Origin of the sequence: Streptomyces sp. MUM 203J (assembly GCF_022414595.1) — a bacterium.
GTDB lineage: Bacteria > Actinomycetota > Actinomycetes > Streptomycetales > Streptomycetaceae > Streptomyces.
Map to the genome: position 1 here is coordinate 1 of NZ_JADWYO010000033.1, position 56,043 is coordinate 56,043.

The window sequence follows — 56,043 nt, forward strand, 5'->3', positions numbered from 1 at the left end:
GCCGATGGTACTGCAGGGGGGACCCTGTGGGAGAGTAGGACGCCGCCGAACTAATTTTGAGCCTCAGGCTCGGAAGGATTCCTTCCGGGCCTGAGGCATTTCTGCGTTGTGTGCCAGGGTGTTCCCATGAGTTATGACCTGGTCATCTTCGACAACGATGGCGTGCTCGTCGACAGCGAGCCCCTCTCGAACGCCATCCTGGCCCAGTACCTGACCGAACTCGGGCACCCCACGTCGTACGAGGACTCCGTCCGGGACTACATGGGCGGGGCCGTGCACCGGATTCACGACACCATCCGTGAGCGGACCGGGCAGCGGTTGCCGGAGGATTTCGATGTCACCTTCCACGCGCGCGTGTTCCACGCCTTCGAGCGGGAGCTGACGCCGGTCGCCGGTGTGTTCGAGGTGCTGGAGAAGCTGGAGGCTGAACGTGTGCCGTACTGCGTCGCCTCGTCCGGCAGCCATGAGCGGATACGCATCGGGCACCGGACGACCGGGCTGGACCGGTGGTTCGGCGTGGAGAAGGGGAACGTGTTCAGCGCACAGGACGTCGGGCGTGGCAAGCCTGCTCCGGACCTGTTCCTGCATGCCGCCGAACGGATGGGGGCCGCGCCGGAGCGGTGTGTGGTCGTGGAGGACAGCCCCCTCGGCGTACAGGCGGCACGGGCTGCCGGGATGGATGTGTACGCGTTCACGGCCATGACGGAACCCGGACGACTGCCGGGCGCTCAGGGGTACTTCGGCGCGATGGAACGCCTGCCCGGCCTTCTCGTGTGACAGGGCTGTCCCCTTCCCGTACCCGCCCGTAGCCTTTCCGGCCATGACGGATCCGCGGCTGCGGTACGGGCGGGGCGCGCTGGCGTTCGCCTTCTTCGTGCAGGGTGTGGCGTTCGCGTTGCTCGTCACGCGGATTCCCGCGATCCAGGACCGCTACGGGGTGTCCGACGCCCTGCTGCCGGCGTTCCTCGCCGGTGTGCCCGTGCTGGCCGGGGTCGGCAGCGTCGCCACCGGGGCGCTCGTGCGGCGGGTCCCCGCCGGGACGGTGCTGCGGTGGTCGCAGCCTGTCGTACTGCTGGCCCTCGTGACGGTGGGGGTCGGAGGCGGGACCTGGCAACTGGGTTTGGCGCTCGGGGTGTTCGGGCTGGCGGCGGGAGCCCTGGACGCGTCCATGAACATGCTGGGCGTCAGCCTTCAGCGGGCGTACGGGCGGAGCATCATGCTGGGCTTCCACGCGGTGTACAGCCTCGGTGGGATCGTCGGGGCCTCGCTCGCGTGGGCCGGAGCTCACGGGGGTCTGCCGCTGGGGGCGCTGTACGGGCCGGTCGTGTCGGTGCTGCTGCCCGCGGCGCTCTGGGGCAGCCGGTGGTACGTGGAAGGGGAACGGGCCCGGGAGGGCGGGAGCGCGGGCGGCGGGCGGGGCGGGTTTCCGGGCCTGTGGGCACTGTGCCTGGTGATGGCGTGCGCGTACATCGGGGACTCGACCGTGTCCAACTGGAGCGCCAAGTACCTGCAGGACGTGCTGGGCGGTTCCGAGGCACTGGCGACCGTGCCCTACAACGCGTACATGGTGACCACACTGCTCGGGCGGGCCGTGGGAGACCTGGCGGTGCGGCGGCTGGGGGCGGTGCTGGTCGTACGGGGCGGGGCGGTGCTGGCGGCGGGCGGGTTCGCGGTGGTGGCCGGGGCGCCGGGAGCGTGGGCCGGGCTGGCCGGGTTCACCGTGCTGGGGCTCGGGCTGAGCGTGCTCGTGCCGCAGACCTTCGCTGCGGCGGGGCGGCACGCCGTCGCACATCACGGGCCGGGGGCCAGCGACGCCGCCGTGGCGCGGCTGAACGTCTTCAACTATGTCGGGTTTCTTGTGGGGTCGCCGCTCGTGGGCGTGCTGGGAGAGGTGTGGAGTCCGCGCGGGGCGATGCTGGTGCCGCTGGTCCTGGTGCTGATGACCTTGCACCACGCCCGGTCATTCGGCGGGCCGGGTGCCCGATACGGTGGCCGGTATGAGCGGTCGCGCACTGTTGATGTGGGATGACGCAGTCACCGGCTACGACTTCGGGCCGAGCCACCCGATGAACCCGGTACGGCTGGCGCTGACCAGGGGACTGGTCCGGGCCCTGGAGGTGGACCGGGCCGTCGATGTCGTGTCGGCGAACCCCGCCGGGGACTCCACGCTGAGGCTCGTGCACCGGCAGGACTACCTGGACGCGGTGCGGGCCGCGTCCGCGCATCCCATGGCGGCGGACCCGGCGTACGGGCTGGGGACGCCCGACGATCCGGCGTTCCCCGGAATGCACGAGGTGTCGGCGCTGATCGCCGGGTTGTCCGTGGCCGGGGCCGAGGCGGTGTGGCGGGGCGAGGCGCCACGGGCGGTGAACTTCGCGGGCGGGCTGCATCACGCCATGCCGGGAGCCGCCGCCGGGTTCTGCGTCTACAACGACGCCTCCCTCGCGATCGCCCGGCTTCTGGAACTGGGCGCCGAGCGGGTCGCGTACCTGGATGTGGACGTGCACCACGGGGACGGTGTGCAGGCGGCGTTCTGGGACGACCCCCGGGTGCTGACCGTCTCGCTGCACGAGCATCCGCGCACCCTGTTCCCGGGCACCGGGTGGCCCGAGGAGACCGGGGGTCCGGGTGCGTCGGCGGGCAGTGCGGTGAACGTGGCGCTTCCGGCCGGTACCGGGGACGCGGGCTGGCTGCGCGCCTTCCACGCCGTCGTACCGGAGCTGCTGGCGGACTTCCGGCCGCAGGTGCTGGTGACCCAGCACGGGGCGGACACGCACTTCGAGGATCCGCTGGCACATCTGGCGGTGTCGCTGGACGCCCAGCGGGCGGTCCAGATGGCGTGCCGGGGACTGGCGGACGAGCACGTCGAGGGCGGCCGGTGGGTGGCGCTGGGCGGGGGCGGATACGCGATCGTGGACGTCGTTCCGCGGTCGTGGACGCATCTGGTGGCGATCGTGGGCGGTGCGGACGTGGCGCCTGAGACGGTTGTGCCGACGGAGTGGCGGGACGAGGTGTACGCGCGGACGCGGATGCCGGCACCTCGGCGGATGACGGACGGACGCTGGCCGGTGACCTGGCGGTCGTGGGAGGCCGGATACGACCCGGGAGACCGGCTGGACCAGGCGGTGCTGGCGACCCGGCGGGCGGTTTTTCCGCTGCGGGGCCTGCTGGCGTAGGGCGGTGTGACCGACCCGTCCTTCCCGGGGCTGCGGATCCACGCCTCCGCCGTGTGGGCAGCTCCGCCCCCGGCCCCTCGCTACGCCGACTGTGCGAATCCGGCGCCCTCGTGGCGTGTCGGGCTCGGGCCGTGCGGCAGCATCGCGGCATGCGGAGTTCGGGAGGGACAGGGGCGCTCACCGCGCAGGCGTTACGGGCCCATCTGCTGGCCGCGCGGCTGGCCGGGCCGGTGGCGACGTCCCGCGAGAGGAATCTGACCAGTTATCGGCTCTTCGCGGCCGGTGACCCGCGCGTGACGCTGGGCGTCGAGCCGGACCGGCGATGGGGCGAGTGGGAGCTGCTGCAGCTGATGGCCGAGCGCTGCGGGGTGATCGAGGACCCGGGGTACCGCTCGGGGGGCGATGTGATCGACCCGGAGCGGACCGTGCGGGCGCTCGACGCGTTCGCCGCGCGGCTCGGGGCAGCGGCGGCACGTGGGGCTCCCGTGCTGTTCGGGACCGGTCATCCGCACCGCCTGCTGGGCTTCTACGCCACATTGGCCGATGCCATGTCGGCGGCGGGATGTGCCGTCCTCACCCCGGCGCAGGGGAGATGTGTCGACATAACGACCCGGTTTGGTCTACGCACGTACAACCTCACGTACGTACGAGGTGTCGCGCTCATGCGGAAACCGCAGGTCGAAGGCGCCGGTTGTGAGCCGGGCGCGCACACCCATTCACCACTCCCCGTCAGGGTCGCCCTGGGGGCGGCGGCGGAGGGTGGCGGGCCCGTCCCTGAACTGGTGGTGGGAGACCACGGCTGGGTCTGCGGGGCAGGTCAGCTGGGCATTGAGGCCATCGGGCCGGCCGACACGGACGACCCGGCGCTGTTCGTCGGAGAGGCCGAGGGGCGGGTGTCGGTGGCCGTGCCGCTCGATGACGGCGTGCGGTCCGATTACTACCGGCCGCTTACTCGCTATGTACTCAATCGGGCGTGTCTGTCACAGTAGGCGGCGGATCGCAGCACCTCTTCCCCACCCGTATCAACCGCCCCTAACCTGGGCAGTGAGCGCACAGCGACGAAGAGTCACCGGAGGGGAAGCCGGTGGCGTCATGTGCGGAAGGTACAGGTGGGTCATGGTTGCTGCTGGCGAGACACCTCTCAACGAGGTCAAGTTCCTGACCGTGGCGGAAGTCGCCTCGGTGATGCGCGTATCGAAGATGACCGTGTACCGGCTGGTGCACAGCGGTCATCTGCCGGCGATCCGGGTGGGGAGGTCCTTCCGGGTGCCGGAGAAGGCGGTTCACGCGTACCTCCGCGAGTCCTTCGTGGGGGTGGAGACCGCCTAGTCAGGGAGCCCTCGGCACCTCGATTACAGGCGCAGCGCTCAGGCGGGTAGGCTAGGCCGACGTAGGTCGTGTGGGCCCAGACGCCCCGCACCGAGAGATGAGAAGTGAGCGAGGGTAGTCGTGGGCTCTGTTATCAAGAAGCGGCGCAAGCGGATGGCCAAGAAGAAGCACCGCAAGCTTCTGAAGCGCACCCGCGTTCAGCGTCGCAACAAGAAGTAAGCGGCGGCTGTACGTACGCCGACCGCGGCCCTTCCATCAGATTTCTGGTGGGAGGGCCGCGGTGTTTTCCGGCCGCTTCCCGGCGGTCCGAGCGCTCCCGCGCGCGAGGCACGTCACCGGACCGCAACACCGAGCCGCTACCGTGGCACCCGGGTTTGTCCGGCTGGGGGTCCGGGGGTCAGCCTCCGGGAAAACGCAGTCGTCTGAGGGAAGGCGCTGATCTTGGGGAAGGTCGTGCTCGTCACCGGGGTGGCCCGGCCGCTCGTCGGACGTTTCGTCCGGCGGGCCGTGCGAGACCCGGAGGTGGACCGGGTCGTCGCCGTGGACGCGGTGGAACCAGGGCATTCGCTCGGCGGCGCGGTGTTCGTACGCGCCGACATCCGGCAGCCGGCCGTCGGACGCGTGCTCGCGGAGTACGGCGTCGACACGGTCGTCCACATGGACGTGACCGCGCGCTCGCTGAGCGGCGGCCGGGCGGCGGTCAAGGAGACCAACGTCATCGGCACCATGCAGCTCCTCGGCGCCTGCCAGAAGTGCCCCACGGTCAGCAGAGTCGTCGTCAAGTCCAGCACCAGCGTGTACGGCTCCGCGCCGCGTGACCCGGCCGTGTTCACCGAGACGACCCCGCCCAAGTCGCTGTCCGGTGGCGGCTTCGCGAAGGACGTCAGCGAGGTGGAGGGCTATGTCCGGGCCTTCGCCAGGCGCCGCCCCGACGTGGCGGTGTGCGTGCTGAGGTTCGCCAACATCCTGGGCCCCGGAGCCGATTCACCGCTCGCCGAGTACTTCTCGCTGCCGGTGCTGCCGACGGTCCTCGGGCATGATCCGAGGCTGCAGTTCATCCACGAGGACGACGTCCTGGACGTGCTGCGGATCGCCTCGTCGGAACCGCGGCGGTCCACCCTCAACAGCGGCACGTTCAATGTGGCGGGCGACGGGGTGCTGACACTGTCGCAGTGCGCGCGGCGGCTGGGCAGGCCGACACTGCCGGTACTGATGCCGGCGGTGACCTGGGTCGGCGCGGCGCTCCGCACGGCCGGGCTGAGCGACTTCTCGCCGGAGCAGATCCGGCTCCTCACCCACGGCCGGGTCGTCGGCACGGAACAGATGACCGAGACGCTCGGTTTCCTGCCCCGCCACACGACGGCGGGGGCGCTCGCGGACTTCGCCCGGCACCGGGGGCCGGGCCTGCTGCCGCCGCGCGCCCTGGCGGCGACGGTGGACGGGCTCGCGGCGCGGCTGGGCGAAGGGGTGGCGGCCGGTCTGGCACGGGCCGAACGGGACCGGATGGTACGGGCGCGGAAGCGCGGGACGGCGAGGAGGGCGGGCTGAAGATGGCGGACGCCAAGGTGATTCCCTTCGACGACGACCGGCCGCGCGGCGGGGCCGCCCCGCCGCGACCGGGCCGCAGACGGGCGCCCGCGCCCCCGGCCGGCGACGGGCCGCGGCGGCTGGCACCGGTGCCCGAGGATGCCCCCGGGGAGGACGACGACGGGACCGGGAAGGGCGGCGGCTGGGAGCGGCGGCTGGCCGGCGGTCTGGCGTTCCTGCGGCGGCGGATCACCGGCGAGTACGAGGTCGACGACTTCGGGTACGACGAGGAGCTGACCGACCAGGTCCTGATGTCGCTGCTGCGGCCCCTGTACGAGAAGTACTTCCGGGTGGAGGTGCGGGGGATCGAGAACATCCCGTCCGAGGGCGGCGCCCTGGTGGTGGCGAACCACTCGGGCACGCTGCCGCTGGACGGGCTGATGATGCAGGTCGCCGTGCACGACCACCATCCGGCGGAGCGTCATCTGCGGCTGCTCGCGGCGGACCTGGTGTTCGTACTGCCCGTCGTCAGCGAGCTGGCCCGGAAGGCGGGGCACACCCTGGCGTGTACGGAGGACGCGGAGCGGCTGCTGCGCGGGGGCGAGGTCGTCGGAGTGATGCCGGAGGGCTTCAAGGGGATCGGGAAGCCGTTCAGTGAGCGGTACAAGCTCCAGCGTTTCGGACGTGGCGGGTTCGTGTCGACGGCGCTGCGGGCGGGGGCGCCGATCGTGCCGTGCTCGATCGTGGGCGCTGAGGAGATCTACCCGATGGTCGGCAACGCGAGGACGCTGGCACGGGTTCTGGGCTTTCCGTACTTCCCACTGACGCCGACGTTCCCGTGGCTGGGGCCGTTGGGGGCGCTCCCGTTGCCGACGAAGTGGACGATCCAGTTCGGGGAGCCGATCCCGACGGACGGGTATGCGGCGGAGGCGGCGGAGGACCCGATGCTGATGTTCAACCTGACGGACCAGGTCAGAGAGGAGATCCAGCACACGCTGTACAAGCTGCTGGTGCAACGGCGTTCGGTGTTCTTCTGACGGTGCGCCGAGGCCGGCCCCGGCCTCAGCGCCGCAGCGTGTGGAGCGGGGGCGAGGGGGCAGACAGAAGGAGGCCGGACCGCCGACGCGACGACGGTCGGTGCTCTTCCAGGCTCATCCTCGGATGGTCTACGACCACGGGCGCCGCCCCCAGGTGGGTGCGGCGCCCGTACCAGGGCCCCTAGTTCGCGTCGTCCTCGTCCACGCTCAGACCCGGGAGGAGGCCTGGGAGGAGCGGGGGGAGAGTGACGTCGGGGGCCGGGGGGAGCGGGGCGTCGGAGGCGCCGTCCTGAGGGGCCGACGGGGAGGTCGTCGGCGCGTCGCCCTGGTCCAGCAGGCCGCCCGTGCTGCCGCCGAGCAGACCGCCGCCCTCGTCCGTTGCGCCGCCGGTGCCGCTGGGCTCGGCGGAGCTGCCGGGCCGGTCGGCGCTGCCGGAAGGTGTGGACTGGGACGGGGAGCCGGGCGCCGTGCCGGACGGGGACGAGCCGTCGGGCCCGCCGCTGCCGCCGGGGGCCGCCTCGGTCGGAGCGCCGCCGCGGCCGGTCCCGTCCTGGGTGCCGGGCAGCCGCGCCTGGAGCGGGCCGACCTCCTGGTCTATGGCGATGAAGACCGAGGTCACCTGCTCGCCCACGTCGTTCAGCTGGGGCGGCAGCTTGTCGCGCAGCCCGTCCCAGGCACCCCGGTGACTCCGGGCGAAGGAGTCGAGCGTGGCCATCGGGGCGATCGTGCCGTCCCGCTCGTACGCCCTGCGCAGCAGCCGGTGGCCCTCGGAGACATCGTGCTGCATGCCGCTCAGGGTGCGGCGGATCTCGCCCAGGGACTCGTGGTCCAGATCGCCCGTGCGTCCGCGCTCCATCAGGCGGCGGGCCTCGCTGAGCCGGGTCGAGGCGTGGTCCAGGTAGATCTCGCCGCGGTCGGCGTCTTCGTCCGCCATCCCGAGTGTGAGGTCTTCCATGCCGCGCTTCAGCCCGTACAGCGAGTCACCGGGGAGGGCGTCGGAACTGGCAGCGGCCACCCCGCTGAACGCGCCCGCGGCCACGCCCACGGTGAGCCCTCCGGCGGCCAGTCCCTTGGACCAGCGGCTGCGGGGCCGCAACCTCCGGAGCGCGGAGGCGCGGTGGGCACCCCGGGCGCCCGCCGTCCGCTGCTCCGGCACCGTAGGGTCCGCGGACGCACCGCCCGCGGCCGTGCCCTCCTGGACCATGGCCTCCATGGCGGCGACGAGCTGCGCTCGCTGCACCACCCGCACTTCGGGGTCCAACTTCGGCTTCGGCAGTGTGCCGAGGCCGTTCGCCAGGGCCAACAGCCGACCCTGCTCGGTGGGTTCGGCCGACGCCTCCGGCTGCTGGGCCGCCTGATCTTCCAGGGCCTGGGCGAAGGCGTTCGCCCGCCGGTGCGCCGATACGTTCGCGATCACTGGCGGCACCTCCTCTCGTCATGACGGTCGACTCCCCAGGGGGTCCGGAAGGTTGCATACCGTGAACGCCGCCACACGACAGGGCGAGTGGCTGCGGCCATGGCGTGACCACAGGGAGCCTGCATCCCGCACAACGAGAGTCGCGGCACTTGGGTTACGCACGAAAGATGATCGGACCAGCGCGTCATGATGGCGTTACCGAAGGTGAGTTGTCAGAGTCGGGCGGGGGAGTGACCGGGACGGGTCACGGGACTGCGGGCGGGCCGGGTGCCCGGGGGTCAGCGGGCGTCTTCGGGGAGCAGGCGGGCCAGTGTGCGGACCGCGCGGTACTGGAGGGTCTTGATCGCACCCTCGTTCTTGCCCATCACCCGCGCGGTCTCCGCGACCGACAGGCCCTGGAGGAAGCGCAGCGTCACGCACTCCTGCTGCTGCGGATTGAGCTTCCGTACGGCTTCCAGCAGCGCGGCGTTCGAGAGGGACTCAAGGACCGAGTCCTCGGGGCTGCGCTCGACCTCGTTGGCGTCGAGCATCTCGCCGGTGGTCACTTCGAGCCGGAAGCGGCTCGACTTGAAGTGGTCCGCGACCAGATTGCGCGCGATCGTGACCAGCCAGGCGCCGAAGTCGCGCCCCTGCCAGGTGAAGGTCGAGATCCGGCGCAGGGCCCTGAGGAACGTCTCGCTCGTGAGGTCCTCGGCGGTCGCCTTGCCGCCGACGCGGTAGTAGATATAGCGGTACACGGTGTCGCTGTACTGGTCGTACAGCCGCCCGAAGGCCTCGGCCTCGCCGGCCTGGGCCCGCTCGACCAGCTCCATCATGCGGGCGCTGTCGCTGTCCGCGGCGGGCCGGCGGGGGGCGGTGGAGGTGCCCGCCCCGCCCCGGCTCGCGCGTCTGACGACGGCGCCCCCGTCGGCCAGGGCGTAGCAGGGGCCGGCCGGTACCGGCACGGATGCCGGTACGGCGAGGGCGGGGACGGCGTACGCGGTGGGGACGAAGCCGCGCAAGTAGCCGAGGACCGTAGCGCGGAGCGTAGCCAGGCCCGAGGCGTCAACCCCGACGTGTGGGTACACGGGACTCCCAGAGGCAGAGCTTCCATCACGTGCAGTGCGGGACCGCTCACTCGTCGTACGCGCGTCGTGCCGCTCGATGTCACTCGTCGTGACGACGTGTGGGGGGTTCCGTATGCGTCTGAGGAGAATAACGCTTCGTGCAGGGAGTGCTACACCGAGTTGCTCAAATCATCGATTCAGTCGCTTCTGTTACGGCAAACTGACTGATCAAGTCGCACTTGGTGACCGCTTTTTGACCGAATCTCTTCCGTTTCTGTCTGCCCGTGCGATGCGTTGTGGTCGAGTGCGGGCATGGGGGACTGGCTCCGGTGCGGCGTGGGTAAGGACCGTGGATGGTCGGCCGGGCGCCGTGGACGATCAGCGGCGGGTGCGGCGGTGCAGGGCCACGGCCGCGGCCGTGCCGCCGGCCAGCGCACCGACGCCCGCGGCGGCCGGGATGCCGACCTTCGCCGCCTTGCGGCCCGTGCGGTAGTCCCGCAGCCGCCAGTCGTGCTCCTTGGCGTACCGGCGCAGCTTCGCGTCCGGATTGATCGCGTAGGGGTGACCCACCAGGGACAGCATCGGGATGTCGTTGTGCGAGTCGCTGTACGCGGCGCACCGGCCCAGCTCCAGGGTCTCGGCCGCCGCCAGCGCCCGTACCGCCTCGGCCTTCGCCGGACCGTGCAGGGGCTCCCCGACCAGCCTGCCGGTGTACACGCCCTCGACGGACTCGGCCACCGTGCCGAGCGCCCCGGTCAGGCCCAGCCGGCGGGCGATGATGGTGGCCGTCTCCACCGGCGCGGCCGTCACCAGCCACACCTTCTGGCCGGCGTCCAGATGCGCCTGGGCCAGGGCCCGGGTGCCGGGCCAGATCCGGTCCGCCATGTACTCGTCGTAGATCTCCTCGCCGATGGTCATCAGCTCGGAGACGCGGTGGCCCTTGACGATGGACAGGGCGCTGTCGCGTGCGTCCTGCATGTGCTCGGGGTCCTCGATCCCGGCTACCCGGAACCAGGTCTGCTGCCAGGCGAAGCGGGCCAGCTCGCGGCGCTGGAAGAACTTCCGTTTGTACAGGCCCCGGCCGAAGTGGAACAGCGCGGCGCCCTGCATGACGGTGTTGTCCAGGTCGAAGAACGCCGCCGCCCGCACATCGCCCGGAACCGGGAACTCGGGCTCCGCCTCCGCGGCCTCCGCCTCGGCCCCCGCGAGTGCCTCCAGCTCACGCGACGTCTTGCGCGCCGCCTCCGCCGCGGCCTCGCCTGCCAGCACGCTGCGCGCGGTGGCGGAGCGCCTTCTCGGGGTGAGCCATCGCGGTGCGGCCATGACGCGAGCATAGCCAGTGTGTTCGGTCCCCCGCCGCCACGCCCGACAATGGACGGCATGTTCCGACGTACGAAGAAGAACGAGAAGGACCGGAGCGGCCAGGCGGATCCCCGCACGGTCACCCTCATCGGGAAGCCCGGGTGTCATCTGTGCGACGACGCGCGGGCGGTCGTCCAGCAGGTCTGCGCCGAGACGGGCGCCCTGTGGGAGGAGAAGGACATCGAGCAGGACGAGCAGCTCTACCGCGCATACTGGGAGCAGATCCCGGTGGTGCTCGTGGACGGTGAGCAGCACACCTTCTGGAAGGTCGACCCGGACCGGCTCCGCCGGGAGCTGGTGTCCTGAACCCGCTGTCGGCCGCTCCCCGCCATGGCGCCGGATCGGGGGGCCTTGCGGTGGCGCCGACGGCTGACCTGTGGGGTTCCGGGTGCTTCAGATCTCCAACGCGCTGAGGCTCCCCTTGGTTCCACGATGGCGTGATCGGCACGCGTGAGCCCGGTCACTTTGCGCGGACAAAGCGGACATCATCTTTGTGCACGCGTTCACAAAGACATAGCCTGCTGTGGACGGGGCGGTCTGGGGGACGGGCCGCCCGCAGCCCCGCTCATCCCGCAGGAGCACCGTGGCAACTGGCCGAACTCACCGACCGGCGACCCGTAGCCGAGGCATCCCCGAGGCCACCGTCGCCCGGCTTCCGCTGTACCTGCGGGCGCTCACCGCACTGTCGGAGCGCTCCGTACCCACGGTCTCGTCCGAGGAGCTCGCCGCCGCCGCCGGAGTCAACTCGGCCAAGCTGCGCAAGGACTTCAGCTATCTCGGCTCGTACGGGACCCGGGGTGTCGGCTACGACGTCGAGTACCTGGTCTACCAGATCTCCCGTGAGCTGGGGCTCACCCAGGACTGGCCGATCGTCATGGTCGGTATCGGCAACCTCGGCGCCGCCCTCGCCAACTACGGAGGGTTCGCCTCCCGTGGCTTCCGGGTGGCCGCGCTGATCGACGCCGACAAGTCCCTCGTCGGCAAGCCGGTCGCGGGCATCCCCGTCCAGCACATCGACGACCTGGAGAAGATCGTCGAGGACAACGGCGTCTCCATCGGCGTCATCGCCACCCCCGCGGGCGCCGCCCAGCAGGTCTGCGACCGGCTCGTCGCCGCCGGGGTGACCTCCATCCTCAACTTCGCGCCGACCGTGCTCTCGGTCCCCGAGGGTGTCGACGTGCGCAAGGTCGACCTGTCCATCGAACTCCAGATCCTCGCCTTCCACGAGCAGCGCAAGGCCGGTGAGGAGGGCGGCGGAGACGTCGAGGGCGTCCTCCCGGCCGCCGCGGCCGTCCGCTCGCCGGGCGCGGCCGAGGGGGCAGGCGCCACCTCCTCCGGACGCAAGGGACCGGACGGGGACCTGCCCGCCGTGATGCCGGCATGAGCCTCCTCGTCGTCGGTCTCAGCCACCGCAGCGCTCCCGTCAGCGTGCTGGAGCGGGCTTCCCTCGCCCCCGGTGCGCAGAACAGGCTCCTCCAGGACACCCTCGCCGCCGAGCCGGCCGCCGAGGCCGGGCTGCTGGCCACCTGCAACCGCATCGAGCTCTACGCGGACGTCGACAAGTTCCACGCCGGTGTCGCGGAGCTGTCCACACTGCTCGCCCAGCACAGCGGCGTCGGCCTGGAGGAACTCACCCCCTATCTGTACGTCCACTACGAGGACCGGGCCGTCCACCACCTGTTCTCGGTGGCCTGCGGGCTGGACTCCATGGTCGTCGGAGAAGGCCAGATCCTCGGCCAGATCAAGGACGCGCTCGCCCGCGCCCAGGAGCTGCACACCGCCGGGCGGCTGCTGAACGACCTGTTCCAGCAGGCCCTCCGGGTCGGCAAGCGCGCCCACAGCGAGACCGGTATCGACCGCGCCGGGCAGTCCCTGGTCACCTTCGGCCTGGAGCAGCTCGCCGCGGGCCACGCCGTCGACGCCTGGACCAAGGGCAAGCGGGCCCTGGTCATCGGCGCCGGTTCCATGTCCTCCCTCGCCGCCGCCACCCTCGCCCGGGCCGGAGTCGACGAGATCGTCGTCGCGAACCGCACCGTCGAGCGCGCCCGGCGCCTCGCGCAGATCCTCACCGAACCCGGCACCGGTCATACGGGCGTGACCGCCCGCTCCGTCGAGATGACCGCGGTCGGGGCCGAGCTGGCCGCCGCCGACATCGCCGTGTCCTGCACCGGCGCCACGGGCCTCGTGCTCACCGGCCAGGCCGTCGAGACGGCCATGGCCGGGCGCGCCGCCCCGATGGCGCTGCTCGACCTCGCCATGCCCCGGGACGTCGACGCGGCCGTGCACCGAATGAACGGCGTACGGCTGGTCGACATCGAGTCCCTCGCGGAGGCCTCCGCCGACGCCCCCATGGCCGCCGACGTCGACCAGGTGCGGGGCATCGTCTCCGACGAGGTCGCCGCGTTCGGCGCCGCCCAGCGGGCCGCCCGCATCACCCCGACCGTCGTCGCGCTGCGCACCATGGCCGCCGACGTGGTCACCGGAGAGATGGCCCGCCTGGAGGGGCGGCTCCCGGGGCTGGACGAGAAGCAGCGCGCCGAGATCACCCAGACGGTGCGCCGGGTCGTCGACAAGCTGCTGCACGCGCCCACCGTGCGGGTGAAGCAGCTGGCCAGCGAGCCCGGCGGCGCCGGGTACGCGGACGCGCTGCGTACGCTCTTCGACCTCGACCCGGAGACGGTCGCCGCCGTCTCCCGGGCCGACCTGGCCAATCCGAACCCGGCCGGTCCGATCCCGGCCGATCCGGGCGCCGCCGGTCCGAACGACGGCGACGCCATGAACTTCACGAACCTGGCGAACCTCAGAAACCGAGGCCACGTATGACCGACAGGGCCCAGAGCACCGGCACCGAGCGGGCACTGAGGCTGGGGACCAGGCGGAGCAAGCTCGCCATGGCCCAGTCCGGGCACGTCGCGGAGGCCGTCCGGCGGCTGACCGGCCGCGCCGTCGAGCTGGTCGAGATCACCACGTACGGTGACGTCTCCCGCGAGCAGCTCGCGCAGATCGGCGGCACCGGCGTCTTCGTCACCGCCCTGCGCGAGGCGCTGCTGAGCGGCGAGGTCGACTTCGCCGTGCACTCGCTGAAGGACCTGCCGACCGCGCAGCCCGAGGACCTGGCCCTGGCCGCGATCCCGCTCCGCGAGGACCCGCGGGACGTCCTGGTCGCCCGCGACGGGCTGACCCTCGACCGGCTGCCCGCCGGGGCACGCGTCGGCACCGGTTCGCCGCGCCGGATGGCGCAGCTGAACGCGCACGCACGGAACCACGGTCTGCGGATCGAGACCGTGCCGATCCGGGGGAACGTCGACACCCGCATCGGATACGTCCGCAGCGGGGAACTCGACGCCGTCGTACTGGCCGCCGCCGGGCTGAACCGGATCGGCCGGATCGACGAGGTGACCGACTTCCTGTCGGTCGACACCGTCCTGCCCGCTCCCGGCCAGGGCGCCCTGGCGATCGAGTGCCCGGCCGCCGATGCCGCGCTCGCCGCCACGCTCGCGCAGCTCGACCACGAGCACACGCGGGCCGCCGTGACCGCCGAGCGGTCCCTGCTCGCCGCCCTGGAGGCAGGCTGCTCCGCGCCCGTGGGCGCGCTGGCGGACCTGCTGCCGGGCTCCGGTTCCGGTCCTGCCGGTTCCGGGGCGGCGCAGGATGTTCATGAGATGCGCCTGCGGGGTGTCGTCGGTACCACCGACGGCTCCACGCTGGTGCAGTTGTCCACCACCGGTCCCGTACCCACGTCGCACGACGACGCGGTGGCACTCGGTCGCGAACTCGCGGCCGAGATGCTCGCCAAGGGCGCGGCCGGTCTTATGGGGGAGCGAGCACTTTGAGCCCCACCACTGCATCCAAGGCTTCGTCGGCGTTCTCCGCGTGCGGGCACGTCACCTTCCTCGGCGCCGGACCCGGTGATCCGGGGCTGTTGACTCTGCGCGCCGTGGAGGCGCTGGCAGGCGCCGACGTACTGATCGCCGAGCCCGAAGTGCTCGATGTCGTACGCGGCCATGCCCGGGCGGGGGTGAGCACGCCCGAGCTGACGGTTGTTGACGATGCGTCAACCGCCGCCGCTGTCCCCGTGTTGAGGGATGCGGCCAATCTTGTCATGGAGGCCGCGCGGAGCGGCAAGCGGGTGGTGCGTGCGCTGGGCGGAGACCCGGGGCTCGACGGCAACGCGGGCGCCGAGATGCTCGCCTGCGCCGCCGAGGGCATCCCCTTCGAGGTCGTGCCCGGTGTCGCCGCCGCCGTCGGTGTGCCCGCGTACGCGGGTGTTCCGCTGCGGGACGCCCAGGGTGCGGACGTACGGTTCCTCGACGCCCGCACGGCCGGCGACCGCTGCTGGACGGAGGCCGGCGCCTCCGACTGCACGGTCGTCGTGTCCACCGCCCTGGACGCGGTCGCGGCGGCGGCCGGTGAGCTGGTGGCGGCGGGCCGCAAGCCGGACACCCCGATGACGGTCACCGTGGCCGGTACGACGACCCGGCAGCGGACCTGGACGGCGACGCTCGGTTCGATCGCGCAGGTGCTCAAGCAGGCGAAGGTGCTGCCCTCGCCGGACGGCCACCAGCCCGTCATAGCCGTGGTCGGCGAGCGCTCCGCCGCCGCCCAGCGCGACCAGCTCGCCTGGTTCGAGTCCAAGCCGCTGTTCGGCTGGAAGGTCCTGGTGCCCCGCACCAAGGAGCAGGCCGCGTCCCTGTCCGACCAGCTCCGCTCCTACGGCGCCGTGCCGCACGAGGTCCCGACCATCGCCGTCGAACCGCCGCGCACCCCGCAGCAGATGGAGCGCGCGGTCAAGGGCCTGGTGACGGGCCGCTACGAGTGGATCGCCTTCACGTCCGTCAACGCCGTCAAGGCGGTGCGGGAGAAGTTCGAGGAGTACGGGCTCGACGCCCGCGCCTTCGCCGGGATCAAGGTCGCGGCGGTGGGCGAGCAGACCGCCAAGGCCCTGGTCGACTTCGGTGTGAAGCCTGACCTGGTGCCCAGCGGCGAGCAGTCCGCGGCCGGGCTGCTGGAGGACTGGCCGCCGTACGACCCGGTGTTCGACCCGATCGACCGGGTGTTCCTGCCGCGTGCGGACATCGCCACGGAGACCCTCGTGGCCGGGCTCATCGAGTTGGGCTGGGAGGTCGACGACGTCACCGCGTACCGGACCGTGCGGGCCTCGCCGCCGCCGGCGGAGACCCGTGAGGCGATCAAGGGCGGCGGTTTCGACGCGGTCCTGTTCACGTCCTCGTCGACGGTGCGGAACCTGGTGGGCATCGCGGGCAAGCCGCACAACGTGACGGTCATCGCCTGCATCGGCCCGGCCACGGCCAAGACGGCCGAGGAGCACGGCCTGCGGGTCGACGTCCTGTCGCCGGAGCCGTCGGTCACCAAGCTGGCGGAGGCCCTGGCGGAGTTCGGCGCCAAGCGCCGTGCCGCCGCGGTCGAGGCGGGCGATCCCGTGACGCGGCCCTCGGAACGGCGCCCCGGCGCGCGGCGGCGGCGCACGACGACGTAACGGCCGTCGTCACGGGGGCCTCGCCCCCGGAACTGCGTGTCGCGGCTTCGCCGCTCGTCCTCACGCGCCGGAGGAGCCGGGTCCCGGCTCCTCCGGCGTCCGACCGGAACCGTCCACCGGAACCGTCCGACGGGCTGTCGGCATGTGCGGCCGACCACAGGGCGTAGCGTGGGCGCATGAGCGAATACGGCGGCTTTCCCGGGACGCGGCCCAGGCGGCTGCGGGTCACACCCACGATGCGGCGCATGGTCGCGGAGACGCGGCTGCACCCCGCCGACCTGATCCTTCCCGCGTTCGTACGGGAAGGGGTCACCGAACCCGTACCGATCAGCGCCATGCCGGGCGTCGTCCAGCACACCCGGGACACGCTGCGGAAGGCCGCCGTGGAGGCGGTCGAGGCGGGGGTTTCCGGGATCATGCTGTTCGGCGTTCCCGAGGAGGCGAAGAAGGACGCGGCCGGCACCGCCGGGACCGACCCCGAGGGGATCCTTCAGGTCGCCGTCCGGGACGTGCGCGCCGAGGTCGGGGACGAGCTGGTGATCATGTCGGACCTGTGCCTGGACGAGTACACCGACCATGGGCACTGCGGAGTCCTCGACGCCGACGGGCGCGTCGACAACGACGCCACCCTCGAGCGGTACGCCGAGATGGCCCAGGTCCAGGCCGACGCGGGTGTCCACGTCGTGGGGCCCAGCGGCATGATGGACGGCCAGGTCGGGGTGATCCGCGACGCGCTGGACACCATCGGCAAGGAGGACGTGGCCATCCTGGCGTACACCGCCAAGTACGCCTCCGCCTTCTACGGGCCGTTCCGCGAGGCAGTCGGCTCCTCGCTGAGCGGGGACCGCAAGACGTACCAGCAGGACCCGGCCAACGTCCGCGAGTCCATGCGGGAGCTGGCGCTGGACCTCGACGAGGGCGCCGACATGGTCATGGTCAAGCCGGCCGGGCCGTACCTCGACATCCTCGCGAAGGTCGCGGACTCCGTGGACGTGCCGGTCGCCGCGTACCAGATCAGCGGCGAGTACGCGATGATCGAGGCCGCTGCCGAGAAGGGCTGGATCGAGCGGGACAAGGCGATCCTGGAGTCCCTGACCGGCATCAAGCGGGCCGGGGCGCAGATGATCCTCACCTACTGGGCGACCGAGACGGCGCGGATGCTGGGGCGGCGCTGACGGGACGTCCGGACAGGACACGGCCGGGCCCCGTGGTTCGGGACCGGTTCCAGCGGGTCGGAGGGCGGAGCGGCGCCTCTCCCCCTCCGACACCTCTGACGCCGTCGGCTCCGGGGGCCGGGTGGCGGGACCTCGGGGACTCTTCAGGTCAGTCCCACCAGAAGCACCACTCCTCCTGGCCGAGGACCTCCTGCTCCGCGTACTCCTCCAGGGAGCCCGTGCCCTGCCACACGTTGTCCGGACAGAACGCGAAGTGCTCGCGCGCCACCGCCAGCGCCTGCTCCCCGGTGCGCGGCGGGGCGGCGACGGACAGCGACATCAGGTCGGAGCCCAGGCCCACGACCCGAATCCCGAACCGGTCCTCCCACGACCGCAGCACCGTGGACAGCACGGCCGCGTCGGTGTGGTTGCAGGCTCCGCCCCAGCCGAGGGCCGCAGGGATGTCCGCGCTGCGGCGGGCCGGTACGAGGGCGGGGCGGGCGCCCTTGAAATAGTCGTCGTCCGTGGCCAGTTCGCGCGCGAGCAGGGCCGCCCGGGCGTCCGGGGCGACGGTGCCGGTGCCGGGAGCGGCGAAGCCGGGCCAGGGTTCCTCCTCGCCCACCTCCTGAGCGAGTCCCCACAGCCGGGACAGCGTCGCCGCGAGGTCGTGATCGTCGGGGTCTCCGGACCGGCCGGGGCCCAGGTACTGCTTCTCCGTCAGCAGCACCGGCTGCAGCCCGGTCGCCTCCCGCGCGGTCAGGAGACGGGACCAGGTCTCGGGCGTGGCGGGTTCGTCCGCGTACCAGTACGACGGCTGTACGCGGACGGTGCCGGGCGGCAGGTCCAGGCCCAGTGCGTTCGGGTTGATCACCATGCGGTCGACGGTACGGGCCGCCTCTGACAAACAGACCTGACCGGTTCCGCTTGTCCCGCAGAGGGCTGGATCGCGCCCTACGCGGGTGCCTCCGCGAGTGCCTTCACGCCCCGCAGGGTCGCCTCGATGTTGGTGTGGAGCTGGGCCAGGCGGGCCGCCACCAGTTCCTCCTCGCGGTCCGGAGCCCGGTCGATGAAGACGCTGACACCGGAGCGCGCCGGGCCCATGCGGGCGGTCTGGCGCAGCAGTGTGCCGCGTCCGCCTTCCCGGGGTTCCAGCTCGAAACGCCAGGTCGCCACCGGGTGGTCGAAGGAGGGAGCGCCGCCGCCGAAGCGCGCGTCCGGGGCGATGACCGACCAGGCGAAGACCTTCGGCGCTTCGAACACCTCCACGCGTGCGTGGGTGCGCCACTCGCCGACCCTCTCGTGGGTGTTGCGTCCCTCGAACCGGGCGCCGACCGCCGGGCCCGTCGCGCCGTCCAGCCACACCGTCTCCTGGAGTTCGGGGCTCAGTCTGGCCGGGAGGCCGATGTCGCTGACCAGCTCCCAGACCCGCTCCGGGGGCGCGTCGACGGAGATTTCCACACGTGCCGTAGGACCGTCTGCATAACGCATGGGTCGAGCGTAGGTTCGAGTGTCGAGCTGAGGCGGGTGTTCACGGGCGGTGTGGCCGGGGTCACGCTCGATGCTCGCGGGGCTGGGAGCAGGCGTCCGGACCTGCGGATCGTGCCGACGCGGAGCACCCTGGAACCAGAACCACCGGAGGTGACCGCCATGGAGCAGCACACGCTCGTCGGATGGCACGTCGACATGGAGTTCAAGGAGGAGGGCAGCCGCACCGATTCCGCCGCCATGGTGCGGCTCGCGGACGGCACCGAGGTGCGGGGTCACGGCCACGCCCAGCGGCATCCCTCCGACGCGGAGCAGCTCCGGGTCGGTGAGGAGATCGCCGGGGCCCGTGCGCTGATGGACATCGCCACGCAGCTCCTGCAGAAGGCGCATGTCGAGATCGACGAGGAGAAGGGGAAGCCCTCGCACCCGCTGATCTGAGGGGGCTCACACCCCGGGCACGCCCCCCTTGGGACTCACTCACCCCGAGGGGCGGCGGTGATCGCTTCCGCCGCCCCGGGGTCGTGCGGTCAGAGGCGCTCGGGCGTCCGGATGCCCAGCAGGGCCATGCCCTGGTGCAGGGTGCGGGCGGTCAGGTCGCACAGGAACAGCCGGTTCTCGACCTGCTCCGGGGTGTCCGCCTTCAGGACCGGGCATTCCGAGTAGAACGTCGTGTACAGCGAGGCGAGCTGGTACAGGTACGCGGCGAGCTTGTGCGGCTCGTACGACTCCGCCACCTCGGCCAGCGTCTCGCCCAGCCGGTCCAGGTGCAGGCCCAGCGCCCGCTCGGCCGGGGCCAGCTCCAGCTCGGGGTGCGCGGCGGGCCCGGCCTCGCCCGACTTGCGGAGGATCGACTGGATTCGCGCGTACGCGTACTGGAGGTACACGGACGTGTCGCCGTTCAGCGACACCATCTGGTCCAGGTCGAACTTGTAGTCGCGGGACGCCGACGTCGACAGGTCGGCGTACTTGATCGCGCCGATGCCGACCTGCGTGCCGCGCTCCGCGATCTCCCCGTCGGTCAGGCGCTCGTCCTCGGGCAGGCCCTCGCCCTTCTCCCGGACCACGGCCGACGCCCGGTCGACCGCCTCGTCCAGCAGGTCCACCAGCCGGACCGTCTCGCCCTCACGGGTCTTGAACGGCTTGCCGTCCTTGCCGAGGACCGTGCCGAAGGCCAGCTGGACCGCCTTGACGTCCTCGTTCAGCCAGCCCGCCCGGCGCGCGGTCTCGAAGACCATCTTGAAGTGCAGCGACTGCCGTGCGTCCACCACGTACAGCAGCGTGTCCGCGTGCAGGTTGTGCACCCGGTCGCGGATCGCGGACAGGTCCGTCGCGGCGTATCCGTACCCGCCGTTCGACTTCCGGACGATCAGCGGCACCGGGTTGCCGTCCGGGCCCTTCACGTCGTCGAAGAAGACGCAGAGGGCGCCATCGGAGCGCACGGCGACACCGGACTCCTCCAGCAGGCGGCAGGTCTCGTCGAGCATGTCGTTGTAGCCCGACTCGCCGACCACGTCCGGGTCGTCGATCTCCATGTCCAGCTTGTTGAACACCGAGTAGAAGTAGATCTTCGACTCGTCGACGAACCGCTGCCACAGTTTCAGCGTCTCGGCGTCGCCGGACTGGAGGAGCACCACCCGGTCGCGGGAGCGCGCCTTGAACTCCTCGTCGGAGTCGAACAGCGCCCGGGACGCCTTGTACAGCCGGTTCAGGTTGGACATGGCCTCCTCGCCGGAGACGGCCGTGTCGTCCGAGGCGGACTTGTGGTCCAGCTCGTGCGGGTGCTCGGTCAGGTACTGGATGAGCATGCCGAACTGGGTGCCCCAGTCGCCGATGTGGTGGCGCCGGACCACCTTCTCGCCGGAGAACTCCAGGATCCGCACCACGGCGTCACCGATGACCGCCGACCGGAGGTGGCCGACGTGCATCTCCTTCGCCACGTTCGGCTGCGCGTAGTCGATCACCGTGGTGCCCGGCTTCTCCGCGAGGGGCACACCGAGGCGGTCGTCGGCGGCGCGGGCGGCCAGGGTCTCCAGGATCGCCCGGTCGCTGATCGTGATGTTCAGGAAGCCGGGACCGGAGACCTCGACGTCCTTCAGGGCGGCGTCAGCGGACGGCAGCGCGCCGACGACCTTGGCGGCCAGCTCGCGCGGGTTGCCCTTCAGCTTCTTCGCGAGCGCCAGGATGCCGTTGGCCTGGAAGTCGGCCCGGTCGCTTCGTCGCAGCAGCGGGTCGGCGGCACCGGCCTCCGGCAGGGCTGCCGAGAGGGCGTCCGCGAGGCGCTGCTGCACGGTCGAAGCGAGGGAAGGGACCGAGGCCATGAGCTTCCGTTCCTGTGTCGGTGGTCGTGGGCCGAATCGGGCGCCCGCCACAGGCGGGCCGACTCGGTTGTCAAGTCTCCCATGAGCCAGCAACATCTTTTAGCTCCGTCGTCCGGCCTGTGGACAACCTTCGTCCCACAGCCTGTGGACAACCTCGGGCCCGGTCGGTCCGTCTGGGAGAATGGGCGCAGGGCAACACCCCGCACCACCCTTCGAAACCCGCACCAGAAGACATCAAGGACGTGCCGATCGTGGCTCAGAGCAGCACCGAGACCGACTGGGTCTCCCGTTTCGCGGACGAGGTCATCACCGAGTCGGAGCGACGTGCGCCTGGCAAACCGGTCGTGGTCGCCTCCGGTCTCTCACCCTCCGGGCCCATCCACATGGGGAACCTCCGAGAGGTCATGACCCCGCACCTCGTCGCGGACGAGATCCGCCGCCGCGGCCACCAGGTCCGGCACCTGATCTCCTGGGACGACTACGACCGTTACCGCAAGGTTCCCGCCGGGATCCCCGGGGTCGACGCCTCCTGGGCCGACCACATCGGCAAGCCGCTCACCTCGGTGCCCGCCCCGGCCGGCTCCCCCCACTCCAACTGGGCGGAGCACTTCAAGGCCGCCATGATCGAGTCGATGGGCGAACTGGGCGTCGAGTTCGACGGCATCAGCCAGACCGAGATGTACACCTCCGGCGCCTACCGCGAGCAGATCCTGCACGCGATGCGGCACCGCGGCGACATCGACGCGATCCTCGACCGGTACCGGACGAAGGACAAGGCCACCGGCCAGCCCAAGGCCAAGGGCAAGCCCCAGCAGAAGCAGCAGAAGCCGGTCGACGAGGCCGAGCTGGCCGCCGCCGAGGGCTCCGGCGCCGCATCCGAGGACGACGGCTCCGGCGGCGTCGGCGGCTACTTCCCGTACAAGCCCTACTGCGGGCGCTGCGAGCGCGACCTGACCACGGTCACCGCCTACGACGACGAGACGACCGAGCTGACCTACACCTGTGTGTGCGGGCACTCCGAGACCGTCCTGCTCCGCGAGTTCAACCGCGGCAAGCTGGTCTGGAAGGTCGACTGGCCCATGCGCTGGGCCTACGAGGGCGTGATCTTCGAGCCGAGCGGCGTCGACCACTCCTCGCCCGGCTCCTCGTTCGTCGTCGGCGGCCAGATCGTCCGCGAGATCTTCGACGGGGTCCAGCCGATCGGCCCCATGTACGCGTTCGTCGGCATCTCCGGCATGGCCAAGATGTCCTCGTCGAAGGGCGGGGTGCCCACCCCGGCCGACGCCCTGAAGATCATGGAGGCGCCGCTGCTGCGCTGGCTGTACGCGCGCCGCAGGCCCAACCAGTCCTTCAAGGTCGCCTTCGACCAGGAGATCCAGCGGCTGTACGACGAGTGGGACAAGCTGGAGGCCAAGGTCGCGGACGGCTCCGCGCTGCCCGCCGACGCGGCCGCGCACTCCCGCGCGGTCCGCACCGCCGCGGGTGAGCTGCCGCGGACGCCGCGCCCGCTGCCGTACCGGACGCTCGCCTCGGTCGTCGACATCACCGCCGGCCACGACGAGCAGACCCTGCGGATCCTCAGCGAGCTGGACCCGGCCAACCCGCTGACCTCCCTCGCCGAGGCCCGGCCGCGACTGGACTGCGCCGAGAACTGGATCACCACCCAGGTCCCGGCCGAGGCCCGCACCATCGTGCGCGACGAGCCCGACACGGAACTGCTGGGCTCCCTCGGCGACGAGGGCCGCGAGGCGCTGCGGCTGCTGCTGGAGGGCCTGGACACCCACTGGTCGCTGGACGGGCTCACCACGCTGGTCTACGGCGTCCCGAAGATCATGGCGGGGCTCGACCCGGAGGCCAAGCCCACACCCGAGCTGAAGACCGCGCAGCGGTCGTTCTTCGTGCTGCTGTACCGGCTGCTCGTCAGCCGTGACACGGGGCCGCGGCTGCCGACGCTGCTGCTCGCGGTGGGCGCGGACCGGGTGCGGAAGCTGCTCGGCGCCTGACGCCGCCGCCCGCCTGCGGCTCCTTCGGCGGAGGGCCTCACCCCGTGCGGGGTGAGGCCCTCCGGCCCGTCTCTGCACCGTTCGTATGACCCGCGGTTCGGTCCCGTGCACGACGCGACCGGCCATGCGGGGCGGCACCGTGGACCCATGAAGGAACTCATCGCTGTCGTGGGCTGGTTCGTCGGTGTCCAGGGTCTCCTGGGGCTCGCCGGGAGGGTGTTCGGGGAGGGGCCGTGGGGGCTGTTGCAGAAGCGGTGGGAGGTGCCCACGGCGGGGTACGCCGTGCTGACGGTCGTCGGTGCGGGGCTGGCGGTGTACGGGGAACGGGCGAAGCTGCGGGCGCGGGCGGCGGCACGCGCCTAGGCCCCGGTCCTGCCCCTTCCCGAGGCCGGGGCTCCGTCCCCGGGACCCGGTGTCGCGCCTCGGGGGCGTAACCGCTGGTCGAAGGCCATAGGGGGCTCGCCCTCAAACGCCGGGCAGGCTGGGGCATATGGCTGGGCGGGCCGGGAGACGCGCCTGCGCGGGGCCCGCCCTCAGGCCGTGGACGGCCGGGTGCGGGACCTGTCCCCGGCCCGTCGCCGTGCCCTGGGCGGCGCGGGGTCTCGTGCGGAGGACGGGCCGGAGTGCGGGTGCCGCTCCTGGCCCGTCGCGGTGCCCTCAGCGGTGTTCGCCCTCAGCCGCCGGGCCGGGGTGCTGATCCGGCCCGGCGGCTGAGGGGTCGGCTCTTCTCGGCCTCTCCGGCGTCCGACGAGCGGGGAATTGGGGCAGCGATGCGCTCCGGTTCGGTGAGGGGCGGGGCGGCGAGTCACGCGATGTGCTCCGCCTCCAGCTCTGCCTGGTAGCGGGTCTTGAACTCGGGCATCAGCCTGCGCAGCAGCGCCGCGCTGCGCGGGTGCTGGACGCCGTACGCGCCGGTGAGGTGGATGTCGAGCACGTCCGCGCTCGGCCAGCTGCCGTTCTGCCGGGCGTACGTGCGGAACACGTCGTAGGCGAGCCGGCCGAACTCGTCGGTGATGTCGGGGGCTTCGGCTGCCTCAGCCGGGTCGGCGGGGGCGTCCGCCTCCTCGTGGGTGGGGCTGTAGGTGCCCGTGTACGTGTCGGGTGTGACCTTGGGGGCGGCGAACCAGGGGCTGTGGTGGGTCGTCGGCTCGGTCCCGGACTCGTCGTGGACCGTCGGTACGGTCCCGGACTCGTCGTGGACCGGATGGGCCTCGGCTTGCGGGCCGTACGCGGCGGCGGGCGGGGCGGGGTGCTCGTGCGGGGACTGCGGGCCGGGGCCGCCCTGCGCCGGGACGGCCCGGGCCTGGGACTGAGCCGCAAGGTGAGGCCGCGTCCGGCCCGGGTGTGCTGCCTGGGACCGGGCCTGGGGACCGGGGGCCTCGGGCCGGGGCTGAGGGTGTGCGGGGGGCGGTGTGGGGTGCCCCTGCTCGGCCGTGACCTCGGCCTGCTGCGGCTGTGCGGCCGACGGTGAGGGGCGCGCTTCCTCGGCCGAAACAGGCGCGGGCGCCGGAGTGGCAGCGGCGTCCGGTGCCCTGCCCGGGGCGGCAGCCGTGACCGGCACCTCACCCGGAGCCGCGCCCGGGGCGGCAGCCGTGGCCGCAGCCGGGGCCTTCGCCTCGGGCCCACCCGGGCTCACGGGCTCCGCCGCCCGCGGGAGTTCACCCGCAACCGGCGGGCCCGCCGTCTGGCCCTCCACCGCCGCCACCGCGACCGCCGCCGTCGCCGGTCCCGCCGAGTTCGGCGGCAGCAGGGCCGGCTCGATGCCCGCCGCGGCCAGGCCCGCCGCGGCCGTCTCCGCGATCGGCACGCCGAACCGGGCCAGCCGCAGCGGCATCAGCGACTCCACCGGGGCTTTGCGCCGCCAGCCGCGTCCGTACCGGGCCTGGAGCCGGGCCTGGTAGATCATCCGGTCCTGCTCCAGCTTGATGACCTGCTCGTACGATCGCAGCTCCCACAGCTTCATCCTTATCTCTAGGTCTCTGACGTCACTCCTGATCGGTAGGGTGGTTTTCCTTCTGGCATGTCAGTTACGTCGGTCACAGGGATGGTCGACTGGCATGATGTGCGTGCCGCAGGGACAGGGGGAGCAGTGACTGTAGGGGCAGACGGCGGGGCGGGCTCAGCGCCACTGACGGAAGAGCAGGAGCGGGCACTTCAGCAGGAGTACCGCGAGAAGGTGAGAGCCTTCGACCAGTTGGAGGACGATCTCCGCGCAGCCCGGACGTTTCAGCGGATCTTCTTGCTGACGATGTTGGGCGCCATCGCCTTGGCGTTCTTGCTGGGCTACACCGTCGTCGTGGGCTTGTGGAACGAGCAGCCGACCTTTACGCGGTACGCCGGCCTGGTCATCGTGCTGGTGCTGTGGGTGGCAGCTGGGTGGGCGCTCTGGAAGAACCGCAAGAAGATAGTGGCAGCGAACACGACGCTGCGAAATGCATCGCTGGACCGGCAAACGGCCGCAGCGAAGCTCCCGCTGGACTCGCCATCAGGGCTGCGGATCTATCGCGAAGCGTCACTCGACCTGATCGACCAGTACAGGAAGGGTGCGGCGACAAACCGCCGTGTTCACAACTTCTTCCAAATCATCATCATTACGGGGTCGATCGTTACGTCGACGCTGGCGGCGATGAACGAAGGCTCCAACTTGGTCTTGCGGATCATCACGTCAGCCCTGAGCGCCCTAGTGGGTATCTCCGCTGGCATCACTGGCTACTTCAAGTTCCGCGAACGTGGGTACAACCTTCAGTCAACGGCCGACGACATCGAGAAGCACTACAACGCGTCGCAGTTCATGCTCGATGACTACGCAGGCACCGACCCGTCACAACCCCTCTCGGAGCAGGAGAGGCTGAGAATGTTTGCGCGATTCGTCGAGCGCCTGAAGGAAGAGCAGCGCAAGAGGGAACTACAGCTTGAGCAGCAGAGCTCAACCGAGGAACGGTCGGCCTGACGCGGGCTTCGCGTGAAGCGCGGCTGTCATCGCCGGTGGGGCAACCAGCCGTGATCCGATCCGAGTGCATCATCGGCCAATGGGCTTGCATCAAACGGCGATGACACCGCCACCGTTGTCGTGCACAACCGCCTGCCACTCCTGCGTGGGGCAATCGGCGATGAGTAGCGTGTCGAGTCCGTCCGGACCGCCAGCTGCCACGACCTGGTCGAACGCCTCCTCGTGGACAGGAAAGTTACCTTGGAGTGCATCGCAGTGCCGACACCCGTTCGTCAGCTGTCGTTCGCGCATGGTCCTGCTGTATCGGGACTTGACTTGTGCTGTCAGGTCCGCCCGGCCGTTTCGCTCCAGAAGCTGCACAGCGAGTGCCATTGTCCGGGCGTTCTCCGTGGTGAAGAGTCCGCAGTAGCCACGTGCTGGACGGGCCGGGTATAGACCAACGACGCAAGTGGTGTCCCTCCCACACTTCCAACAGGATCGGTTTAGTCCGAGAATACGAAGGCGCAGGACGGGAGCGGATCCGGGCGGTGGCGCCGCGGGCAGGACGATCTCGTCGGGGCCAAAGTCATAAGCCTCGGCGAGCTCGTCAACGTGACGGCACGTTGCGCAGCGCACCTCCCAGGTGCCGCTCCCACTTTTCTGTACGAACCCGCCGCGTGCCGCAACCTGTACGGAGCATGATGCGCACCCTCCTGCGAACCGGTTCTGCACATCCTCCCCTTTTATGATTCGGCTGCCTCAAGGCGATCGGTCAGTTCGGGATCCGGCCACGGGTGCCAGGGCCCGCCTGGCCCTGCCGCGCTCAGCTGGTATTCACGGACTTCTGAGCAGACCGCATCTCAGCAAGGAACGCTGGGCTGAAGAGACCGGCACGCAGTGGAATCCGTTCTGGCCAAGGTGCCTTCAGGCGCCACAGCCATCGCCCGTAGAGCTGTCGCAGCCGGGCACGCTCGAGCTGCCAGAGGCTCTCCCACTTCAGCGCTTCCCGGTAGGTGAGACTGGGGTTGTCCAGCGTCCACAGGTACAGGCGCCTCGCCATGCGAGGGGCCAGGAGGAAGTGGATAGGCCGTACCGGGCTATGCCGCGGGGGCATGGGCTGTTCCTCCTTCGGGTGGGGCTGTCCTCAGCACCGGCATTGATCCGGATCTACGTGGCGCGCATCATCTTGCGCAGGCTCTGCCGGGCTGCGGTCAGGTCGTCCTCCAGGTTTTCGATGGTGGCGCGCAGCGCTTTGTTGTCGGCTTGGGCTTGCTGGAGACTTCTGGTGAGCGCCGCGTTCGCACGGTTCAACTCTTCCACCTGAGCCGTGAGTTCGCTGGTGTCAGTGTGGTTCAGTTCCGTGCCAAGCTGGATGCGGAGCCGTTCGCGCAGCCGGTTGCGCTCTTCGCGGAGCTCCTTGACCTGCTGCTGGGCGAGTGAGAGGTCCGTCTTGAGACTGGCGACGCTGACGCGACTCTGTGGCGGAACGGCGCCGACTGTCGCCTCGATGCCGAGTTCCTCCTGACGTCGGCGGGCGGCCTCAATGGGTTCGCGCATACCCGGCGAGTACGCGAGCCAGTTGGAAACGCCTGCCTCCTTGGCCACTTTGGCGAACGTGATCTTCGTTCCCGCGCGCTGCAGGGAGTCGAGAGCTTCCAGCACGCGGCGGCGCTTGTCCTGGCTGTCGCGCTCTCGCGCAGCCTTGAGCGCGGCAGCGCGGGTTTCGTGACCGGTCACTGGTCCTCCTCGCGCGGCTTGATCACTGTCAGCGGCAGGAGCCTGTGGGAGGCGGTGGCCCGAGACTTGCGGAGGATCTTGCTTGCCTCCTCGATCTCGTGTCGTTCGTCGTCGGGCAGCGCGGCGAGCTGGTCACGCATGGTGGTGGCCACGTCCTGGTAGATGTCGATCTCAGCATTGATGTTGGCCAACACAAAGTCGGCGGCTCCGACGGCGTCAGCTGCCTCGCGGTCTGCTTTCAGATCACGCACATGATCTTCAATGGCGGGCAAGTAGGACGGGTCGGGGCGGTAGAAGGGGCAGCCTGAGCACTGGAATCGAAGAGGACAGGAACCGCCGCCGGCCTTGACATTGGATGGCTCGGTGCAGTTGCCGAACGGTACAGCGACCGAGGCGATCTCGTACTTGCTCTGGGCGAGCGGAGCCGATCGTCCGGTGCGGTCCACGGCCAGGGGCGCCAGGGTCCGCACAGCCTCCCGCTTACGCTTCAGGGTTACCTGGTAGTAGCCCATGGTCGTATCGACCGAGGTGTGATCCATCAGGTCGCGCAGGACATCGACGGGTACACCAGCGTCTGCAAGCCGCTGGGCGTAGGTGTGGCGGAAGGCGTGGGCGCTGATCTGGGAGCGGTCGAAGGGCAGCGGCTGCCCGTCGGGCCCCGGGATGTCGCTATCGATGCAGGGGAGTGCGTCGACCCAGGTGCGCAGTACCGCCGAGATGCTGTCACCGCGGATGTGCCCATTCCCGCGGCCGGAGCCGTGCATGGCGCTGGGGAAGAGCCACCGTCCTGCACGCTCGGTCAGCGGGAGTTCGGCACGGCGCTGTTCCCAGCGGGTGATCAGCTCGGCTGTGCTCTGCGAGATGGGCAGGCGGCGGCCGTTCCGCTTGGCTTTGTGGTTGTCGTAGACCAGTTGGTAGTGATCGTCCTCCTGCTCGACGCAGCCCACCTTGAGGCTCGCGACCTCACCCAGGCGGCGCCCGGTGTCGCGCAGCACGGCGTAGACGGTCTGATGGAACAGCTGCGAGAGATCTTTCGGCCAGCCCCGATGGGAGACATCCAGCAGATGCAGCTGGGCGTCCAGCTGACGAATGACGGTGTCGGGCAAGGCCCGGCCGACGTGTTCCTCATTGACCTCGACGGGAGCCACACGGTGGTGGCGGGCCCGGCTGAAGGCGCCGGGAACATCGTCCATAAGCCCACTCGCACGCGCGAACTCCAACACGGCGAACCATGCTCTGACCAACTTGTCCTGGGTGGCGGACGCCCGGGGCTTCCCGTCCTTCTTCCGGGACTTCTTGATCGCGTCGACGGCTGCCGTCATGTCCGCGGCGCCGAGGCGGGAGGGAGCATCGCCGCCTCCAACTCGCTGGGCCAGTCCCTCGGAGGCAGCGGAGAAAGCCAGGAGGGAGGTGCGCAGATCCTGGATGGTCGGCCGAACTGAACGGGCCCATTCCATGAGCACCGTGCGCAACCACTGCTGCCGGACGACACGGAAGTCGATGTCGCCCTTCACCGCATCGTAACGGCGATGGGTCGCGGCCCACAGGCCCACGGCGGCCGCGTCCCAGACCTCGCCCGCCATCGGATCGGCCCCCTCGTACTGCCGGTGAGCGCGCTCGACCATGCGCTGGATCTGCCCCAACAAGGCGCGCGCCGGGCTGCTGCCCTTCTCCTTGCCGAACCGCAGTGACGACAAGTCCAGGCCGCTCAAGCTGTCCACGCCGACGACGGCCGCGATGGCGAGCCGCACCGCGAGCGGACTGATGCTCAGCCCTGCCTGGTCGCGTTCCTGCAGGCCGAGCAGCAGTTCGTGGGCGACGACGGGGTGAAGCCCGCCGCACCAGAACTGATGGACCTGGAGGAACGGACCGGTAGCGGCTGCCCACTCCAAAAGCTGGTCGGGAATGTGGGTGCCGCTGCTGAGCTCGCGGCGCCACTTTCCATGGTGTGACACGCACAACCGGAGTTGTTGCTGTTCACGGAGGCACCCGCCGACGAGGCATTCACCCTGGTGCATCAGCGGCTGAGGGCGCGCCGAGCGCTGCCAGTCCGCAACGCTCAGCTCGGGGCAGCGTCTTCTGCGCTCGCTGAAGGTTGAGGCATGCGTGGGACAGAGTCCATGACTTACCGATTCCCGTGCACATCGCCCTGAACTGTCGGCGACCAGACACACCTCACGGTCCGACATTCCGCGTACGCGTCGCTTCCGGGCCGGCTGGTGCGTCGCGTCGAACTCATCGTCTGGCAGATCGCTCGACCGGGCGGCAGCTGCGCAGGGAGAGCACCGGCCGACACGACCAGGGCACGGCGCTTGGCAGGCGACAACCTTGCAACGAGACGCACCGGTGGCGTCGTTGTCCAGATCGCCGTCGAAGAACATCCGCTCGTGGTCCCACTCGCCCGGACGCCAGTCGGGCTGCACGTGTTGGCGCAGCCAAGCCAACCAGCCAGCCCCCGGCGTCTCGGGCTCCAGGCGCGAGGGCAGGGCTGCAGCGATCACCTGCTTCATCGCGCAGCCACCTCCCGCTGAGCGGCTACGCGCTCCACGGCCTCCCGCTTCTCACGCTCATTCGCGTGAAGGTAGATCGCGGTGGACGCCGCCGACACATGCCCCATCAGCTGCTGCACGACGTCGATCGGCACGCCGGCCCTAACCCAGGCCGTCGCGGCGGTGTGCCGCAGCATGTGCGGGCGCACGACGAATCCGCACTGCCGCGACAGCCGCTCGAACATGCCCTTCGCCGCCTGATAGGTCATCGCCTTGCCCAGAGGCCGCTGGTAGAGGTTGACGAAGACCAGGTCGTTTGCTTCGGCCTCGACCACGGCATCGCGGTCGGCGCGATAAGCCACGTACTCGGCCACTGTGGGCCCGTCGACCGGCACGACGCGCGGATAGCGGGACTTGGCCAGGGCCTTGTTCTCGTTGTCCCGGCGGTGGCGCACGTGGATGTGGGCCCCGGAAACGCTGCAGCCCAAGGCGCGGGAATCGGGCAGGAAGTGCATGTCCTGCCGACGCTGCCCCAGAGCCTCCCCGATACGGATTCCGGTCGCCAGCATCAACCCCACCAAGAACCGGTCGCGAGCCGTACGACAGCCAGCCACCACCGTGGTGACCTGCTCCTCGGACAGAGCTTCGTAGGGCTTCTCAACCTCGCGGGACTTGATCGCCTTCGCGCGCACCGTGCGGAACTGCCCGCGCTCACCGGCATTGAAGCCAGGCGGCGGTGTCGCGAGGTAGCGCGGCTGCGACAAGCGGTCCGCCGCCTCCGGTGCGATCACACCGTGAAGAGCGCAATACCGCAGGTACTCCACGACCGCCGTGATCGTCGCGTTGACCGTCGCCCCGGAGCGTGACTTGCCTCGACGACCAGGAGTGGACTCCAGCCAGAACCGGAAGCGCGCCATCGAGGCCAGCGTGACGGTCCTCCAGTCGACCGCGTACTCGGCGCACCAGGTCAGGAACAGGGTCAGGCGCCCGGCGTAGACCCTGATGGTGTTCACGGACCGGTCAGCACCGTGCAGGAACGTCAGGAAGTCTGTCCCCTCCCGGTGGATCGAAAGCTGGGGATCGAGGATGACCCACCGGGTGCTCTGCGGATCTCTACCGGGAGACAGGGCCCGTTCAGCTTGAAAGGTGTCGGCGTTCATGCCGTACCTAACGTGACTCCCGCGTTGTAGATACTTGTGAGCCACGAACGAGTGACAAGACGTACCTCACGTCCCTGGCGAGTCACGGCGACATAGAGATATTCATCCGCCGCCACAGCCGGAAGGTGGGCACCGGCGACAGCAGCCACCGGGTGAGCCGCACGCCCTCCATGTGCTTGTCCGCCGTGATGTCCGCGATCCGGCCCACCGCGTGCCGCGCGGCCTCCACCGACACCACGAACAGCATGGGGATCACCGCGTGCATGCCCACGCCCAGCGGATCCGGCCATGCTGCCGCGCCGTTGAAGGCGATGGTGGCGGCGGTGAGGATCCAGGCCGTCTGGCGCAGCAGCGGGAAGGGAATTCGCAGCCAGGTCAGCAGCAGGTCCAGGGCCAGCAGGACGCAGATGCCCGCGTCGATGCCGATGGGGAAGACCAGTGAGAAGTCGCCGAAACCTTTCTTCTCGGCGAGTTCACGCACCGCCGTGTACGAGCCGGCGAAGCCGATCCCGGCGATGATCAACGCACCCGCGACGACCACACCGACCAGAACTCGGTGCATCCGTGTGAGCTGCATCGCGGCCACCCGCGGTCCCCTCCCGGCTCAGTTTTCCGATCCAGCGGGGCACAGCCTGGCACATCCTCTCCAGAACCGGCTCTCTCGGGGTCGGCGGCTCATTTGCTCCGTCGACTATTCTCATATTCAGAATAGTTGGGTAGCGTGAAGAGCTGAGGGGGGCGATGGCCTTGACACCACCCGCGACACCACCCGTGTCCTGGACGCGGTCCGTCCTGCCGCTGTGCCTGCTCGGCGTGCTGGACGCCGAGGGAGAGAGCTACGGGTACGCGCTGCTGAGCCGGCTCAGCGACGCCGGGCTGGAGAACGTCAAGCCCGCGGCCCTCTATCCGGCCCTGACCAGGCTGGAAGAGGAAGGCGCCGTCGAGATCGAGTGGGGCGCCGGTGACGGCGGGCCCGGGCGCAAGTACTACCGCATCACCGAGGAGGGCAGGACCCGCCTGCGGCGTGAGCGGGCCGTGTGGCGCGGCTTCACAGCCACCGTGACCTCGCTCCTCGGGGACGGAAGCGACCATACGAAGGGGGAGGCATGACCACGTCGCAGAAACCCGGCTGGCCCACCGAGGAGGACGAGCAGTGGGCCGCCGAGGTCGAACTGCGCCTCGCGCTCGACCACCACGGCCCCGGCGGCCTCGCGGACACCGCGCTCGCCGCGGCCCGCGAGGCCGTCGCCGAGACGGGGTGCGGAGCGCGTGAACTCTTCGGCGCGCCCGGGGAGTACGCCAAGGCGGCATTCACCGAGCATGTGGGAGAGGAGTACCGGGCCCGGACAGACGGGAACGGGCTGCTGCCGGGCGAGCGGTTCACCGCCGCGCTGGTGGCGATCGGCGGAACCGGCGTCATGGTCAGTCTGTTCCAATGGCTCCGCGAGGGCTTCTGGGTGGAGCCCAGTCCTGCGGGCCTCGCCGCGCTCTCGGGGATCGCCCTCGCCGCGCTCCTCGGGGCCGTCGCGGTCACCGCCTGGTCGGCCGGGCGGATCAGGGGCGGGTGGGGGTTCGCCGCCGGAGCGGTCGCGGTGGTGGGCGCGGGGATGGGCATCGCCCGACTGCTGCCCGACGAACCGCTGTTCACCGCGCCGGTGCTGGCGGTGACGGCCGCGTGCACCGTCCCGCTGGGCGTGGCGGCGGCGGTGCCCGACGCGGTCTTCGAGCGCTGGTTCGTACCCGCGCCGCCGGACGGGGACGAGCGCTGGCTCGCCCGCCTGGAGGGTCTGCTGCGCGGCCGCCACGCCATGCGGGCGGCCGAGGCGCACGGGCATGTACGGGAGGCCCGCGAGCACCTGGCCGCCTCCGGGGACGACGCGGCGACCGCGTTCGGCTCCGCCGAGGTGTACGCACTGCGTCTCGCGGCGGGTCCGCGCAGGGAACGGCGCCTGGAGCGGCGCAAGCTGTACGGCACGACCATCATGGCCGTGCTGGTGGTGCTGATGTTCGCCGAGAGGGTCAGGGACCCGGACCTGACCTCGTTCTGGTTCTGGTTCTCCGCGGTGTCGGCGGTCGGGTGGGGGCTCTACACCGCGGGCATGTGGCACGAGGCGCTGGGCGGTGACGCGGCCCGCAAGGAGAACGCGTAGGCGGCACCGGCCGCCGGGCCGCGCACCGAAGGCCGTCCAGACCCCGGTCCGGGCCTGGACGGGAGCCCGGCCTCAGTCGCCGGACGGGCTCGGGCCGGCGGTACCGCCGGCGTCGCCGACGCCGTTCGCCTCGGCGACCGCCGCGACCACCTCCTTCGCGGCCTTCTGCGCGCCCTTCACCACGTCCTCCTTGGACGGCTCCTTGGCGCCCGCGTAACCCGTGCCGTTGTACGAGACCGTGATCACCACGTTCTCCGTGCGCGCCACGACCACCGCGTACCGGAACTCCTCGCCCGTCTTCTTCAGCTTGTACGTGAGCGTCGCCGCCTCGTCGCCGACGCCCTTGGTCTCGGCGGGGGAGACGTCCTTGGCGCCCTCGGTCGACTGCACCTCGGCCACCTTGTCGGTGTACTTGCGCTGCGCCCGCTCCTCGGCGCTGCCGATCGTCTGCTCCGACTCGAAACGCAGCAGGGACACGTCGAGCCAGCGGTAGTCCGAGCCCTTGACGCCCTTGTCCTCCAGGCCGTTCCAGGAACAGCTCGCGCGCGCGCCCAGGTCGGACGACTCGCCGGCCGTGCCGCCCTTCTTCTTCACGTCCGGGACCAGGTCCTCGACGGTCTTGCCGCCGACGGTCTTGCACACGTCCGGCAGCTTGGAGTACTTGGCGGGCTTCACGCTCGGGGACGGCTTCACCGACGGCGCGGCGGACCCGCCCGCCGAGGGCGCCGACTGCGACGCGGCCGAACCGCCGCCGCCCGAGCCGCCGGAGGCGTCGTCCGAGCCGCCCGAGCAGGCGGCGGTGACGAGCAGCGCCGGGACGGCGGCGGCGCAGGCGAGTATGCGGGTGAGGCGCGGGGCTGATCGGTGCATGGTTCCTTCAGTCAGTCGCTCTGTCGCTTGCCGTGCGACTCCTGCCGCACGGCTCCGTACGCGTCCGGGCGATCCGGCCGGCCCGGCCACGTTAGCCCGAGTCGGCCGCGCGCCGGAGCCTCCGTGCGTGAAGGATCCGGCCGGACGCAGGGCTCGTGACGGCGCTCACTCGTCGAAGCGGTCCGCCAGCCTCCGCGCCAGTTTCCGTGCTTTGTCCTGCAGTTCCTTACTGTCCGGAACCTCACCGACACGTGCGGCCTGCGCCGTGTAGCGCACGGTCACAAGGACGTTCGATGTGCGGAACACCACGCTCACGGTGCGCTGCTGGGCGGCGGCGCCTGAGGCGGCGAGGACGTCGTTGAGGAACGCCACGTCGCCGAGGCCGTCGAGGGCGCGGGGCCGCAGCTCGTCGGGAGTGGCGGGAGCGGACGGGGACTCGGAGCCGGAGACGGAAGAAGAGGGGGAGGGTGAGGGCGAGGCGGTCTGGGCCTGCGGCCCGTCACTGGCGTCGGGTGTGGCACTCGGCGCGGCGTCGCCCGGGCCGGAGGCGTCGGCGGTGCCGGGGGTGCGCGAGGGCAGCCCGGCCTCCGTCTCCTTGCCGGTGAAGACCTCCTGGGCCCGGTCGTCGTCGCTCACCGTCGGGTCGTAGGAGACGACGCGCTCGAAGTCGAGGGTGAGGTGGCGGCTCCCCTCGGCGCCGTCCGCCTTCCAGGTGCAGCCGGCCCGGCGGGTGCTGTCGTAGGTGACGGCCGCGGTGCCGCGCAGGGCCCGGTCGCGCTGCTCGGGCGCCAAGGAGGCGACGCCGGGCAGCAGTTCCTCCAGGAGGCCGCGTGGGACGGACTCGCAGGGCTGGTACAGCGAGCTGTACCGGCCGGGCGGAGCGGCGGAGGCTCCGGCGGCGCCGGTCTTGGAGTCCAGGGCCGAACCGTCGCCCGCGGAGCCCGAGGTGCATCCGCCGAGCCCGGCGGCGGCGAGCACCGCGAGGAGCGCGGCCAGGCTGGGTGCGTACGCCCTTCGCTGCACGGTCCCGGGCTCCCTTCGCTGCGGGTCTGCGGTGAAAACGGCTTGCCGGTGCTCGGCGGCCGGTGAACACAATGTGTATCGCACGCGCGGCCGTCGCTGCCGGTCTGCTGCCATGTATGCGGACACTGGCACCGGTTTTTGCGCTATCAGTCTTTTCAGGGGGAACGAGTACATATGTCCTACGTAGAGGTGCCCGGCGCGAACGTTCCGATCCGGATGTGGACGGATCCCACGACGGTGGAGGACGTCGCGATGCAGCAGCTCCGCAACGTCGCCGCCCTGCCCTGGATCAAGGGCCTGGCGGTCATGCCGGACGTCCACTACGGCAAGGGTGCGACGGTCGGCTCGGTCATCGCGATGCGCGACGCGGTCTGCCCGGCGGCGGTGGGCGTCGACATCGGCTGCGGCATGTCCGCGGTGAGGGCGTCCCTGACGGCCAACGACCTTCCGGGGGACCTGTCGGGCCTGCGCTCGAAGATCGAGGCGGCGATCCCGGTGGGCCGCGGCATGCATGACGAGATGGTGGACCCGTCCGGCCTGTACGGCTTCTCGCTCACGGGCTGGGGCAGCCTGTGGAGCCGTTTCGACGGGGTCGCGGAATCGGTCAGGTTCCGTCAGGAGCGAGCTGGTAAGCAGATGGGAACGCTCGGATCCGGCAACCACTTTGTAGAGGTATGCGTAGATTCGGACGATTCGGTGTGGCTCATGCTCCACTCCGGGTCCCGCAACATCGGCAAGGAACTGGCCGACCACCACATCGGCGTCGCCCGGAACCTGCCGCACAACCAGGACCTGGCCGACCGCGACCTCGCGGTGTTCGTCGCGGACACCCCGGAGATGGCCGCGTACCGCAACGACCTGTTCTGGGCGCAGGAGTACGCCAAGTACAACCGGACAGTGATGATGGCCCTGCTGAAGGGCGTCGTCCACAAGGAGTTCAAGAAGGCCAGGGTCACCTTCGAGCCGGAGATCTCCTGCCACCACAACTACGTGGCCGAGGAGCGGTACGACGGTATGGACCTGCTCGTCACCCGCAAGGGGGCGATCCGTGCCGGAAGCGGCGAGTACGGGATCATCCCCGGTTCGATGGGCACGGGCTCGTACATCGTGAAGGGCCTCGGGAACGGCGAAGCCTTCAACTCCGCCTCGCACGGCGCGGGCCGGCGGATGAGCCGCAACGCCGCCAAGCGGCGCTTCTCGACCCAGGACCTGGCGGATCAGACACGGGGCGTCGAGTGCCGCAAGGACTCCGGTGTCGTGGACGAGATCCCCGGCGCGTACAAGCCCATCGAGAAGGTCATCGACCAGCAGCGCGACCTGGTGCAGGTGGTCGCGAAGCTGAAGCAGGTCATCTGCGTCAAGGGCTGACGAGCCGGGCCCGGCGTCCGGCCGGGGGCCCGGAGCCCGGGTCAGCCTTCCCGGTGCAGCTTCGTGTTGGAGGCCTGGGCCCGGGGGCGGACGACCAGGAGGTCGATGTTCACGTGGGGCGGGCGGGTGATCGCCCAGGCGACGGTGTCGGCCACGTCGTCGGCGGTCAGGGGGGCCGGGACACCCTCGTAGACCTTGGCGGCCCTCGACTCGTCGCCGTGGAAGCGGGTCTTCGCGAACTCCTCCGTCTTCACCAGGCCGGGGGCGATCTCGACGACCCGGACCGGGGTGCCGACGATCTCCAGACGCAGGGTCTCCGCCAGGACGTGCGCGCCGTGCTTGGCGGCGACGTAGCCCGCCCCGCCCTCGTAGGTGGCGAGACCGGCGGTGGAGGAGATGACGACGACCGTGCCGGCGCCGCTCTCGGTGAGGGCGGGCAGCAGTGCCTGTGTCATGTGGAGGGTGCCGATGACGTTGACCTCGTACATCCGGCGCCACTCGTCGGGGCTGCCGCTGGCCACCGGGTCGGCGCCCAGCGCGCCGCCCGCGTTGTTGACCAGCACGTCGCAGCGGGCGAGGGAGGCGGCGAAGGCGTCGACCGCCGCGCGGTCGGTGACGTCCAGGCGGTGGGCCGTCGCCTGGTGGCCGGCCTCGGTGAGTTCGGCGGCCAGGGACTCGATGCGGTCCTCGCGGCGGGCCGTCAGGACGACGTGGTGGCCCGCCTCGGCCAGCCGGCGCGCGGTGGCCGCCCCGATGCCGCTGCTGGCTCCGGTGACGACGGCGACGGGGAGGGCGGCGGCGGTCATGGGGCGCTCCTGGGATGGGGAGTGGTGGTGGCGTGCGTCAGCTTAGGCGGCGGGGTGAATGGGGGACTCGGCTGCCCCGGCCGCGTGGCTGAGACGGGATCTCTCATATGAAATCGGTATCTTCGCCGCATGTTCATCATGCGTAAGGCTCCGCGCGGGGCCGCCGTCGTCGTGGCCGCCGCCGTGGGAATGGTCGTGGGGGCGGGGGGTGGCGCCGGTGCCGTGGCGCCCGAGGCCGATGTGGCGTACCACGGTTACGCCTCGCTCCGGGACGGGCGGCTGGACATCCTGGTGCTGGCCCGGAACCACGGGCCCGCGGCGCCGGCCGACACCACCGTGCGGGTCACCGTCTCGGCGCCGCTGGCCGCCCCCGGACACACCCTGCCCCCGGGCTGCCTGTGGGGCGGCGACCGGGAGGTGCTGTGCGCCACGGGCGCGCTGCCCGCGGACGGCACGCTGCGCGAGCGCCGGCTGGCGCTGCGCACGGCGGGGACGCCGCACGAGGTCACCGTACGGGTGGAGACCGCGTGGAACGGCGGGGTGACCGACCGGGACCCGGCCGACAACCGGCATCAGGTGCTGGTCCCGGCCACCGGGGACCCGTACGTGTTCTGACCGCCCCGTTCGCCGGGGCGTCACGCGGCCCGGCCGTCGCCCCGGCCCCCGGCGCCGCCGAACTCGCGCAGCGCGTCCTTCACGATCGTGTCGAGGTGCGCGTGGTGGGCGCCCCGCCAGTAGACCTTGCCGCACGCGGCGCACTCGGCGAACACGTCGTACGTACGCTCCGTGCCCTGTTCCAGTCGCGTGCGGACCTGGTCCTTGCGCGCCTCCGTCAACTGCCCGTTGCAGGCGGTGCAGCGGGTCCAGGGCGCGAGGCGCGGGGCGAACCGCTCCAGCACGTCCCGCAGCTGGTCGTCGGGCCGGTGGCTGTACACGTACGCCCCGGCCCACAGCTCCCGGCGGCGCAGCAGGCCCCGGTCGCGGGACAGCATGACGCGCCGCTCCGCCGCCGAGCGCGCGGCGAGCGCGGGGTCCCCGATGTCCTCGCTCTCGTACGCCGCGTCGACGCCGAGCAGGCGCAGTCGGCGGGCGAGCGTGCCGAGGTGGACGTCCAGGAGGAACCGGAGGGGCGCGCCGGGCACCTGCTGGGGGCGTTCGACGCCGCGTACCTCGACCTCCTCGCCGACGGCGGGGACGTGGGAGACGGGGACGGTCCGGCCGTTCACGAGGAGCGTGCCGACCTCGGTGAGGGGGACGCCGAGCGACTCCACGACATGGCCGAGCGTGGAGGCGCCGTCGGTGGTCACGGCAGTGCGTCCGGTGCGGCGCACGGCGGGCACGAACAGTCCCAGGGCGGGCGCGAAGCGTATGTGGATCTCCGGTCCGTTCACGCGGCCAGCATGCCACCGCGCCGACCCGCCCTGCCAGGCGATTTCCCCTCCGGGGACGCCGGCCGGGGCGTCGGCCCGGGCGCCGCGCCCGGGCGGCTTCAGCGGGTGGCGGTGAGGTCGAGGCGCCAGTCGTTGCTGCGCAGCGGGTTGCCGGGCGGGTACTCGAACCGCCGCTCGCCCCGCAGGGAGAACCCCGCCTTGCGGCACACGGCGTTCGACGCGGCGTGGCCGACCGAGGGGTAGGCGTGCAGAAAGCGGGGGCCGTCCGCCGGGCGGGCGGCGCGGACCTCCGCGATCAGGGCGGTCGCCGCGGCTGTGGCCGCACCCCGGCCCTGGAAGCCGGGCAGGACACTCCACCCGGTCTCGTACACCGTCTCGCCGTCCCAGGTCCGGGGCCAGAAGCCGATGCTGCCGACGGGCACGGCGTCGGGCAGGAGTGTGATCCGGTACATGCGGCCCGCTGCTGCGGGCTCCTCGGACAGGGCCGTGTAGCGGCGGTGCCGCCCGCGCAGTTCCTCCGGGGTCTCCGGGCCGCCGATGTGGGCGGTCATGGCCGGGGTGTTGGCGGCCAGGAGCAGCTCGAAGTCCTCTGCCGACCAGGGGGAGAGCCGGACGCCGCCGTCAGTGTGCGTCATGCCGTGTCAGCCCCACACCAGGCAGTACGGCTGGTGGCCGGCCTCGTGGAGGCGTACGGAGAAGTCCTGCCATTCGTGGAGCAGGCGGTAGACGTTGAAGGCGTCGCTGGGGCCGCTGCGGTCCGGGACCGTCGACCAGATGAACGCGGCGGCGCCGACGGACTCCTCGCCCACGCCGCGCAGCGGGTCGACGGTCGTCGTGGGGAGCTTGACCACCGCGTAGTCGGGGTGGAGGACGACCAGTTCCAGCGGGGGGACCTTGTGCAGGGGCATGCCCTGGAGGCCGGTCAGGACCATCGCGGCTATGGTCTCCGGCTTGATCTTGGTGAACAGGCCGCCCATGCCCAGCTCGTCGCCGCCGAGCTCCTCGGGGCGCATGGAGATCGGTACGCGCGCGGCGGTGGCGCCGTTGGGAGCCCCGAAGTACTTGTACGTGACTCCCATGCCGCGGCCGCCGCCCCTGCCCGCCAGGGGGTCACCGCCCAGGCTCATGGGCTCCCCTCCTGTGGGGCCGGTCCGCCGCCGGAGGCCGTCGAGCCTCGTGTAGTCGTCCCGTGTCCGCCCCGTCGGGCCGCCGTCCCGTACGCCGCCGTCGCGCCCGCCGCCGGAGCCGTCCCGTGCGCTGCCGTCCCGTCCGCCGATGCCTTCCCGTCCCGCGGGGCCGCCGTCCCGGCCCGCGCCGTCGTGCCGTTCCGTGGAACCGGAGTTGTCCCGCTCCACAGGATCCCGCTGCCGTCGGTGCCTCCCCCGCCGGGCAGGCCCGGGACCCCGGTCTCCGGTCCCTTCGCCCCGTCCGCCACCGCGCTGCATATCTCCACCCGACTGCTTGCCGGCCGTCGCGGTCCCCGCCGCGACGACCCGATCATCGTGTCAGTTGACCTCCCCCGCGAGCGTGTGGTGAAACACCTGTTCCGCTGGAACGTCCCGGCCTCTGACACCATGGTTTCCGTGAGCTCTCCCTATGACGCCCCAGTTTCGCAGACGCGGAGGCCTGGCGCCCTGCCGAAAACAAGGTTCGGAAGAGTCTTGTGAGCCTTGTGAAACAAGATCGTGAGGGAAGGGGTCACCACGAAGCAAGGGCGTGGGCCCGATATCGCCGTTCCGGGCCGTCCGGATGGCGTGAAAGGGCGTACCCGTCCGCCGGCGGCCGGGCGCGCGCCTAGCCGATCGTCCACTCGTTCTCGCAGGTCAGGACCCAAGTGTCGTATTCATACGAAGCCCCAGTGTCACAGTCGCTCTTCGACCGCGCGTCCCAGGTGACGCCCGGCGGCGTGAACTCTCCGGTGCGGGCCTTCCGCGCCGTGGGCGGAACGCCCCGCTTCATGGTGTCCGGTACGGGTCCGTACCTCACCGACGCGGACGGCAGGGAGTACGTCGACCTCGTCTGCTCGTGGGGCCCGATGATCCTCGGCCACGCCCACCCGCAGGTGGTCGCCGCCGTGCAGGAGGCGGTGTCGCGCGGGACGTCCTTCGGCACGCCCGGCGAGGGTGAGGTCGCGCTCGCGGAGGAGATCGTGGCGCGGGTCGCGCCGGTCGAGCAGGTGCGGCTGGTGTCCAGCGGCACCGAGGCGACCATGTCCGCGATCCGGCTGGCCCGCGGCTTCACCGGCCGCGCGAAGGTGATCAAGTTCGCGGGCTGCTACCACGGGCACGTGGACGCGCTGCTGGCCGCTGCGGGCTCGGGTGTGGCGACCTTCGGGCTGCCCGACACGCCCGGTGTGACGGGCGCGCAGGCGGGTGACACGATCGTGCTGCCGTACAACGATCTCGAGGCCGTGCAGGAGGCGTTCCACCGCCACCCGGGCGAGATCGCCTGTGTGATCACGGAGGCCTCGCCCGGCAACATGGGCGTGGTGCCGCCGCGGCCCGGGTTCAACCAGGGGCTGAAGGACGCGTGCGCGAAGAACGGCGCGCTGTACATCTCGGACGAGGTGATGACGGGATTCCGCACCTCGAAGGCCGGCTGGTTCGGCGTCGACGGGGTGACGCCCGATCTGATGACGTTCGGCAAGGTCATGGGTGGCGGCTTCCCGGCGGCGGCGTTCGGTGGCCGGGCCGATGTGATGGCGTACCTGGCCCCGGCCGGCCCGGTGTACCAGGCGGGCACCCTGTCGGGTAACCCCGTGGCGACCGCGGCGGGCCTCGCGCAGCTGAGGCTGCTGGACGACGAGGCGTACGAGAAGGTCGACGCGGTGTCGGCGGAGATCCAGCGGCTGGTGACGGACGCGCTGGCGAAGGAGGGCGTGGCGCACCGGCTGCAGACCGCGTCCAACATGTTCTCGGTGTTCTTCGCGGACCGCGAGGTGCGGAACTACGAGGACGCCAAGCGGCAGGAGGCGTTCCGGTTCACCGCGTTCTTCCACTCGATGCTCGCGCAGGGCGTGTACCTGCCTCCGTCGGCGTACGAGTCGTGGTTCGTGTCGGCGGCCCATGACGAGCGGGCGGTCGAGCGGATCGCGGCGGCGCTCCCGGCGGCGGCGCGCGCGGCGGCCGAGGCGACCCCGGAGGCGGCGGCATGAGCGGGACGAAGGCGCAGGACGTGACCGTCGTCCATCTGATGCGGCACGGCGAGGTGCACAACCCGGACGGCATCCTGTACGGGCGGCGCCCCGGCTACCACCTGTCGGAGCTGGGCCGCCGGATGGCCGACCGGGTCGCGGAGCACCTGGCGGGCCGGGACGTCACGTACGTCGTGGCGTCCCCGCTGGAGCGCGCGCAGGAGACGGCGGCGCCCGTCGCCAAGACGCACGGGCTGGACCTGGCGACCGACGAGCGGCTGATCGAAGCGGGCAACGTCTTCGAGGGCAAGGCCTTCGGCGTCGGCGACGGCGCGCTGCGCAAGCCCGGCAACTGGCGGCATCTGACGAACCCGTTCCGCCCGTCGTGGGGCGAGCCCTATGTGGACCAGGTCGTGCGGATGACGGCCGCCCTGGACGCGGCGAAGGACGCGGCGCGGGGGCACGAGGCGGTGTGTGTGAGCCACCAGCTGCCGATCTGGATCGTGCGGAGTTACGTCGAGCGGCGGCGGCTGTGGCACGACCCGCGGCGGCGGCAGTGCACGCTCGCGTCGCTGACCTCGTTCACGTACCACGGCGACAAGATCGTGTCGGTGGGGTACAGCGAGCCCGCGCGGGATCTCGTGCCGCCGCATCTGCTGGCGGGCGCCAAGCCGGTGAAGGGGAAGTCGAAGGCGTTCGGCGCGTAGCTCCGCAGCAGGGAGGGGCTGTACCGCCCAGAACCGCCCATCGCGGGCGTAACCGTTGTGTCACATCGGGAACTTCTCCGCCCTTTGTCCGCATCTCTCCGGGTGCCGGTTCGGACCTGTGTCCGACACACGCCAGCGCGGATGGGGACGTTATGCGCGAGATCAGCCGAAGGGCACTGCTCGGGGCGGGCATCGGGACCGCCGCAGCACTCGGAGTCAGCGGTTGCGGGTTCACCGGCGGCGGGAGCGGCGGCGGTGCGGGCGGGAGCAGGGGCGACGGCAAGGGCGGCGGCCCCGGCGGGAGCGCGAGTCCGTCGCCCCGGGCGCGGCTCATAGGCGACGGCTCCACGTCCGACACCGGGAAGCAGCCGAACCAGCCGGAGCGGCCCGTGCCGCTGGAGCCGGGCCAGACGCCGCCGCAGTTCGTGGTGTTCTCCTGGGACGGCGCGGGGGAGGTCGGGAACGGCCTCTTCCCGCGCTTCCTGGACCTCGCCGAGGAGCACGGCGCCGCGATGACGTTCTTCCTCTCCGGGATATACCTGCTGCCGGAGTCGAAGAAGACCCTCTACCGCCCGCCGGGCAACGCCGTCGGCGCGTCCGACATCGGTTATCTGACCGACGGCCACATCAGGGACACGCTGACGAACGTCCGCCGTGCCTGGCTCGAAGGCCACGAGATAGGCACGCACTTCAACGGTCACTTCTGCGCCGGTTCCGGATCGGTCGGGAACTGGACGCCCGAGCAGTGGCGCGACGAGATCGACCAGGCGGTCCGGTTCGTCACGGAGTGGAAGACCAACACGGGATGGAAGGACGAGGATCCGCTTCCGTTCGACTACCGCAAGGAGCTGACCGGCGGCCGCACGCCCTGTCTGCTCGGCCAGGACAACCTGCTGCCCACCGCGAAGCAGCTCGGCTGGCGCTATGACGCCTCGTCCCCCGGCGGCCGTCAGGTCTGGCCGGTGAAGCGCCGGGGCGTCTGGGATCTCCCGCTCCAGGCCGTCCCGTTCCCGGGCCACTCCTTCGAGGTCCTGTCGATGGACTACAACATCCTCGCCAACCAGTCCAGGAACACCACCAAGGGCGTCCCCTCCCGCTATCCCGGCTGGCGGAAGCAGGCCACCGACGCGTATCTCGCCGGTTTCCGCCGCGCGTACGAGTCGAACCGTGCGCCGTTCTTCGTCGGAAACCACTTCGAGCAGTGGAACGGCGGCATATACATGGACGCCGTGGAGGAGGCGCTCAAGCACATGGCCGGGAAGAAGGACGTACGGATCGTCTCCTTCCGCCAGTTCGTCGACTGGCTCGACGCGCAGGACCCCGAGATCCTCGCGAAGCTGCGCGGCCTGGACGTCGGCCGGTCCCCGGCGGGCGGCTGGAACACCTACCTGAGGGTCTGACGGGGGCTGTTCACCCGTACGGGCGACCAGGCGGGGAATCCCGCGCGGGCGGTCCGGCAGGCGGACACGCTGCTCGTATGGATGTGAAGGGTGAGACCGAGTGGCTGCCGCGCGAGGAGTGGGTCAGGACTCTGCCGCAGGTGATCGTGGCCTCCTGCGTCGTGACGCTGGACTCCGAGGGACGCCTGCTCCTCCTGCGGTACGGCCCCCGGCAGCCTGCCGGCGGGAGCTGGTGGCTGCCGGGCGGCATGCTGGACCACGGGGAGGACCCGTGGACGGCGGCCCGGCGGGAGATGCGTGAGGAGACGGGCGTCGAGCTGCCCGACAAGCCCCGTCTGCTCGGCACGGACCACCGCGCCGACGTGCTGGGGACCGGCCCGGTGATCGACTACTTCTTCCACGGCGGCACGCTCGCCGGGTCCCAGCGGGTACGGCTGAGCCCCGAGCACGACCGCCACGCCTTCCACCACCCGACGGAACTGCACGCCACGCCGCTGGCCGCGCACCTGTCGACCCTGACCGCGCTGCACACGGCCGCGCGGACCGGAACCACGGTCTACCTGTGCGAGGGCCGGCCGCTGTAGGTCTTGAACGCCGCCGAGCCCGGCGGCCCCGTCGGCTGCATGGCTGAACTCGGACCGGACGCATGGCGACCTGCCCCGATCAGGACCGAGCGGCTCACACTGTTCGCCTCGCCGGAGGCGGGCGCCTTCATCGGCGGCCCGCGACCGCGCGCCGAGCCCGAACGGGCGGTGCCCGGGGAGCCCGGGCGCCGCCCCGGCCTGTCCGTGGCCGAACTCGGCGGCGCGATGACCGGCACGGTCACGCTCGACCGGCGCGGCGCGCCTCGCGGCGAAGCCGGAGTTCACCGAGGTGCGGCGGTTCGAGAAGTACTCGTCACCTGCGGTATCTGCGAACGCTCTTGTGCCGGTCGGCAACGGCGAATGCGGCCCATGAGCGGCCGTCCTGCAGCATGCGGCGAAGCACGTTCTGGGGCATGGGGAACACAACTCGCCTATGGTTCCGGGCTGCGCGGTTGACCGGAGGGCCGTCCTGCCGGGAGCCCGAGCCCGCCGTTGCGGGAGCCGTGGAGAGAGCAGGTCCAGAGGTGCCGCCTGACGATGAACGACTGGATGTCCGGGTCATTCGGTGTCCCGTGGTGTGTCGGTCGTCGGAACCGTGAAAGGCAGATCTGATCGCGTGGTTGGCGGTGGCCGACCGGTGCCCGAACACGTTCAGGTCCTTGATTGGCATGCGCCCGGACAACCACAGGACTAGCCTGAAATCGGGGATGTCGAGCCGCGGCGTGGTCGGGTTCGAAGCACCTGACGCCGGGAGGTTGGCGATGAGTACCAAGTCGGCCTGCGGGCCGGATCGTGACCCCGAGTTCTTCGGGGAACTCGACGAGCTGTTCGCCCGGTATCCCGAAGCCGCCGACAGATACGTGGTCGTCTGCCTGCGGCTGGAGACCGAGGTGCTGAAGATCGACTTCAGTAGGCAAGTAGGGGTCTCACGCGTCGATGGCGGTCGCATCGTCACGGAATTCCACGACCGAGACGAGCGAGACAGTCTTCCGGCCGACCGCCGCCGCCCCTGCTGTGCCTGGAAGCCCAGTGCGGGATGCATCACAGAGTGCGACGATGATCCCGTGTTCGAAGGACGCTCCAGCCGGTGAAGATCATCCTCTGGGAGATGACCGCACACCTGACCACCCGCGCCGGGTAGTTGTCCCGCCGCACCCAGCCGCGCTCGTGGTCTACCCGATTCACGATCCCCTTGGCCCCGGCGGTGCTGCGGTCATGGCCGCGGCCGCGTTCGGTGGCCTCCACTGCGAGCGAGGTGGCTCCCGCTTCCCCGCAACCGGCGAGTGCGGCACGCGTCACGTCCTCGTCGGCCCCGCCCGCCAAGCCCGCTCGACGCATCGGGACGCCCGCGCTTAAGCCCCCCTGACAACGCACTTCAAGGGCCATTCGGGCACTCGGGGGGGCGGCCAAGATCCCCGAAAAGGGCATGCGAAACTTTTCACATGAGCCTCAGCCGTGCCCCCCGAGGGCTCCTGCTCACCGCCGGTGCCATGGTGGCCGCACTCGCGCTGACCGCGTGTGGCGGCGACACGGGCAAGTCCGGTGGTGGCGGGGGTACCAACTTCGTCACCGGCGCCGGTGGCATCGACACGGTCGCCCTGGGCGACCGCACGGCACCCAGGAGCCTCGCCGGCGAGACGCTGGACGGCGAGAAGCTGGACGTGGCGGACCTCAAGGGCAAGGTCGTCGTCCTCAACGTCTGGGGCTCCTGGTGCGCGCCCTGCCGCGCCGAGGCGCCGCACTTCGCGAAGGTGTCGAAGGAGCTGAAGCCCAAGGGCGTCGAGTTCGTCGGGATCAACACCCGCGACCCCAAGAAGGCCAAGGCGGTCGCCTTCGAGGAGGACTACGGGATCACCTACCCGAGCCTGCACGACCCGATCGGCAAGATCGTCCTCAACGGCTTCCCCAAGGGCACGCTCATGCCGCAGGCCATCCCCTCCACGGTCGTCCTCGACCGGGAGGGCAAGATCGCCGCGCGGTCGCTGAAGGCGCTGACCGAGAAGGAACTGCGCGATCTCGTCCAGCCGCTGATAGACGAGAAGCCCGGTGACGCGAAGGCCTCGGGGAAGTAGCCGATGCAGAACGAGACGGTCCTGAGCGGGGCCCTCATGCTCGCGCTGCCCCTCGCCGTGCTCGGCGGGCTGGTGTCCTTCTTCTCCCCGTGCGTGCTGCCGCTCGTCCCGGGCTACCTCTCGTACGTCACCGGAGTCACCGGCGCTGACCTGGCCGAGGCGCGCCGGGGGCGGATGACCGCCGGGGCCGTACTGTTCGTGCTCGGGTTCTCCGCCGTGTTCGTCTCCGGCGGCGCGCTGTTCGGCTACTCGGGGCAGAGCCTGCTCGAACACCGTGAGCTGCTCAACCGGATACTCGGTGTCTTCATGATCCTCATGGGGTTCTTCTTCATGGGGTTCATGTCCTGGATGACCCGGCGTGAGTTCCGTTTCCACAAGCGTCCCGCCTCCGGGCTCGTCGGGGCCCCGCTGCTGGGCGTGCTGTTCGGGGTCGGCTGGACCCCGTGCATCGGGCCGACGCTCGCCTCCGTGACCTTCCTCGCGATGAACGAAGGCAGCGCCGGCCGCGGCGCGCTGCTCACCCTCGCGTACTGTCTCGGGCTCGGTGTCCCGTTCATCGTCGCCGCCCTCGCGTTCCGCAAGGCGCTCGGGGCGTTCGGGTGGGTCAAGCGGCACTATGCGTGGGTGATGCGGATCGGCGGCGGCATGATGATCCTGACCGGGGTGCTCCTGCTGACAGGTGCCTGGGACTACCTCGTGCAGGAGATGCAGAGCTGGTCCGACGGCTTCACCGTGGGGATCTGAGGGCGGCGTGATGAGTGATACCCGGCACAGGCCCGAGCTGGCCGAAGAGAACCTGTCCACGGCGCCGTCCGAAGAGCGCGCCGACACCGTCAGCCTCCCCGCCCTCGGCGTCGTCGGCTGGATCCGGTGGTTCTGGCGGCAGCTCACCTCCATGCGGGTCGCCCTGATCCTGCTGTTCCTGCTCTCCCTCGCCGCCGTTCCCGGCTCCCTCATCCCGCAGAACAACGTCGACGACACCAAGGTCCGGGCCTTCATGGAGCGGCACGAGACGCTCGGGCCCCTCTACGACAAGCTGCAGCTCTTCGACGTCTACAGCTCGGTGTGGTTCTCCGCGATCTACATCCTGCTGTTCGTCTCCCTCGTCGGCTGCATCCTGCCCCGCACCTGGCAGTTCACCGGCCAGCTCCGCAGCCGTCCGCCGGGCGCGCCCAAGCGGCTCACCCGCCTTCCCGCGTACGCCACCTGGCGCACCACCGCCACGCCCGACGAGGCGCGGGAGGCCGCCCTCCGGATGCTGCGGAAGCGCCGGTTCCGCGCGCATGTCGCCGGAGACGCCGTCGCCGCCGAGAAGGGCTACCTGCGCGAGGCCGGGAACCTCCTCTTCCATGTCGCGCTCATCGTCATGCTGCTCGCCTTCGCCTCCGGACAGCTCTACCGCTCCGAGGGCGGCAAGCTGGTCGTCGAGGGCGAGGGCCACGGCTTCGCCAACACGCTGACCCAGTACGACGACTTCCGGTCCGGCAGCCTGTTCGGCGTGGAGGACCTGGAGCCGTTCAGCTTCGAACTCAAGAAGTTCACCGGTACCTACGAGCCCAGCGGCCCGCAGCGCGGCACCCCCCGCACGTTCGAGGCGGACATCACGTACGCGGAGGGCGACGGACCGGAGAAGAAGGCCGTCGTCCGGGTCAACGAGCCGCTGAAGGTCGGGGACTCCAAGGTCTACCTGATCTCGCACGGGTACGCCCCGGTCATCACCGTCCGGGACGCCCGCGGCAAGGTCGTCCTCAGCGAGCCCGTCCCGCTGCTGCCCATCGACGCCAACGTCACCTCCACCGGTGTCGTCAAGGTGATGGACGGCTACCGGAACAAGGACGGGAAGAAGGAGCAGCTCGGCTTCCCCGCCTTCTTCGTGCCGACCTTCGCGGGCAAGGGCCAGGGTCAGATGTTCTCCGAGTTCCCGGGGCTGGTCTTCCCGGCGCTGAACCTGTCCGCGTACCACGGCGACCTGCGCGTCGACTCGGGTGTCCCGCAGAACGTGTACCAGCTCGACACCAGCAAGATGAAGCCGTACAAGGACGGGAGCGGCGACATCTTCAAGAAGACGCTGCTGCCGGGCGAGACCATGACGCTCCCGGACGGTCAGGGCTCGATCACCTTCGAGAAGGAGATCCGGGAGTGGGCCGGCTTCCAGATCTCCCAGCAGCCCGGCAACGGCTGGGCCCTCGTCGGCTCGGTCGCCGCCGTGCTCGGCCTGACCGGCTCGCTGTTCGTGCAGCGTCGCCGGGTGTGGGTCCGGGCCGCGGCGGGCGAGGACGGGGTGACCGTCGTGGAGCTGGCCGGGCTGGGGCGCAGCGAGTCCGCGAAGCTCCCCGAGGAACTGGCCGTGCTGGCCGCCGAACTCCATGACGTGGCGCCCAGCGCGCCGGAGACTGAGCCCGAACCTGATCCTGATCAGGCTGTTCCCGCCGAAGGGGCAAAGCAGTGACCGTCATCGCCGCCGCGACCAACGAGAATCTGGCGCACATCAGCAACGTCCTCGTCTACTCGGCCATGGCCGTCTACACGCTGGCGTTCCTGGCGCACATCACCGAGTGGGTGCTCGGCAGCCGCAGCAAGGTCGGCCGTACGGCCGCCGCGCTGACCCCGGCCGCCCAGGAGAAGGTCACTGCCAGGAGCGCCGTGCCCGCCGTCCAGGTCCGTACCGAGGGCGGCGCCACCGCCGTCCTCGACCGGCCGAAGGTCGTCACCCGTTCCGCGGCCGGTGCCCGGGACGTCCCCGACGGCCCCGGTGCCGCGGGCGGCGACGAGCAGGGCGACCTGTACGGGCGGATCGCGGTCTCCCTCACCACGCTGGCCTTTCTGCTGGCGGCCGGTGCCGTGGTGGCCCGGGCGCTGTCGGTGCAGCGGGCGCCCTGGGGCAACATGTTCGAGTTCTCGCTGACGTTCTCCACGGTGGCCGTCGGCACCTACCTCGGCTTCCTCTTCGCGAGGAAGAACATCCGCTGGCTCGGCCTGCCGCTGGTCACCACCGTCCTGCTCGACCTGGGCGTGGCCACCACCTGGCTGTACACCGAGAGCGACCAGCTGGTCCCGGCCCTGGACTCGTACTGGCTGTGGATCCACGTCTCCACCGCGATCTTCTGCGGTGCGGTCTTCTACATCGGCGCGGTCGCCACCGTCCTCTACCTCTTCAAGGACCGGTACGAGGCGAAGGCGGCCCGCGGTGAGAAGGCGGGGGCGTTCATGCGGTCCGTCATGGAGCGGCTGCCGTCGGCGGCGTCCTTCGACAAGCTGGCGTACCGGGTCAACGCGGCGGTGTTCCCGCTGTGGACGTTCACGATCATCGCGGGCGCGATCTGGGCCGGCGACGCCTGGGGCCGCTACTGGAACTGGGACCCGAAGGAGGTCTGGTCCTTCATCACCTGGGTCGCGTACGCCTGCTACCTGCACGCCCGCGCGACCGTCGGCTGGAAGGGCCGGAAGGCCGCGTACCTGGCGCTGGCGGCGTTCGGCTGCTGGCTGTTCAACTACTACGGCGTGAACATCTTCGTGAACGGTCTGCACTCGTACGCGGGCGTGGAGTGAGCCTCACTCCCGGGTAGCGGGGCCCGGGCCGCCGCGCGACGCTGGAGGCATGGACGTCACCGCCGCCAGGAACGGAACGCAGCAGGTCGTACGGCATGTGGTGTCCCTGCCGCACCCGGAGGAGGACGTCTGGCCCGCCCTCGCCACCCGGCACGGCCTGCGGTCCTGGCTGGCCGCCGCCGAGCTGCTGGAGCCCCGGCTGGGCGGGGCGGTCGCGCTGCGCTGGCTGGACGACCCGGCGGGTGGTCCGGTGTCGGGGACGGTCACCGCGTGGGATGTGGAGCGGGTCGTCGAGTACACCCTGTCCGGCGGTGACCGGGTCCGGTTCCACCTGGAGCCGGGCGAGCACGGCGACCGCGCGGCCACCGTGCTGCGCCTGACCCACACGTTCCGGGGCGCCGACGCCCTGCGCGAGGAGCGCGAGGCGGCCTGGGGAATCCGCTTCGACCGCCTGCGGGCCGTCCTCTGAGACTCCCCGCGCGCCTACGGCCGACGCGGCAGGCAGTCCTCGGCCGGGAGCTGCCCCTCCGGCCACGCCACCGCGGCACGTCCCGGGCGGCCCGCACCAGTTGCGCGGGTTGCCGTGGTTGTCCAGGCAGATCCGGCCGCTGGGACGACGGGGCGGCCCCGCCGGGTGTCGCGCCGGGTGAGGCCGGTGACACGCGTCGCAGGTCCTCCGCGAGCACGCACCGGTCCGCCACCTCCGCGCGCAGCGTCAGCGTGACAGGACACGTCCTGTCACATCCTCAGATGCAGGACGGCCAAGGGCGGCCGGTGTGTCGCGGAGAGTTTCGAACGGGTGGAGGGGTCGTCACCCGGCCGTGACGCGGGTCGTGTCCCGGGGCCGCCGCGTCACGCCTTGGGGGAGTCGCCGTCGCCCTTCTGGCCGCCCTTGTCGCCCTGCTCGCCGTTCTCCTCGCGCTGCTTCAGCTCCTCCTCGCGGCGGCGGAGGTCGGCCTCCCAGTCCTTGAACAGGGACTCGTCCTTCTTGTTCTGCTCACGCAGCGACGCCAGGAACTCGGGGTTGTCGTCCGGGGCGACCCACTCGGAGCGGTGGTTGCGATGCCACTCGCTGGGAGTGCGGCCTCCTGCCCGGGCGTGCCGCGTCTTCCCGGCAGCTAGCCACACGAGGGGGCCGACGATCCAGAAGAGCAGGATGATGAAGATCCACGCGATCTTCGGCAGGTGCCTGGCCTCGTCCTCGGGGGTGTTCAGGCAGTCGATGAACGCGAAGATCGTCAGCGCGATCGGCAGGATGTACATCAGTGCCCTGAGCATGTGGGACGGCCCCCTGGGTGCGTTGGCGGGCCGCGTACGGCAGCCCCGGTGACACGCCCAGCGTAGCCGGTCCGTCCGGCCCGGCCCGGGGGGTCCGGGGGCGGCACGGGACGGCCCCGCCACCGGTGTGACGGGCCTCATCCCGGATACTGGGCGCATGGCTTACGACGATCTCCGCTCGCTGCTCCGGGCGCTGGAGCGCGAAGGCGACCTCAAGCGCGTCAAGGCAGAAGTCGACCCGTACCTGGAGGTCGGTGAGATCGTCGACCGGGTGCAGAAGGCCGGCGGCCCGGCACTGCTCTTCGAGAACGTCAAGGGCTCGGACATGCCCCTGGCCATGAACGTGTACGGGACGGACCGCCGCCTGCTGAAGGCGCTCGGGCTGACGTCGTACGACGAGATCAGCGACAAGATCGGCGGGCTGCTCAAGCCGGAGCTGCCGAGCAGTTTCGTGGGCGTGCGCGAGGCGTTCGGCAAGCTGGGCGCTATGGCGCACGTGCCGCCCAGGAAGGTGAAGGACGCCCCGGTCCAGGAGGTGGTCCTGACCGGCGACGAGGTGGACCTCGACCGGCTGCCCGCGCTGTTCACCTGGCCACAGGACGGCGGCTCGTTCTTCAACCTGGGCCTGACGCACACCAAGCACCCGGAGACGGGCGTCCGGAACCTGGGCCTGTACCGGCTCCAGCGCCACGACCGGCGCACGATCGGGATGCACTGGCAGATCCACAAGGACAGCCGCAACCACTACCAGGTGGCGGCGCGGCGCGGCGAGAAGCTGCCCGTCGCCATCGCGTTCGGCGCTCCGCCGGCGGTGACGTACGCGTCGACGGCCCCCCTCCCCGAGGACATCGACGAGTACCTGTTCGCGGGCTTCGTACAGGGACGCCGGATCGAGATGGTGGACTGCAGGACGGTCCCGCTGCAGGTCCCCGCGCACGCGGAGGTGGTGCTGGAGGGCTGGCTGGAGCCGGGCAAGACGCTGCCCGAGGGCCCGTTCGGCGACCACACGGGCTTCTACACGCCGCAGGAGGAGTTCCCGGCGCTGACGATCGACTGTGTGACGATGCGGCGGCGCCCCCTGCTCCAGTCGATCGTGGTGGGCAGGCCCCCCACGGAGGACGGCCCCCTGGGCAGGGCCACGGAGCGCTTCTTCCTCCCCCTGCTGAAGATCATCGTCCCCGACATCGTGGACTACCACCTCCCCGAGTCGGGCGGCTTCCACAACTGCGTGATCGTCTCCATCGACAAGAAGTACCCGAAGCACGCCCAGAAGGTCATGCACGCGATCTGGGGCGCGCACATGCTGTCCCTGGAGAAACTGATCGTGGTCGTCGACGCCGACTGCGACGTGCACAACTACCACGAGGTCGCCTGGCGCGCCCTCGGCAACGTCGACTACTCCCGCGACCTGACGGTGGTCGAGGGCCCGGTCGACCACCTGGACCACGCCTCGTACCAGAAGTTCTGGGGCGGCAAGGCGGGTATCGACGCGACCCGCAAACTGCCCGAGGAGGGCTACGTACGGGACGGCGGCTGGCCCGACATGATCGAGTCGGACCCGCCGACGGCGGCGAAGGTGTCGCGGCGGTGGAAGGAGTACGGGCTGTGAGCGCGGCGGAGGGCACGGCCCCCGTTCCCGCGCCCGCGCCGTCGGCCGGCAAGGTCAAGGCCTTCCTCCGCCTGGTGATGATCGAGCACTCGGTCTTCGCGCTGCCGTTCGCGTACATCGCGTCGCTGACGGCGATGTTCCGGACCGGCGGCGCCATCGACTGGTGGACGCTGCTGCTGGTCACCGTCGCGATGGTGGGGCTGCGGACGTTCGCGATGGCGGCGAACCGGATCATCGACCGGGAGATCGACGCGCGGAACCCGCGGACGGCGGGGCGGGAACTGGTCACCGGCGCGGTGTCGGTGCGGTCCGCGTGGACCGGCGCACTGATCGCCCTCGCGGTCTTCCTGGGCGCCGCGGCGCTGCTGAACCCGCTCTGTCTGGTGCTGGCGCCGGTCGCGGTGGTGCCGATGGTGGTGTACCCGTACGGGAAGCGGTTCACGAACTTCCCCCAGGCCATCCTGGGCCTGGCCCAGGGCATGGGCCCGGTCGGCGGCTGGCTCGCGGTGACCGGGACCTGGTCCTGGGAGGCGGTGGTGCTGGGCCTGGCGGTGGGCGTGTGGATCGGCGGCTTCGACCTGATCTACGCCTGCCAGGACGTGGAGTCGGACCGCGCGACGGGCGTGAGGTCCGTGCCCGCCCGCTTCGGCGTCCCGGCCGCGATCCGGGGCGCGCGCGGCTGCCACGCGGTCACCATGGCCCTGTTCGCCTGGTACGCCCTGGCCACGGACGGCGGCCCGCTGCTGTGGCTGGGCCTCCTGATCGTCGCCGGGGCCTTCCTTTACGAGCACACGATCGTGAAGCCCACGGATCTGTCCCGTCTGAACCGCGCGTTCTTCCAGACCAACGGCTTCATCGGCATCACCCTGTTCGTCTGCGCGACGGCGGACCTGCTGGTGCGGGGCCTGACGCTGTAGCGGGAGAACCGGTGGCGGCGCCTCGTCCGTGTGACCGGCCCGTGAACGCGCGGTTCGACAGCCGACCGTCTGATTGGGCAGAAACCCCGGTCCGGAGGTCACCTCGGACGGGGTGCGATCACGTACGGGGGAAGGTCGTCGCAGACACGGGCATCGGCCGGTACACGATCGACACCAGCGAGTTTCCCGTCGACCCCGACACCGGTTCCTGAGACCCGACCGGGGTCAGCCCGGTATCGCTGCCCGGCCGGGGCGCCGCCGCCGGAACACGAACGCCGCCGCCACCCCGGCCACCAGGCCGAACAGGTGGCCCTGCCAGCTGACGTCCGTCTGGGCGGGGGAGAGGCCGAGCAGGATCGTCGAGCCCCAGATCAGGAAGAGCGCCAGGCCCACGCCGATGTCCAGGGCCTTGCGGTCGACGAAGCCGCGGACCACCAGATAGCCGAAGAGACCGAAGATCAGGCCCGACGCGCCCGCCGTGTTGCTGTAAGCGGGCGCGACCAGCCAGACGCCCAGCCCGTCCACGACGACGATCATCGCGGCGACGGCCAGGAACCGCCGTATGCCGTCCACCGCCGCCAGGAAGCCGAACACCAGCAGCGGCACCGTGTTCGCCGCCAGGTGCCCGAAGCCGAAGTGCAGGAACGCCGCCGGGACGATGTCCCGCAGCTCCGCGGCCTCGCGTGGGGAGATCCCGTACGGGTCCAGGGCGTGCAGGGTCAGCAGGTCGACGGCCTCCAGGACCCACAGCAGGGCGATCCAGCCCGCCATCAGGCCTGCGGCGGCCTTCACCCGGTCCGCTCCGGTCCACTCCCGGCCGCCGCCTCCGACCGCCCCGGCACCTGCCGTGTCGCCGTACATACGCGCGCCCCCGAAACCCGTACCGGTACCCGTGCCCTCCGTCTGGGAACGTACGGCACGGCCCGCCGAGTTCCGCCCGGACGGAACCGCCTGGTCCGGCCGGATAGGCTCGTCGGCGTGGAGCCCGTACCGGTGGTGGTGGAAGAGCAGGGACAGCGGACACGCCGTCCGTGGGTCGTCGGCGTGTCCGGGGCGTCCGGGACGCCCTACGCGGCGGCCGTGCTGCGCGGCCTGCTGGGCGCGGGCGAGAGCGTCGACCTCGTCGTCTCGCGCGCCTCGCGGCTGACGCTGCTCGACGAGACCGGCATCGCGTTCCGGGACGCCCACTGGCGCGAGGACCTGGAGGAGTGGCTGGCGCGCGGTGCCGACGGCAAGCCGCGCACCTTCGACCTGGACCTGACCCGCGCGGACATACGGCACTGGGCGGCGGGCGACCTGGCCGCCGGGCCGTCCTCGGGGTCGTACCCGGCGAAGGGCATGCTCATCGTGCCCGCCTCCACGGCCTGCGTGGCCGGGGTGGCGCTGGGCCTGTCGAAGGACCTGCTCCAGCGCTCCGCGAGCGTGGTGCTGAAGGAGCGGCGCCCGCTGGTCGTCGCCGTGCGGGAGACCCCGCTGAACGGGCAGACCCTCAAGCACCTGGTGACGCTGGACGAGGCGGG

At 71.0% G+C, this 56,043-nt stretch carries 54 protein-coding genes and 1 pseudogene (1 of these 55 only partly in view); 35 read left to right on the forward strand and 20 right to left on the reverse strand.

Going from position 1 to position 56,043, the window contains the following annotated elements; genetic code table 11:
- Positions 1-126: 126 nt before the first annotated feature.
- The 8 genes from I3F58_RS17765 (at position 127) to I3F58_RS17800 (ending at position 7,069) form a co-directional block, all read left to right on the forward strand.
- Positions 127-777, forward strand: a complete 651-nt coding sequence (locus tag I3F58_RS17765) for an HAD family phosphatase (RefSeq protein ID WP_240109599.1) — start codon at positions 127-129, stop codon at positions 775-777.
- Positions 778-820: 43 nt separating this feature from the next.
- Positions 821-2,029 (forward strand): MFS transporter, encoded by a 1,209-nt coding sequence (locus tag I3F58_RS17770; protein WP_240109600.1) that lies wholly within the window; start codon positions 821-823, stop codon positions 2,027-2,029.
- Positions 1,998-3,176 carry an acetoin utilization protein AcuC gene (locus tag I3F58_RS17775; RefSeq protein WP_240109601.1) on the forward strand — a complete coding sequence of 393 codons (1,179 nt, stop codon included), beginning with the start codon at positions 1,998-2,000 and terminating at the stop codon, positions 3,174-3,176. The genes I3F58_RS17770 and I3F58_RS17775 overlap by 32 nt, the downstream gene beginning before the upstream one ends.
- 149 nt (positions 3,177-3,325) lie before the next feature.
- Positions 3,326-4,165 (forward strand): phosphatase, encoded by an 840-nt coding sequence (locus I3F58_RS17780; RefSeq protein WP_240109602.1) that lies wholly within the window; start codon positions 3,326-3,328, stop codon positions 4,163-4,165.
- Between the two features lie 127 nt (positions 4,166-4,292).
- On the forward strand, positions 4,293-4,505 hold the full coding sequence (locus tag I3F58_RS17785) for a helix-turn-helix domain-containing protein (protein WP_240109603.1): 213 nt from the start codon (positions 4,293-4,295) through the stop codon (positions 4,503-4,505).
- A 120-nt stretch (positions 4,506-4,625) separates the two neighbouring features.
- Positions 4,626-4,724, forward strand: coding sequence for a 30S ribosomal protein bS22 (locus I3F58_RS17790; protein ID WP_003948845.1), 99 nt, complete (start codon positions 4,626-4,628; stop codon positions 4,722-4,724).
- Between the two features lie 222 nt (positions 4,725-4,946).
- Positions 4,947-6,053: an NAD-dependent epimerase/dehydratase family protein gene (locus tag I3F58_RS17795; RefSeq protein WP_240109604.1), complete on the forward strand. Its 1,107-nt coding sequence runs from the start codon at positions 4,947-4,949 to the stop codon at positions 6,051-6,053.
- 2 nt (positions 6,054-6,055) lie between these two features.
- Positions 6,056-7,069: a lysophospholipid acyltransferase family protein gene (locus tag I3F58_RS17800; RefSeq protein WP_240109605.1), complete on the forward strand. Its 1,014-nt coding sequence runs from the start codon at positions 6,056-6,058 to the stop codon at positions 7,067-7,069.
- 181 nt (positions 7,070-7,250) lie between these two features.
- Here the strand turns inward: I3F58_RS17800 and I3F58_RS17805 are convergent, their stop codons facing one another.
- The 3 genes from I3F58_RS17805 to I3F58_RS17815 all read right to left on the reverse strand — a co-directional run bounded on the left by I3F58_RS17805 (position 7,251) and on the right by I3F58_RS17815 (position 10,855).
- Complete coding sequence (locus I3F58_RS17805) at positions 7,251-8,486, reverse strand: DUF5667 domain-containing protein (RefSeq protein WP_240109606.1); 1,236 nt, start codon at positions 8,484-8,486, stop codon at positions 7,251-7,253.
- Between the two features lie 278 nt (positions 8,487-8,764).
- Complete coding sequence (locus tag I3F58_RS17810; protein WP_240109607.1) at positions 8,765-9,553, reverse strand: ECF subfamily RNA polymerase sigma factor, BldN family; 789 nt, start codon at positions 9,551-9,553, stop codon at positions 8,765-8,767.
- 357 nt (positions 9,554-9,910) lie between these two features.
- Complete coding sequence (locus I3F58_RS17815) at positions 9,911-10,855, reverse strand: HAD family phosphatase (RefSeq protein ID WP_240109608.1); 945 nt, start codon at positions 10,853-10,855, stop codon at positions 9,911-9,913.
- Between the two features lie 48 nt (positions 10,856-10,903).
- Here I3F58_RS17815 and I3F58_RS17820 point away from each other — a divergent pair, with 48 nt between their 5' ends.
- From I3F58_RS17820 to hemB, 6 genes are all read left to right on the forward strand, one after another.
- Positions 10,904-11,200 (forward strand): glutaredoxin family protein, encoded by a 297-nt coding sequence (locus I3F58_RS17820; protein WP_240109609.1) that lies wholly within the window; start codon positions 10,904-10,906, stop codon positions 11,198-11,200.
- Positions 11,201-11,477: 277 nt separating this feature from the next.
- Positions 11,478-12,278 (forward strand): redox-sensing transcriptional repressor Rex, encoded by an 801-nt coding sequence (locus I3F58_RS17825; RefSeq protein WP_240109610.1) that lies wholly within the window; start codon positions 11,478-11,480, stop codon positions 12,276-12,278.
- Positions 12,275-13,717, forward strand: a complete 1,443-nt coding sequence (locus tag I3F58_RS17830; RefSeq protein WP_240109611.1) for a glutamyl-tRNA reductase — start codon at positions 12,275-12,277, stop codon at positions 13,715-13,717. The genes I3F58_RS17825 and I3F58_RS17830 overlap by 4 nt, the downstream gene beginning before the upstream one ends.
- A complete protein-coding gene (hemC, locus tag I3F58_RS17835) occupies positions 13,714-14,727 on the forward strand; it encodes a hydroxymethylbilane synthase (RefSeq protein ID WP_240109612.1) in 1,014 nt (337 codons plus the stop codon). The genes I3F58_RS17830 and hemC overlap by 4 nt, the downstream gene beginning before the upstream one ends.
- The gene (locus I3F58_RS17840; RefSeq protein ID WP_240109613.1) at positions 14,724-16,391 is read left to right on the forward strand and encodes a uroporphyrinogen-III synthase; all 1,668 of its coding nucleotides are present in this window, start codon (positions 14,724-14,726) and stop codon (positions 16,389-16,391) included. Before hemC ends, I3F58_RS17840 begins: the two co-directional genes overlap by 4 nt.
- 176 nt (positions 16,392-16,567) lie before the next feature.
- Positions 16,568-17,566: a porphobilinogen synthase gene (gene hemB / locus I3F58_RS17845; protein WP_240109614.1), complete on the forward strand. Its 999-nt coding sequence runs from the start codon at positions 16,568-16,570 to the stop codon at positions 17,564-17,566.
- A gap of 148 nt (positions 17,567-17,714) precedes the next feature.
- Here the strand turns inward: hemB and I3F58_RS17850 are convergent, their stop codons facing one another.
- Both I3F58_RS17850 and I3F58_RS17855 read right to left on the reverse strand, forming a co-directional pair.
- Entirely contained in the window at positions 17,715-18,419 is a 705-nt protein-coding gene (locus I3F58_RS17850; protein ID WP_240109615.1) for a DUF4253 domain-containing protein, read from the reverse strand.
- 77 nt (positions 18,420-18,496) lie between these two features.
- On the reverse strand, positions 18,497-19,033 hold the full coding sequence (locus tag I3F58_RS17855) for an SRPBCC family protein (protein WP_240109616.1): 537 nt from the start codon (positions 19,031-19,033) through the stop codon (positions 18,497-18,499).
- 159 nt (positions 19,034-19,192) lie between these two features.
- On the opposite strand from I3F58_RS17855, the gene I3F58_RS17860 reads away from it, so the two are divergent.
- Positions 19,193-19,468: a DUF1876 domain-containing protein gene (locus I3F58_RS17860; RefSeq protein WP_240109617.1), complete on the forward strand. Its 276-nt coding sequence runs from the start codon at positions 19,193-19,195 to the stop codon at positions 19,466-19,468.
- An 89-nt stretch (positions 19,469-19,557) separates the two neighbouring features.
- On the opposite strand, the gene argS is transcribed toward I3F58_RS17860, so the two are convergent.
- A complete protein-coding gene (argS, locus tag I3F58_RS17865) occupies positions 19,558-21,348 on the reverse strand; it encodes an arginine--tRNA ligase (RefSeq protein ID WP_240109618.1) in 1,791 nt (596 codons plus the stop codon).
- 242 nt (positions 21,349-21,590) lie between these two features.
- Between argS and lysS the strand changes: the two genes are divergently transcribed.
- Together lysS and I3F58_RS17875 are read left to right on the forward strand one after the other, a co-directional pair.
- On the forward strand, positions 21,591-23,351 hold the full coding sequence (gene lysS, locus I3F58_RS17870; protein WP_240109619.1) for a lysine--tRNA ligase: 1,761 nt from the start codon (positions 21,591-21,593) through the stop codon (positions 23,349-23,351).
- A gap of 147 nt (positions 23,352-23,498) precedes the next feature.
- On the forward strand, positions 23,499-23,714 hold the full coding sequence (locus tag I3F58_RS17875; RefSeq protein WP_240109620.1) for a hypothetical protein: 216 nt from the start codon (positions 23,499-23,501) through the stop codon (positions 23,712-23,714).
- Positions 23,715-24,156: 442 nt separating this feature from the next.
- Here the strand turns inward: I3F58_RS17875 and I3F58_RS29415 are convergent, their stop codons facing one another.
- Positions 24,157-25,314, reverse strand: coding sequence for a hypothetical protein (locus I3F58_RS29415; RefSeq protein ID WP_275678641.1), 1,158 nt, complete (start codon positions 25,312-25,314; stop codon positions 24,157-24,159).
- Between the two features lie 81 nt (positions 25,315-25,395).
- Between I3F58_RS29415 and I3F58_RS17885 the strand changes: the two genes are divergently transcribed.
- Positions 25,396-26,301, forward strand: a complete 906-nt coding sequence (locus I3F58_RS17885; protein WP_240109621.1) for a DUF4231 domain-containing protein — start codon at positions 25,396-25,398, stop codon at positions 26,299-26,301.
- 90 nt (positions 26,302-26,391) lie between these two features.
- On the opposite strand, the gene I3F58_RS17890 is transcribed toward I3F58_RS17885, so the two are convergent.
- From I3F58_RS17890 to I3F58_RS17910, 5 genes and pseudogenes are all read right to left on the reverse strand, one after another.
- Positions 26,392-26,661: a hypothetical protein gene (locus tag I3F58_RS17890; RefSeq protein WP_240109622.1), complete on the reverse strand. Its 270-nt coding sequence runs from the start codon at positions 26,659-26,661 to the stop codon at positions 26,392-26,394.
- 786 nt (positions 26,662-27,447) lie between these two features.
- The gene (locus tag I3F58_RS17895) at positions 27,448-28,017 is read right to left on the reverse strand and encodes a DUF6262 family protein (protein WP_240109623.1); all 570 of its coding nucleotides are present in this window, start codon (positions 28,015-28,017) and stop codon (positions 27,448-27,450) included.
- Positions 28,014-30,527: a site-specific integrase gene (locus tag I3F58_RS17900; protein WP_240109624.1), complete on the reverse strand. Its 2,514-nt coding sequence runs from the start codon at positions 30,525-30,527 to the stop codon at positions 28,014-28,016. The genes I3F58_RS17895 and I3F58_RS17900 overlap by 4 nt, the downstream gene beginning before the upstream one ends.
- Positions 30,524-31,666 (reverse strand): tyrosine-type recombinase/integrase, encoded by a 1,143-nt coding sequence (locus I3F58_RS17905; protein WP_240109625.1) that lies wholly within the window; start codon positions 31,664-31,666, stop codon positions 30,524-30,526. The genes I3F58_RS17900 and I3F58_RS17905 overlap by 4 nt, the downstream gene beginning before the upstream one ends.
- 97 nt (positions 31,667-31,763) lie before the next feature.
- Positions 31,764-32,252, reverse strand: a pseudogene (locus tag I3F58_RS17910) (DUF2637 domain-containing protein); the annotation flags it as partial.
- 185 nt (positions 32,253-32,437) lie between these two features.
- Between I3F58_RS17910 and I3F58_RS17915 the strand changes: the two are divergent.
- Both I3F58_RS17915 and I3F58_RS17920 read left to right on the forward strand, forming a co-directional pair.
- Positions 32,438-32,776, forward strand: a complete 339-nt coding sequence (locus I3F58_RS17915) for a PadR family transcriptional regulator (protein WP_240109626.1) — start codon at positions 32,438-32,440, stop codon at positions 32,774-32,776.
- Positions 32,773-33,816: a hypothetical protein gene (locus I3F58_RS17920; RefSeq protein WP_240109627.1), complete on the forward strand. Its 1,044-nt coding sequence runs from the start codon at positions 32,773-32,775 to the stop codon at positions 33,814-33,816. Before I3F58_RS17915 ends, I3F58_RS17920 begins: the two co-directional genes overlap by 4 nt.
- 72 nt (positions 33,817-33,888) lie before the next feature.
- Here I3F58_RS17920 and I3F58_RS17925 read toward each other — a convergent pair whose 3' ends face one another.
- Positions 33,889-34,686, reverse strand: a complete 798-nt coding sequence (locus I3F58_RS17925; protein WP_240109628.1) for a DUF3558 domain-containing protein — start codon at positions 34,684-34,686, stop codon at positions 33,889-33,891.
- A gap of 165 nt (positions 34,687-34,851) precedes the next feature.
- Entirely contained in the window at positions 34,852-35,709 is an 858-nt protein-coding gene (locus tag I3F58_RS17930; RefSeq protein WP_240109629.1) for a DUF3558 domain-containing protein, read from the reverse strand.
- A gap of 174 nt (positions 35,710-35,883) precedes the next feature.
- Here I3F58_RS17930 and I3F58_RS17935 point away from each other — a divergent pair, with 174 nt between their 5' ends.
- The gene (locus I3F58_RS17935) at positions 35,884-37,077 is read left to right on the forward strand and encodes an RtcB family protein (protein WP_240109630.1); all 1,194 of its coding nucleotides are present in this window, start codon (positions 35,884-35,886) and stop codon (positions 37,075-37,077) included.
- A gap of 41 nt (positions 37,078-37,118) precedes the next feature.
- On the opposite strand, the gene I3F58_RS17940 is transcribed toward I3F58_RS17935, so the two are convergent.
- The gene (locus I3F58_RS17940; protein WP_240109631.1) at positions 37,119-37,883 is read right to left on the reverse strand and encodes an SDR family NAD(P)-dependent oxidoreductase; all 765 of its coding nucleotides are present in this window, start codon (positions 37,881-37,883) and stop codon (positions 37,119-37,121) included.
- Between the two features lie 129 nt (positions 37,884-38,012).
- On the opposite strand from I3F58_RS17940, the gene I3F58_RS17945 reads away from it, so the two are divergent.
- A complete protein-coding gene (locus I3F58_RS17945; RefSeq protein ID WP_240109632.1) occupies positions 38,013-38,498 on the forward strand; it encodes a hypothetical protein in 486 nt (161 codons plus the stop codon).
- A gap of 20 nt (positions 38,499-38,518) precedes the next feature.
- Here I3F58_RS17945 and I3F58_RS17950 read toward each other — a convergent pair whose 3' ends face one another.
- From I3F58_RS17950 to I3F58_RS17960, 3 genes are all read right to left on the reverse strand, one after another.
- Positions 38,519-39,274: a Mut7-C ubiquitin/RNAse domain-containing protein gene (locus I3F58_RS17950; RefSeq protein ID WP_240109633.1), complete on the reverse strand. Its 756-nt coding sequence runs from the start codon at positions 39,272-39,274 to the stop codon at positions 38,519-38,521.
- A gap of 98 nt (positions 39,275-39,372) precedes the next feature.
- Positions 39,373-39,909: a GNAT family N-acetyltransferase gene (locus I3F58_RS17955; RefSeq protein ID WP_240109634.1), complete on the reverse strand. Its 537-nt coding sequence runs from the start codon at positions 39,907-39,909 to the stop codon at positions 39,373-39,375.
- 6 nt (positions 39,910-39,915) lie between these two features.
- Positions 39,916-40,629 carry a hypothetical protein gene (locus I3F58_RS17960; RefSeq protein WP_374207994.1) on the reverse strand — a complete coding sequence of 238 codons (714 nt, stop codon included), beginning with the start codon at positions 40,627-40,629 and terminating at the stop codon, positions 39,916-39,918.
- A gap of 479 nt (positions 40,630-41,108) precedes the next feature.
- On the opposite strand from I3F58_RS17960, the gene hemL reads away from it, so the two are divergent.
- The 10 genes from hemL to I3F58_RS18015 all read left to right on the forward strand — a co-directional run bounded on the left by hemL (position 41,109) and on the right by I3F58_RS18015 (position 51,188).
- Positions 41,109-42,428 (forward strand): glutamate-1-semialdehyde 2,1-aminomutase, encoded by a 1,320-nt coding sequence (gene hemL, locus I3F58_RS17965; protein ID WP_240109635.1) that lies wholly within the window; start codon positions 41,109-41,111, stop codon positions 42,426-42,428.
- Complete coding sequence (locus tag I3F58_RS17970) at positions 42,425-43,114, forward strand: histidine phosphatase family protein (RefSeq protein ID WP_240109636.1); 690 nt, start codon at positions 42,425-42,427, stop codon at positions 43,112-43,114. The genes hemL and I3F58_RS17970 overlap by 4 nt, the downstream gene beginning before the upstream one ends.
- A 152-nt stretch (positions 43,115-43,266) precedes the next feature.
- A complete protein-coding gene (locus I3F58_RS17975; protein WP_240109637.1) occupies positions 43,267-44,514 on the forward strand; it encodes a hypothetical protein in 1,248 nt (415 codons plus the stop codon).
- A gap of 77 nt (positions 44,515-44,591) precedes the next feature.
- Positions 44,592-45,098, forward strand: coding sequence for an NUDIX hydrolase (locus I3F58_RS17980; protein ID WP_240109638.1), 507 nt, complete (start codon positions 44,592-44,594; stop codon positions 45,096-45,098).
- 761 nt (positions 45,099-45,859) lie between these two features.
- Entirely contained in the window at positions 45,860-46,189 is a 330-nt protein-coding gene (locus tag I3F58_RS17990; protein WP_240109639.1) for a hypothetical protein, read from the forward strand.
- A gap of 351 nt (positions 46,190-46,540) precedes the next feature.
- Positions 46,541-47,170, forward strand: a complete 630-nt coding sequence (locus I3F58_RS17995; protein ID WP_240109640.1) for a TlpA disulfide reductase family protein — start codon at positions 46,541-46,543, stop codon at positions 47,168-47,170.
- 3 nt (positions 47,171-47,173) lie between these two features.
- Positions 47,174-47,914, forward strand: a complete 741-nt coding sequence (locus I3F58_RS18000; protein ID WP_240109641.1) for a cytochrome c biogenesis CcdA family protein — start codon at positions 47,174-47,176, stop codon at positions 47,912-47,914.
- A gap of 10 nt (positions 47,915-47,924) precedes the next feature.
- Entirely contained in the window at positions 47,925-49,619 is a 1,695-nt protein-coding gene (locus tag I3F58_RS18005) for a cytochrome c biogenesis protein ResB (protein ID WP_240109642.1), read from the forward strand.
- A complete protein-coding gene (ccsB, locus tag I3F58_RS18010) occupies positions 49,616-50,719 on the forward strand; it encodes a c-type cytochrome biogenesis protein CcsB (RefSeq protein WP_240109643.1) in 1,104 nt (367 codons plus the stop codon). The genes I3F58_RS18005 and ccsB overlap by 4 nt, the downstream gene beginning before the upstream one ends.
- A 49-nt stretch (positions 50,720-50,768) precedes the next feature.
- Entirely contained in the window at positions 50,769-51,188 is a 420-nt protein-coding gene (locus I3F58_RS18015; RefSeq protein ID WP_240109644.1) for an SRPBCC domain-containing protein, read from the forward strand.
- A gap of 383 nt (positions 51,189-51,571) precedes the next feature.
- Here the strand turns inward: I3F58_RS18015 and I3F58_RS18020 are convergent, their stop codons facing one another.
- The gene (locus I3F58_RS18020) at positions 51,572-51,997 is read right to left on the reverse strand and encodes a PLD nuclease N-terminal domain-containing protein (protein ID WP_240109645.1); all 426 of its coding nucleotides are present in this window, start codon (positions 51,995-51,997) and stop codon (positions 51,572-51,574) included.
- Positions 51,998-52,154: 157 nt separating this feature from the next.
- On the opposite strand from I3F58_RS18020, the gene I3F58_RS18025 reads away from it, so the two are divergent.
- Both I3F58_RS18025 and mqnP read left to right on the forward strand, forming a co-directional pair.
- On the forward strand, positions 52,155-53,606 hold the full coding sequence (locus I3F58_RS18025) for a menaquinone biosynthesis decarboxylase (RefSeq protein WP_240109646.1): 1,452 nt from the start codon (positions 52,155-52,157) through the stop codon (positions 53,604-53,606).
- Complete coding sequence (mqnP, locus tag I3F58_RS18030) at positions 53,603-54,523, forward strand: menaquinone biosynthesis prenyltransferase MqnP (RefSeq protein ID WP_240109647.1); 921 nt, start codon at positions 53,603-53,605, stop codon at positions 54,521-54,523. The genes I3F58_RS18025 and mqnP overlap by 4 nt, the downstream gene beginning before the upstream one ends.
- A gap of 225 nt (positions 54,524-54,748) precedes the next feature.
- Here the strand turns inward: mqnP and I3F58_RS18035 are convergent, their stop codons facing one another.
- A complete protein-coding gene (locus tag I3F58_RS18035) occupies positions 54,749-55,384 on the reverse strand; it encodes a rhomboid family intramembrane serine protease (RefSeq protein WP_240109648.1) in 636 nt (211 codons plus the stop codon).
- Between the two features lie 117 nt (positions 55,385-55,501).
- Between I3F58_RS18035 and I3F58_RS18040 the strand changes: the two genes are divergently transcribed.
- Positions 55,502-56,043, forward strand: the 5' portion of a protein-coding gene (locus I3F58_RS18040) for a UbiX family flavin prenyltransferase (protein WP_374207995.1). It continues 163 nt past the right edge of the window; only the first 542 of its 705 coding nucleotides appear in the window; the start codon lies at positions 55,502-55,504; its stop codon lies off the right edge, out of view.

Bases quoted from the DNA above. Each gene is read 5' to 3' on its own strand.
- I3F58_RS17775 (WP_240109601.1), top strand. From the start codon at position 1,998: ATGAGCGGTCGCGCACTGTTGATGTGGGATGACGCAGTCACCGGCTAC.
- I3F58_RS18025 (WP_240109646.1), top strand. From the start codon at position 52,155: ATGGCTTACGACGATCTCCGCTCGCTGCTCCGGGCGCTGGAGCGCGAA.
- I3F58_RS17970 (WP_240109636.1), top strand. From the start codon at position 42,425: ATGAGCGGGACGAAGGCGCAGGACGTGACCGTCGTCCATCTGATGCGG.
- I3F58_RS18035 (WP_240109648.1), bottom strand. From the start codon at position 55,384: ATGTACGGCGACACGGCAGGTGCCGGGGCGGTCGGAGGCGGCGGCCGG.
- I3F58_RS17820 (WP_240109609.1), top strand. From the start codon at position 10,904: ATGGACGGCATGTTCCGACGTACGAAGAAGAACGAGAAGGACCGGAGC.
- I3F58_RS18005 (WP_240109642.1), top strand. From the start codon at position 47,925: ATGAGTGATACCCGGCACAGGCCCGAGCTGGCCGAAGAGAACCTGTCC.
- I3F58_RS17800 (WP_240109605.1), top strand. From the start codon at position 6,056: ATGGCGGACGCCAAGGTGATTCCCTTCGACGACGACCGGCCGCGCGGC.
- I3F58_RS17905 (WP_240109625.1), bottom strand. From the start codon at position 31,666: ATGAACGCCGACACCTTTCAAGCTGAACGGGCCCTGTCTCCCGGTAGA.
- I3F58_RS17935 (WP_240109630.1), top strand. From the start codon at position 35,884: ATGTCCTACGTAGAGGTGCCCGGCGCGAACGTTCCGATCCGGATGTGG.
- I3F58_RS18000 (WP_240109641.1), top strand. From the start codon at position 47,174: ATGCAGAACGAGACGGTCCTGAGCGGGGCCCTCATGCTCGCGCTGCCC.
- I3F58_RS17780 (WP_240109602.1), top strand. From the start codon at position 3,326: ATGCGGAGTTCGGGAGGGACAGGGGCGCTCACCGCGCAGGCGTTACGG.
- hemC (WP_240109612.1), top strand. From the start codon at position 13,714: ATGACCGACAGGGCCCAGAGCACCGGCACCGAGCGGGCACTGAGGCTG.
- I3F58_RS17920 (WP_240109627.1), top strand. From the start codon at position 32,773: ATGACCACGTCGCAGAAACCCGGCTGGCCCACCGAGGAGGACGAGCAG.
- I3F58_RS17785 (WP_240109603.1), top strand. From the start codon at position 4,293: ATGGTTGCTGCTGGCGAGACACCTCTCAACGAGGTCAAGTTCCTGACC.
- I3F58_RS29415 (WP_275678641.1), bottom strand. From the start codon at position 25,314: ATGAAGCTGTGGGAGCTGCGATCGTACGAGCAGGTCATCAAGCTGGAG.
- I3F58_RS17860 (WP_240109617.1), top strand. From the start codon at position 19,193: ATGGAGCAGCACACGCTCGTCGGATGGCACGTCGACATGGAGTTCAAG.
- I3F58_RS17975 (WP_240109637.1), top strand. From the start codon at position 43,267: ATGCGCGAGATCAGCCGAAGGGCACTGCTCGGGGCGGGCATCGGGACC.
- I3F58_RS17850 (WP_240109615.1), bottom strand. From the start codon at position 18,419: ATGGTGATCAACCCGAACGCACTGGGCCTGGACCTGCCGCCCGGCACC.
- I3F58_RS17770 (WP_240109600.1), top strand. From the start codon at position 821: ATGACGGATCCGCGGCTGCGGTACGGGCGGGGCGCGCTGGCGTTCGCC.
- I3F58_RS17815 (WP_240109608.1), bottom strand. From the start codon at position 10,855: ATGGCCGCACCGCGATGGCTCACCCCGAGAAGGCGCTCCGCCACCGCG.
- I3F58_RS17955 (WP_240109634.1), bottom strand. From the start codon at position 39,909: ATGACGCACACTGACGGCGGCGTCCGGCTCTCCCCCTGGTCGGCAGAG.
- I3F58_RS17940 (WP_240109631.1), bottom strand. From the start codon at position 37,883: ATGACCGCCGCCGCCCTCCCCGTCGCCGTCGTCACCGGAGCCAGCAGC.
- hemB (WP_240109614.1), top strand. From the start codon at position 16,568: ATGAGCGAATACGGCGGCTTTCCCGGGACGCGGCCCAGGCGGCTGCGG.
- I3F58_RS17900 (WP_240109624.1), bottom strand. From the start codon at position 30,527: ATGAAGCAGGTGATCGCTGCAGCCCTGCCCTCGCGCCTGGAGCCCGAG.
- I3F58_RS17765 (WP_240109599.1), top strand. From the start codon at position 127: ATGAGTTATGACCTGGTCATCTTCGACAACGATGGCGTGCTCGTCGAC.
- I3F58_RS17830 (WP_240109611.1), top strand. From the start codon at position 12,275: ATGAGCCTCCTCGTCGTCGGTCTCAGCCACCGCAGCGCTCCCGTCAGC.
- argS (WP_240109618.1), bottom strand. From the start codon at position 21,348: ATGGCCTCGGTCCCTTCCCTCGCTTCGACCGTGCAGCAGCGCCTCGCG.
- I3F58_RS17980 (WP_240109638.1), top strand. From the start codon at position 44,592: ATGGATGTGAAGGGTGAGACCGAGTGGCTGCCGCGCGAGGAGTGGGTC.
- I3F58_RS18020 (WP_240109645.1), bottom strand. From the start codon at position 51,997: ATGCTCAGGGCACTGATGTACATCCTGCCGATCGCGCTGACGATCTTC.
- I3F58_RS17855 (WP_240109616.1), bottom strand. From the start codon at position 19,033: ATGCGTTATGCAGACGGTCCTACGGCACGTGTGGAAATCTCCGTCGAC.
- I3F58_RS17885 (WP_240109621.1), top strand. From the start codon at position 25,396: ATGGTCGACTGGCATGATGTGCGTGCCGCAGGGACAGGGGGAGCAGTG.
- I3F58_RS17945 (WP_240109632.1), top strand. From the start codon at position 38,013: ATGTTCATCATGCGTAAGGCTCCGCGCGGGGCCGCCGTCGTCGTGGCC.
- I3F58_RS17875 (WP_240109620.1), top strand. From the start codon at position 23,499: ATGAAGGAACTCATCGCTGTCGTGGGCTGGTTCGTCGGTGTCCAGGGT.
- I3F58_RS17990 (WP_240109639.1), top strand. From the start codon at position 45,860: ATGAGTACCAAGTCGGCCTGCGGGCCGGATCGTGACCCCGAGTTCTTC.
- I3F58_RS17995 (WP_240109640.1), top strand. From the start codon at position 46,541: ATGAGCCTCAGCCGTGCCCCCCGAGGGCTCCTGCTCACCGCCGGTGCC.
- I3F58_RS18015 (WP_240109644.1), top strand. From the start codon at position 50,769: ATGGACGTCACCGCCGCCAGGAACGGAACGCAGCAGGTCGTACGGCAT.
- I3F58_RS17925 (WP_240109628.1), bottom strand. From the start codon at position 34,686: ATGCACCGATCAGCCCCGCGCCTCACCCGCATACTCGCCTGCGCCGCC.